The sequence below is a fragment of the Pseudomonas sp. P4_B3 genome (genome assembly GCF_056402295.1).
This window is the reverse complement of sequence record NZ_JBFUHR010000008.1, coordinates 55744-112354: the sequence shown is the minus strand read 5'-3', so window position 1 is coordinate 112354 and position 56611 is coordinate 55744. Positions and strand designations below refer to the sequence as shown.

At 60.3% G+C, this 56611-nt stretch carries 55 protein-coding genes (2 of these 55 running past the window's edge); 21 read left to right on the top strand and 34 right to left on the bottom strand.

From position 1 onward, the window contains the following. The 11 genes from lipB to AC1DWG_RS11730 all read right to left on the bottom strand — a co-directional run. On the bottom strand, nt 1–40 hold the 5' portion of the coding sequence (gene lipB, locus AC1DWG_RS11780; RefSeq protein WP_477753832.1) for a lipoyl(octanoyl) transferase LipB. Its footprint begins 608 nt before the window's first position; only the first 40 of its 648 coding nucleotides appear in the window; its start codon is at nt 38–40; the stop codon falls past the left edge of the window. After that, nucleotides 40–315: a DUF493 domain-containing protein gene (locus AC1DWG_RS11775; protein ID WP_007990615.1), complete on the bottom strand. Its 276-nt coding sequence runs from the start codon at nt 313–315 to the stop codon at nt 40–42. The genes lipB and AC1DWG_RS11775 overlap by 1 nt, the downstream gene beginning before the upstream one ends. An 87-nt stretch (nt 316–402) precedes the next feature. Continuing rightward, nucleotides 403–1560 carry a D-alanyl-D-alanine carboxypeptidase family protein gene (locus AC1DWG_RS11770; RefSeq protein ID WP_477753833.1) on the bottom strand — a complete coding sequence of 386 codons (1158 nt, stop codon included), beginning with the start codon at nt 1558–1560 and terminating at the stop codon, nt 403–405. A gap of 183 nt (nt 1561–1743) precedes the next feature. Further along, nucleotides 1744–2751 (bottom strand): septal ring lytic transglycosylase RlpA family protein, encoded by a 1008-nt coding sequence (locus tag AC1DWG_RS11765; protein ID WP_477764483.1) that lies wholly within the window; start codon nt 2749–2751, stop codon nt 1744–1746. Continuing rightward, nucleotides 2751–3761, bottom strand: coding sequence for a lytic murein transglycosylase B (mltB, locus tag AC1DWG_RS11760; protein WP_477754629.1), 1011 nt, complete (start codon nt 3759–3761; stop codon nt 2751–2753). The genes AC1DWG_RS11765 and mltB overlap by 1 nt, the downstream gene beginning before the upstream one ends. A 17-nt stretch (nt 3762–3778) precedes the next feature. Then, nucleotides 3779–4882 carry a rod shape-determining protein RodA gene (rodA, locus tag AC1DWG_RS11755; RefSeq protein ID WP_477759730.1) on the bottom strand — a complete coding sequence of 368 codons (1104 nt, stop codon included), beginning with the start codon at nt 4880–4882 and terminating at the stop codon, nt 3779–3781. A 31-nt stretch (nt 4883–4913) separates the two neighbouring features. Further along, entirely contained in the window at nt 4914–6809 is a 1896-nt protein-coding gene (gene mrdA / locus AC1DWG_RS11750) for a penicillin-binding protein 2 (protein WP_477764481.1), read from the bottom strand. A 10-nt stretch (nt 6810–6819) separates the two neighbouring features. After that, on the bottom strand, nt 6820–7287 hold the full coding sequence (gene rlmH / locus AC1DWG_RS11745; RefSeq protein WP_003185785.1) for a 23S rRNA (pseudouridine(1915)-N(3))-methyltransferase RlmH: 468 nt from the start codon (nt 7285–7287) through the stop codon (nt 6820–6822). A 9-nt stretch (nt 7288–7296) separates the two neighbouring features. After that, nucleotides 7297–7791, bottom strand: a complete 495-nt coding sequence (rsfS, locus tag AC1DWG_RS11740; RefSeq protein WP_008022922.1) for a ribosome silencing factor — start codon at nt 7789–7791, stop codon at nt 7297–7299. A gap of 73 nt (nt 7792–7864) precedes the next feature. Further along, on the bottom strand, nt 7865–8554 hold the full coding sequence (gene nadD / locus AC1DWG_RS11735) for a nicotinate-nucleotide adenylyltransferase (RefSeq protein ID WP_477754627.1): 690 nt from the start codon (nt 8552–8554) through the stop codon (nt 7865–7867). Nucleotide 8555: 1 nt separating this feature from the next. Then, nucleotides 8556–9827 carry a glutamate-5-semialdehyde dehydrogenase gene (locus AC1DWG_RS11730; RefSeq protein WP_477754626.1) on the bottom strand — a complete coding sequence of 424 codons (1272 nt, stop codon included), beginning with the start codon at nt 9825–9827 and terminating at the stop codon, nt 8556–8558. 189 nt (nt 9828–10016) lie between these two features. On the opposite strand from AC1DWG_RS11730, the gene AC1DWG_RS11725 reads away from it, so the two are divergent. From AC1DWG_RS11725 to AC1DWG_RS11710, 4 genes are all read left to right on the top strand, one after another. Beyond that, complete coding sequence (locus AC1DWG_RS11725; protein WP_477787832.1) at nt 10017–10712, top strand: DNA-3-methyladenine glycosylase; 696 nt, start codon at nt 10017–10019, stop codon at nt 10710–10712. Nucleotides 10713–10831: 119 nt separating this feature from the next. Continuing rightward, entirely contained in the window at nt 10832–12148 is a 1317-nt protein-coding gene (locus AC1DWG_RS11720; protein ID WP_477787831.1) for a bifunctional DedA family/phosphatase PAP2 family protein, read from the top strand. Between the two features lie 738 nt (nt 12149–12886). Continuing rightward, nucleotides 12887–13090, top strand: a complete 204-nt coding sequence (locus tag AC1DWG_RS11715; protein WP_477754623.1) for a cold-shock protein — start codon at nt 12887–12889, stop codon at nt 13088–13090. Nucleotides 13091–13230: 140 nt separating this feature from the next. Further along, a complete protein-coding gene (locus tag AC1DWG_RS11710; RefSeq protein WP_477787830.1) occupies nt 13231–13383 on the top strand; it encodes a hypothetical protein in 153 nt (50 codons plus the stop codon). 293 nt (nt 13384–13676) lie between these two features. Here AC1DWG_RS11710 and AC1DWG_RS11705 read toward each other — a convergent pair whose 3' ends face one another. From AC1DWG_RS11705 to AC1DWG_RS11695, 3 genes are read right to left on the bottom strand one after another with little or no spacing between them, the layout of a single operon-like run. Continuing rightward, nucleotides 13677–14267 carry an LON peptidase substrate-binding domain-containing protein gene (locus tag AC1DWG_RS11705; protein ID WP_223460883.1) on the bottom strand — a complete coding sequence of 197 codons (591 nt, stop codon included), beginning with the start codon at nt 14265–14267 and terminating at the stop codon, nt 13677–13679. A gap of 11 nt (nt 14268–14278) precedes the next feature. Next, nucleotides 14279–14995: an LrgB family protein gene (locus tag AC1DWG_RS11700; RefSeq protein WP_477764478.1), complete on the bottom strand. Its 717-nt coding sequence runs from the start codon at nt 14993–14995 to the stop codon at nt 14279–14281. Next, nucleotides 14992–15354, bottom strand: a complete 363-nt coding sequence (locus AC1DWG_RS11695; protein WP_223453604.1) for a CidA/LrgA family protein — start codon at nt 15352–15354, stop codon at nt 14992–14994. The genes AC1DWG_RS11700 and AC1DWG_RS11695 overlap by 4 nt, the downstream gene beginning before the upstream one ends. Nucleotides 15355–15548: 194 nt before the next feature. Here AC1DWG_RS11695 and AC1DWG_RS11690 point away from each other — a divergent pair, with 194 nt between their 5' ends. From AC1DWG_RS11690 to AC1DWG_RS11680, 3 genes are all read left to right on the top strand, one after another. Beyond that, nucleotides 15549–16004: a MaoC family dehydratase gene (locus AC1DWG_RS11690; protein WP_477754620.1), complete on the top strand. Its 456-nt coding sequence runs from the start codon at nt 15549–15551 to the stop codon at nt 16002–16004. A gap of 114 nt (nt 16005–16118) precedes the next feature. Beyond that, the gene (locus tag AC1DWG_RS11685; RefSeq protein ID WP_477764477.1) at nt 16119–17837 is read left to right on the top strand and encodes a C13 family peptidase; all 1719 of its coding nucleotides are present in this window, start codon (nt 16119–16121) and stop codon (nt 17835–17837) included. A gap of 27 nt (nt 17838–17864) precedes the next feature. Beyond that, complete coding sequence (locus tag AC1DWG_RS11680; protein WP_477754618.1) at nt 17865–18506, top strand: oxidoreductase; 642 nt, start codon at nt 17865–17867, stop codon at nt 18504–18506. 116 nt (nt 18507–18622) lie between these two features. On the opposite strand, the gene AC1DWG_RS11675 is transcribed toward AC1DWG_RS11680, so the two are convergent. The 4 genes from AC1DWG_RS11675 to AC1DWG_RS11660 all read right to left on the bottom strand — a co-directional run bounded on the left by AC1DWG_RS11675 (nt 18623) and on the right by AC1DWG_RS11660 (nt 22960). Further along, nucleotides 18623–18907 (bottom strand): YceK/YidQ family lipoprotein, encoded by a 285-nt coding sequence (locus AC1DWG_RS11675; protein WP_108216327.1) that lies wholly within the window; start codon nt 18905–18907, stop codon nt 18623–18625. Next, complete coding sequence (ubiX, locus tag AC1DWG_RS11670; RefSeq protein ID WP_477754617.1) at nt 18900–19532, bottom strand: flavin prenyltransferase UbiX; 633 nt, start codon at nt 19530–19532, stop codon at nt 18900–18902. Before ubiX ends, AC1DWG_RS11675 begins: the two co-directional genes overlap by 8 nt. Next, entirely contained in the window at nt 19529–20878 is a 1350-nt protein-coding gene (gene mpl / locus AC1DWG_RS11665; protein WP_477764476.1) for a UDP-N-acetylmuramate:L-alanyl-gamma-D-glutamyl-meso-diaminopimelate ligase, read from the bottom strand. The genes ubiX and mpl overlap by 4 nt, the downstream gene beginning before the upstream one ends. Nucleotides 20879–21043: 165 nt before the next feature. Next, nucleotides 21044–22960: a sigma-54-dependent Fis family transcriptional regulator gene (locus AC1DWG_RS11660; RefSeq protein ID WP_477764475.1), complete on the bottom strand. Its 1917-nt coding sequence runs from the start codon at nt 22958–22960 to the stop codon at nt 21044–21046. A 299-nt stretch (nt 22961–23259) separates the two neighbouring features. On the opposite strand from AC1DWG_RS11660, the gene exaC reads away from it, so the two are divergent. The 9 genes from exaC (at nt 23260) to AC1DWG_RS11615 (ending at nt 32667) form a co-directional block, all read left to right on the top strand. Further along, on the top strand, nt 23260–24780 hold the full coding sequence (gene exaC, locus AC1DWG_RS11655) for an acetaldehyde dehydrogenase ExaC (RefSeq protein WP_477756304.1): 1521 nt from the start codon (nt 23260–23262) through the stop codon (nt 24778–24780). Between the two features lie 248 nt (nt 24781–25028). Continuing rightward, a complete protein-coding gene (gene eat, locus AC1DWG_RS11650) occupies nt 25029–26399 on the top strand; it encodes an ethanolamine permease (RefSeq protein ID WP_477756305.1) in 1371 nt (456 codons plus the stop codon). A 148-nt stretch (nt 26400–26547) separates the two neighbouring features. Continuing rightward, entirely contained in the window at nt 26548–27942 is a 1395-nt protein-coding gene (locus AC1DWG_RS11645; RefSeq protein ID WP_477764473.1) for an ethanolamine ammonia-lyase subunit EutB, read from the top strand. A gap of 8 nt (nt 27943–27950) precedes the next feature. Beyond that, complete coding sequence (eutC, locus tag AC1DWG_RS11640) at nt 27951–28775, top strand: ethanolamine ammonia-lyase subunit EutC (protein ID WP_477764472.1); 825 nt, start codon at nt 27951–27953, stop codon at nt 28773–28775. A 114-nt stretch (nt 28776–28889) separates the two neighbouring features. After that, a complete protein-coding gene (locus tag AC1DWG_RS11635) occupies nt 28890–29351 on the top strand; it encodes a GNAT family N-acetyltransferase (protein ID WP_007990572.1) in 462 nt (153 codons plus the stop codon). A 225-nt stretch (nt 29352–29576) separates the two neighbouring features. Continuing rightward, nucleotides 29577–30233 carry a DedA family protein gene (locus AC1DWG_RS11630; protein ID WP_477752885.1) on the top strand — a complete coding sequence of 219 codons (657 nt, stop codon included), beginning with the start codon at nt 29577–29579 and terminating at the stop codon, nt 30231–30233. 4 nt (nt 30234–30237) lie between these two features. After that, the gene (locus AC1DWG_RS11625) at nt 30238–31050 is read left to right on the top strand and encodes a M90 family metallopeptidase (RefSeq protein WP_477787829.1); all 813 of its coding nucleotides are present in this window, start codon (nt 30238–30240) and stop codon (nt 31048–31050) included. A 113-nt stretch (nt 31051–31163) separates the two neighbouring features. Then, a complete protein-coding gene (ppa, locus tag AC1DWG_RS11620) occupies nt 31164–31691 on the top strand; it encodes an inorganic diphosphatase (RefSeq protein ID WP_007894323.1) in 528 nt (175 codons plus the stop codon). Nucleotides 31692–31920: 229 nt separating this feature from the next. Continuing rightward, complete coding sequence (locus AC1DWG_RS11615; RefSeq protein WP_477752883.1) at nt 31921–32667, top strand: LexA family transcriptional regulator; 747 nt, start codon at nt 31921–31923, stop codon at nt 32665–32667. Nucleotides 32668–32965: 298 nt separating this feature from the next. Here AC1DWG_RS11615 and AC1DWG_RS11610 read toward each other — a convergent pair whose 3' ends face one another. Further along, the gene (locus AC1DWG_RS11610; protein WP_477787828.1) at nt 32966–33979 is read right to left on the bottom strand and encodes a PDDEXK nuclease domain-containing protein; all 1014 of its coding nucleotides are present in this window, start codon (nt 33977–33979) and stop codon (nt 32966–32968) included. A 190-nt stretch (nt 33980–34169) separates the two neighbouring features. On the opposite strand from AC1DWG_RS11610, the gene AC1DWG_RS11605 reads away from it, so the two are divergent. Continuing rightward, nucleotides 34170–34376: a hypothetical protein gene (locus tag AC1DWG_RS11605; protein WP_477787827.1), complete on the top strand. Its 207-nt coding sequence runs from the start codon at nt 34170–34172 to the stop codon at nt 34374–34376. On the opposite strand, the gene AC1DWG_RS11600 is transcribed toward AC1DWG_RS11605, so the two are convergent. Genes AC1DWG_RS11600 through AC1DWG_RS11575 form a run of 6 tightly spaced genes read right to left on the bottom strand, consistent with a single transcriptional unit; the run spans nt 34363 to nt 44534 of the window. Continuing rightward, nucleotides 34363–35175, bottom strand: coding sequence for a YfaP family protein (locus tag AC1DWG_RS11600; protein WP_477787826.1), 813 nt, complete (start codon nt 35173–35175; stop codon nt 34363–34365). The genes AC1DWG_RS11605 and AC1DWG_RS11600 overlap by 14 nt on opposite strands. Nucleotides 35176–35178: 3 nt before the next feature. Beyond that, nucleotides 35179–36822, bottom strand: coding sequence for a DUF2300 domain-containing protein (locus AC1DWG_RS11595; protein ID WP_477787825.1), 1644 nt, complete (start codon nt 36820–36822; stop codon nt 35179–35181). Continuing rightward, nucleotides 36800–41359, bottom strand: a complete 4560-nt coding sequence (locus tag AC1DWG_RS11590) for an alpha-2-macroglobulin family protein (protein WP_477787824.1) — start codon at nt 41357–41359, stop codon at nt 36800–36802. Before AC1DWG_RS11590 ends, AC1DWG_RS11595 begins: the two co-directional genes overlap by 23 nt. Then, nucleotides 41356–41994, bottom strand: coding sequence for a DUF1175 domain-containing protein (locus AC1DWG_RS11585; protein ID WP_477764465.1), 639 nt, complete (start codon nt 41992–41994; stop codon nt 41356–41358). The genes AC1DWG_RS11590 and AC1DWG_RS11585 overlap by 4 nt, the downstream gene beginning before the upstream one ends. Further along, nucleotides 41991–43703 (bottom strand): DUF2138 domain-containing protein, encoded by a 1713-nt coding sequence (locus tag AC1DWG_RS11580; protein WP_477764464.1) that lies wholly within the window; start codon nt 43701–43703, stop codon nt 41991–41993. Before AC1DWG_RS11580 ends, AC1DWG_RS11585 begins: the two co-directional genes overlap by 4 nt. A 39-nt stretch (nt 43704–43742) precedes the next feature. Beyond that, complete coding sequence (locus AC1DWG_RS11575; protein ID WP_477764463.1) at nt 43743–44534, bottom strand: YfaP family protein; 792 nt, start codon at nt 44532–44534, stop codon at nt 43743–43745. Nucleotides 44535–44902: 368 nt separating this feature from the next. Here AC1DWG_RS11575 and AC1DWG_RS11570 point away from each other — a divergent pair, with 368 nt between their 5' ends. From AC1DWG_RS11570 to AC1DWG_RS11555, 4 genes are all read left to right on the top strand, one after another. Then, entirely contained in the window at nt 44903–45145 is a 243-nt protein-coding gene (locus AC1DWG_RS11570; RefSeq protein WP_007970180.1) for an exodeoxyribonuclease VII small subunit, read from the top strand. Continuing rightward, on the top strand, nt 45142–46029 hold the full coding sequence (gene ispA, locus AC1DWG_RS11565; RefSeq protein WP_218429751.1) for a (2E,6E)-farnesyl diphosphate synthase: 888 nt from the start codon (nt 45142–45144) through the stop codon (nt 46027–46029). Before AC1DWG_RS11570 ends, ispA begins: the two co-directional genes overlap by 4 nt. Before the next feature lie 91 nt (nt 46030–46120). After that, nucleotides 46121–48019 (top strand): 1-deoxy-D-xylulose-5-phosphate synthase, encoded by a 1899-nt coding sequence (gene dxs / locus AC1DWG_RS11560; protein ID WP_477764462.1) that lies wholly within the window; start codon nt 46121–46123, stop codon nt 48017–48019. 151 nt (nt 48020–48170) lie between these two features. After that, nucleotides 48171–50057, top strand: a complete 1887-nt coding sequence (locus AC1DWG_RS11555; protein ID WP_477787823.1) for a TonB-dependent receptor domain-containing protein — start codon at nt 48171–48173, stop codon at nt 50055–50057. 147 nt (nt 50058–50204) lie between these two features. Here the strand turns inward: AC1DWG_RS11555 and AC1DWG_RS11550 are convergent, their stop codons facing one another. The 9 genes from AC1DWG_RS11550 to ribBA all read right to left on the bottom strand — a co-directional run. Beyond that, a complete protein-coding gene (locus AC1DWG_RS11550) occupies nt 50205–51005 on the bottom strand; it encodes a cobalamin-binding protein (protein WP_477787822.1) in 801 nt (266 codons plus the stop codon). Then, the gene (locus AC1DWG_RS11545) at nt 51005–51424 is read right to left on the bottom strand and encodes an MFS transporter (protein WP_477764459.1); all 420 of its coding nucleotides are present in this window, start codon (nt 51422–51424) and stop codon (nt 51005–51007) included. The genes AC1DWG_RS11550 and AC1DWG_RS11545 overlap by 1 nt, the downstream gene beginning before the upstream one ends. Beyond that, nucleotides 51421–52038, bottom strand: a complete 618-nt coding sequence (ribA, locus tag AC1DWG_RS11540) for a GTP cyclohydrolase II (protein WP_150726901.1) — start codon at nt 52036–52038, stop codon at nt 51421–51423. The genes AC1DWG_RS11545 and ribA overlap by 4 nt, the downstream gene beginning before the upstream one ends. A gap of 235 nt (nt 52039–52273) precedes the next feature. Then, entirely contained in the window at nt 52274–53029 is a 756-nt protein-coding gene (locus AC1DWG_RS11535; RefSeq protein WP_477787821.1) for a substrate-binding periplasmic protein, read from the bottom strand. 53 nt (nt 53030–53082) lie between these two features. Continuing rightward, a complete protein-coding gene (locus AC1DWG_RS11530) occupies nt 53083–53586 on the bottom strand; it encodes a phosphatidylglycerophosphatase A family protein (protein WP_477787820.1) in 504 nt (167 codons plus the stop codon). Further along, nucleotides 53583–54548, bottom strand: coding sequence for a thiamine-phosphate kinase (gene thiL / locus AC1DWG_RS11525; RefSeq protein ID WP_477787819.1), 966 nt, complete (start codon nt 54546–54548; stop codon nt 53583–53585). The genes AC1DWG_RS11530 and thiL overlap by 4 nt, the downstream gene beginning before the upstream one ends. Nucleotides 54549–54565: 17 nt before the next feature. After that, entirely contained in the window at nt 54566–55066 is a 501-nt protein-coding gene (nusB, locus tag AC1DWG_RS11520) for a transcription antitermination factor NusB (protein ID WP_008053839.1), read from the bottom strand. After that, a complete protein-coding gene (gene ribH / locus AC1DWG_RS11515) occupies nt 55063–55539 on the bottom strand; it encodes a 6,7-dimethyl-8-ribityllumazine synthase (RefSeq protein WP_003228649.1) in 477 nt (158 codons plus the stop codon). Before ribH ends, nusB begins: the two co-directional genes overlap by 4 nt. Nucleotides 55540–55630: 91 nt before the next feature. Then, a protein-coding gene (ribBA, locus tag AC1DWG_RS11510; RefSeq protein ID WP_007984459.1) for a bifunctional 3,4-dihydroxy-2-butanone-4-phosphate synthase/GTP cyclohydrolase II crosses the window boundary here: on the bottom strand, nt 55631–56611 show its 3' portion. 111 nt of this gene lie beyond the right edge of the window; 981 of the gene's 1092 nt are visible here — the last part of the coding sequence; its start codon lies off the right edge, out of view; it ends in the stop codon at nt 55631–55633.

Genomic DNA, 56611 nt, shown 5'->3' with positions numbered 1-56611 from the left:
CCATCTGGCCGAGCTCGCGAAAGCCCAGCACACCGGACATCACAGCACCATGTGCACGAAACCGGTGGCCCGCAGTTCGCTGTTGATGTTGTACAGCTGGTCCTGGTCGGTCGCGACGATGTGCAACTGGATGGTGGTGTATTTGCCGTTGCTGCTCTGGCGCTCGTCAACACGCTCATCGTTGATCTTGGCGTGTTTCTCGACGATCTTGATGATCTTGTCCTTGTTGCCCACACCGGTATCGCTGATTACCTTAACGGGATAGTCAGTGACCGGGAATTCGATCTTTGGCGCCTTTACTTCGGTATCGGTCATGGCGTAACGGCCTCGTAAGCGTAAGCCGTGGCGACGGGCATGGCTGCGCGCCAGTTCAGCGCGGAGCCATGCAGGTGCACACTAAATTCAGTTGAACAAGCCGTAGAAGAATAGACGGATGCTATCCCACATGCGGCGGAAGATACCACCTTCCTCGACAGCGTCCAGAGCGATCAGATCAGCGCTGTGCACCACCTTGTCGTCCAGCTTCACTTCGACTTTACCGATCACGTCGCCCTTGGCGATTGGCGCGACCAGCTGCGGGTTCATTGTCATGCTGGCAGCGAGCTTTTTCAGCTGGCCTTTCGGCAGGGTCATGGTCAGGTCTTCAGCCAGGCCGGCCTTGACTTGATTGGTGGAGCCTTTCCAGACAGGTGCCTGGGCCAGTTCGGCGCCCTTCTGATAGAAGGTCTGGGTTTCGAAGAAGCGGAAACCGTAGGTCAGCAGCTTCTGGGTTTCGGCGGCACGGGCCACTTCGCTGTTGGTGCCGAACACCACGGCGATCAGACGCATGCCATCACGTACGGCCGAAGACACCATGCAGTAGCCGGCTTCGTCGGTGTGGCCGGTTTTGAGGCCGTCGACGGTCTTGTCGCGCCACAGCAGCAGGTTACGGTTCGGTTGCTTGATGCCATTCCAGAAGAACTCTTTCTGCGAGTAGATCGCGTAGTGAGCCGGGTCTTCGTGGATGATCGCGCGGGCCAGCACAGCCATGTCGTGAGCCGACGAGTAGTGCTCAGGGTTCGGCAGGCCGGTCGGGTTCATGAAGTGGGTGTTGGTCATGCCCAGGTCGGCAACAGTCTTGTTCATCAGGTCGGCGAAGGCGTCTTCGCTGCCGGCGATGTGCTCGGAGAGCGCGACGCTGGCGTCGTTGCCCGACTGGATGATGATGCCGTGCAGCAGGTCGCTGACGGTGACCTGCGAGCCGACCTTGATGAACATCCTCGAACCACCGGTACGCCAGGCGTTTTCGCTGACGGTCACCGGATCGTTTTCGCCGATCTGGCCACGACGGATTTCCAGGGTCGCGATGTACGCAGTCATCAGCTTGGTCAGGCTGGCCGGCGGCAGACGCTGGTCACCGTTGTTCTCGACCAGCACGTTGCCGCTGCTGGCATCCATCAGAACGTAGGCTTTGGCAGCCAGTTGTGGTGGCGACGGCATCATCTCGGCCGCGAAGGCGGCTGGCGAGAGGAGCAGCGGGACTAGCAGACACAGGCGTTTGGCAAAGGTGGTGATGTTCATCCGTCTCTCGAAATCGCTAATGGAAACTGCCCGAAGGCAAAATTAAATCAGATGACTTTCTAACGAGTCATCGCGTGTTCAGTTGCTCACTCCAGTCACCCTTGCCGGGCTTTTGTTCTTCGACGAGCCAACAACCTGATTCACCCCCCAATCGCTGGTGAATCGTCAATCAAGTCCTACGTATTACTCGGTGACCACACTTGGCGAACCAAGGTTGGCCAGGCGCACGCTGTTCTGTACCTGGGCAATCTCACCCGGCGAACCGATCGGCCCCAGGCGAACCCTGTGCAGGGTCTGCTGATTGCGCACGATCGAGCTGATGAACACCGGAGCGCTCACCATCCCGCTGAGCTTCGATCTCAGGAGTTCTGCAGCGTCCGGGTTGGCGAACGCGCCCACCTGCAGATACTGGCCAGAGGCTGGTACAGAAGCGTTTTTTTTAGCATCGAGCTGCACAGGCACCGCTGCGGCGGCGTGTTGCTGCGGCGGCGGTGTCCATTGCTCGACGGTGCCGGCCGAAGCCGTGATCACCGGGGCGCTATTCTGCGCGACTTGCGGTTCGTTGAGCATCAAAGGCGCCGGACGGCCTTTGGCTGCCCACCACGTTTGCGGGTCGATGCCTTCGACCTTTACCCGCGCGGTGCCGGTTTCGGCATAACCGAGCTTTTTGGCCGCCGCGTAGGACAAGTCGATGATCCGGTCCGAATAGAATGGCCCGCGATCGTTGACCCGCAGAATCACGCTCTTGTTGTTGTCCAGGTTGGTCACCCGAACGTAACTCGGCAGTGGCAATGTCTTGTGCGCAGCACTCATGCCGTACAGGTCATACACTTCGCCGTTGGCGGTGTTCTGACCGTGGAACTTGGTGCCGTACCAGGACGCCGTACCCGACTGCACGTAGGTCTTGGACTCTTGCAGCGGAAAGTAAGTCTTGCCCAGCACAGTGTACGGGTTAGCCTTGTACGGGCCGGTGTGCAGGGTCGGCGTGGCGTCCGGGATGCGCGAAACATCGACATCCCACCATGGCGCGCCATCCTTGTGGGCGCGGTTGATGTCCAGCCCCGGCGTCGAGCGCACGGCGGTGGTGGACTTCTGGGCCGGCACGCGGCTGGTCGAACAACTGGCGACCAACACGGCCAACGCGGCGAATGCCATCAGCTTCAGGGGTTTATCGATAGGCAATGCCCGCATTACTTGACGCCCCGTGCTTGGACCAGCTGTTCAGACAGTTGATGTACGGCCATGGCGTACATCACGCTGCGGTTATAACGCGTGATCGCGTAAAAATTCTTCAGGCCCATCCAGTACTCGGGGCCATTGTCGCCTTCCAGGCGGAAAGCGGTAACCGGCATATCATCGCGCAGCGCATCATGACTTGACCACCCCAGGGCTCGCAACTCCCCGACGGTTTTTGTCGGTTCGATTCCTGTGGTCAAACCCTCGTCGGCCTGATCGCCACGGACATCGGCGCGGCTGACTACCGGTTCGCCGGCGACCCAGCCATGACGCTTGAAGTAACTGGCGACACTGCCAATGGCATCGTCCGGGTTGGTCCAGATGTTGATATGGCCATCACCGTCGAAATCCACCGCATAGGCGCGGAAACTGCTCGGCATGAATTGCGGCAATCCCATTGCGCCGGCGTAGGAGCCTTTGAGCGTCAATGGATCGACCTGCTCTTCGCGGGCCAGCAGCAGGAACTCACGCAATTCCTTGCGGAAAAACTCGGCACGGGGAGGATAGTCGAAACCCAGGGTCGACAAGGCATCGATCACCCGGAAATTTCCGGTATTACGGCCGAAAAAGGTTTCAACGCCGATGATCGAGACTATCACCTGGGCCGGCACGCCGTATTCCTGCTCGGCACGGGCCAACACTGCTTCGTGCTGACGCCAGAAATCCACACCCCGGGCTATGCGCGCATCGGTGATGAACATCGGGCGATATTCGCTCCACTGTTTGACCCGTTCGGCGGGTTTCGAGATGGCGTCCAGAATCGACTGCTTGCGCTCGGCTTCGCGGAACACACCCATCAATTGTTCACCGGCGAAACCATAGTCGCGGGTCATTTCACCGACGAATTCGGCCACCTGGGGTGAGCCTTCGTAGTCGCCGGCCAACGCTTCCTGCACGGTGCCAAGGATGCTTACCAGGCCGACCCATGGCGCATACCGAGTCGCCCAGCCACGCATTACTTGCATTGAAAGTTTCACCTTATTCAAACCTGCGCGATCCACTTGCGATGGGTATGGATCGACATCAAAACCCCAAACGCTGACAGCAGCGTCACCAGCGAAGTTCCTCCGTAGCTAATGAACGGCAACGGCACCCCCACCACCGGCAACAGGCCACTGACCATACCGATGTTGACGAAAACATAAACAAAAAACGTCATGGTCAGGCTGCCCGCGAGCAACTTGCCGAACAATGTCTGCGCCTGGGCGGTAATCACCAGTCCGCGGCCGATCAACAGCAGGTAGATCAGCAACAGCGCGCAGATCCCCACCAGGCCGAATTCTTCACCCATTACTGCAATGATGAAGTCGGTGTGGCTTTCCGGCAGGAAGTCCAGGTGCGACTGGGTCCCCAGCAACCAGCCCTTGCCGAACACACCGCCGGAACCGATGGCGGCCTTGGACTGGATGATGTTCCAGCCCGTACCGAGCGGGTCGCTCTCCGGGTCGAGGAACGTCAGAATTCGCTGCTTCTGATAGTCGTGCATGATGAAGAACCACATGGCAACCGCCACGGGCACGGCGGCGGCCAGTACGCTGAGGATCCAGCGCCAGCGCAAGCCACCCATGAACAACACGAAAGCGCCGCCGGCCAGGATCAGCAGCGAAGTGCCGAGGTCCGGTTGACGCACGATCAGAATGAACGGCACGCCGATCAGCATCAGGCTGACGCCCACATGCTTGAGCTGGGGCGGCAAGGTGCGTTTGGACAAGTACCAGGCGATCGTCGCCGGCATCAGGATTTTCATGAATTCCGAGGGCTGGAAACGGATCACCCCGGGAATGTTGATCCAGCGGGTGGCGCCCATGGCGTTGTGGCCCATGATGTCCACCACCAGCAACAGCATTACCCCGACCACGTAGCCCAGCGGCACCCAGCGCGCCATGAAGCGCGGCTCGAACTGGGCGATGATGACCATCGACACCAGGCCGATGCCGAACGAAGTGGCTTGCTTGCCCAGCAGATCCCAGCTTTTGCCACTGGCCGAATACAGCACGAACAGGCTGCCGGCGGCGAGAGTCAGCAGCAGGATCAACAATGGGCCGTCGATGTGCAGGCGTTGCAGCAGCGTTGCACGGCGACGCATCACATCCTCGCTGGAGAGCATGCGATCGAAGTTATTCATCACGGGCGGTAGCCTCTGCACTGATAGGGCTGGCGTATTCGGGCTTCAACCGACCGTCCTGGTCCAGGAGCCAGGCATCCATGACTTGACGCACCACTGGCGCGGCGACGCCGGAGCCGGACTCGCCGTTCTCGACCATCACCGACACCACGATTTTCGGGTCGTCGGCCGGCGCGAAGCCGACGAACAAGGCGTGGTCACGGTGACGCTCCTGGACCTTGGAGCGGTCGTACTTTTCACCCTGCTTGATCGCGACCACCTGGGCCGTACCCGACTTGCCGGCGATTCGGTATTGCGCGCCGATCGAGGCTTTGCGCGCCGTACCCCGGGCACCATGCATAACCTGCTGCATGCCGTGGTTGACCTTGGTCCAGTCCGATGGGTCGCGCAGGATAATGTCCGGCATCGGGTTAGGGTCCACCGGCTTCTCGCCTTCGATGGTCCTGGCCAGGTGCGGACGATTCCAGATGCCTTTATTGGCCACCAATGCGGTGGCCTGAGCCAGTTGCAACGGAGTCGATTGCATGTAGCCCTGACCGATCCCCAGAATCAGCGTTTCACCCGGGAACCATGCCTGGCGGCGGGTCGCGCGCTTCCATTCGCGGGTCGGCATCAGACCCGGCGACTCTTCGAACATGTCCAGGGAAACCTTCTGACCGATGCCGAACTTGGACAGGTACGACGACAACCGATCGATCCCCAGCTTGTGGGCCAGGTCATAGAAGTAGGTGTCGTTGGAGCGCATGATCGCCGTATCGAGGTCGACAAAACCGTCGCCGGTACGGTTCCAGTTACGGTATTTGTGGTCGTAGTTGGGCAGCATGTAGTAACCGGGGTCGAACACTCGGGTCGAAGCGGTCACCACGCCGGAATCCAGGCCGGCAATCGCCACCGCCGGCTTGATGGTCGAGCCCGGCGGGTACAGGCCACGCAGCACGCGGTTGAACAACGGCCGGTCGATGGAATCGCGCAGCTCGGAATAGGCCCTGGAGCTGATGCCGGTGACGAACAGGTTCGGGTCGAAACTCGGCTGGCTGACCATCGCCAGCACTTCACCGGTTTTCGGGTCCAGCGCTACCACCGCACCACGACGACCACCGAGCGCAGCTTCGGCGGCTTCCTGCAATTTGATGTCCAGGCTCAGGACGATGTCCTTGCCGGGAATCGGATCGGTACGCTTGAGCACGCGCAATACGCGGCCCCGGGCGTTGGTCTCGACTTCCTCGTAACCCACCTGGCCGTGCAATTCAGGCTCGTAGAAACGCTCGATGCCGGTTTTGCCAATTTGATGGGTGCCGCTGTAACTCACCGGATCCAGGGTCTTCAGCTCTTTCTCGTTGATCCGCCCCATGTAGCCCACCGAGTGCGCAAAGTGCGCGCCCTGCGGGTAGTGACGGACCAATTGCGCGACCACTTCCACACCCGGCAGGCGGAACTGGTTCACGGCGATGCGCGCAATCTGCTCTTCGGTCAGTTCAAACAGGATCGGCACCGGCTCGAACGGCCGGCGGCCCTGACGCATGCGCTTCTCGAAGATCAGCCGGTCCTCGGGCGTCAGTTCCAGCACTTCGACGATCACATCGAGCACCTGCTGCCAGTCGCCGGAACGCTCGCGGGTCATGCTCAGGCTGAAACTCGGCCGGTTATCGGCAATCACCACGCCATTGCGGTCGAAAATCAAGCCACGGGGCGGCGGAATCGGCTGCACATGGACGCGGTTGTTTTCCGACAGGGTCGAGTGGTACTCGTACTGGATCACCTGCAGGAAATACAGGCGCGCGATCAGCACGCCAATCAGCGCCACCACTGCAATGGCCCCGAACACGACGCGGCCACGCACCAGACGGGCGTCTTTTTCGTGGTCCTTGATGCGGATCGGCTGGGACATGAGGGCAGAGCTACTTGTGGTAAGGGTGACCGGACAGCACGGTCCAGGCACGGTACAACTGTTCGCCGATCAGGATCCGCACCAGCGGGTGCGGCAAGGTCAGCGGCGACAACGACCAGCGCTGGTCAGCCCGGGCACAGACTTCCGGCGCCAGCCCTTCGGGGCCGCCGACCATGAAGTTGACCGTACGCGAGTCCAGCCGCCAGCGATCAAGCTCGACCGCCAGTTGCTCGGTGCTCCAGGGCTTGCCGTGGACTTCGAGAGTGACAATCCGCTCGTTCGGCCCGACCTTGGCCAGCATGGCTTCGCCTTCCTGACGGATGAAGCGGGCCACGTCGGCGTTCTTGCCACGGGTATTGAGCGGTATTTCCACCAGTTCCAGCGCCAGCTCGGACGGAAGACGCTTGGCATATTCATGCCAGCCTTCTTCCACCCATTTGGGCATGCGTGAACCGACGGCGATCAGTCGCAGTCGCACAGCAGTCCCTTATTCCTGGTCTTTGTTGAGCTTGTTGAAGTGCTCGTGACCAACTTCAGGGCTGTGGTGTTTGCCATCGGCTGCACGGCTCTGCTCGGCCCCCTTCCACAGGCGCTCCAGGTCGTAGAACTGGCGTGCATTGGAAGTCATCATGTGGACGATCACGTCGTCCATGTCCAGCAGAACCCAGTCGCTGTCGCCCTTGCCTTCTTCACCCAGCGGCTTGATGCCCAGGGCTTTGACGGCCTCTCGGACCTTGTCCAGCATCGCGCCGATCTGGCGGTTGGACGTACCGGTGGCGATGATCATGTAGTCAGTGATGCTCTGCTTGTCGCGAACATCGATGACCAGCACGTCCTGGGCCTTGACGTCTTCCAGGGCGGCTACGGCGATCTTGACCAGTTCGTCGCCTTTAGGCGGCTCGGCAGCGAGTACCTTTTCCGGCAGCGGGGCACTCTTGAACGTGCCTTTGCGCTTAACTTTGTTTACGTCGTTGTTCGTCATATAAAACTCGTTTTGCTCGTATGTTCGGGCGCTTCAATACACGTTGTTGCTACGTGCCTTGAGGCACTCCTATTCAGTTCGACGCACGGTAGAGTCCGTGCGCATCGATGTAGGCCAGGACCGCGTCGGGCACCAGGAAACGTACCGACTTACCGCTGGCCAGCAGTTGACGGATCTGGGTGGCGGATACCGCGAGCGGTGTCTGCCAGACGAATGCAATCTGTCCGCTCGGCCCCTTGAGGGCCAGCGGGTCGCTCACCGAGCGCGCGGCCAGCAGGTTGCGCAAGGCATCCGGCGGTTCGCTGTCGGCATCCGGGCGTTGCAACACCAGGATATGGCAATGCTGGAGCAACTCTTCCCAGCGGTGCCAAGTGGGCAGGCCGCAAAAAGCGTCCCAGCCCAAAAGCAGAAAAACCTGGTCTTCTGCGGCCAGTTCGGCGCGCATCAGCTCCAGGGTATCAATGGTGTAGGACGGTTTGTCCCGCTGCAATTCGCGGGCGTCCACCACCAACGGCGCCACACCGGCCACCGCGCACTCGACCATCGCCAGCCGGTCTTTGGCTGACACCTGCGGCGTATTCCGATGGGGTGGCCTGGCACTCGGTGTCAGTCGCAGCTCATCGAGCGCCAGTGTTTCGGCGACTTCCAGCGCACTGCGCAAATGGCCGATGTGCACCGGGTCGAACGTTCCGCCCAGCACGCCAATGCGGCAAGGGACTGGCTCGCTGACGGTGGCCGGGGCTGGCGGGTCTAAGTCGCCCAAGTCAGGCCGGCTCCTGTCCGCGCAACTGCCCGTCGCCGACCACGATGTACTTCTCGCAGGTCAACCCTTCGAGGCCCACCGGGCCGCGGGCGTGCAGCTTATCAGTAGAAATGCCGATCTCGGCACCCAATCCGTATTCGAAGCCATCGGCGAAGCATGTCGGGGTATTGATCATCACCGACGAGGAGTCGACTTCAGCCACGAAACGCCGGGTGTCGCCCTGGTGTTCGCTGACAATCGAATCGGTGTGATGGGAACCGTAATGATTGATGTGCTCGATGGCCTGGCCCAGTCCGTCGACTACGCGGATCGACAGAATCGCCGCCAGGTACTCAGTGCTCCAGTCTTCTTCGGTAGCGACCACGGCATCGATGATTGCCCGGGTACGCTCGCAACCGCGCAGTTCGACGCCTTTTTCGCGGAACTGTGCCGCCATCGCCGGCAGGAAATCCTTGGCAACGGTGTGATCCACCAGCAGCGTTTCCATGGCACCACAGATGCCATAACGGTACGTCTTGGCGTTGAACGCGATGCGCTGGGCCTTGGCCAGATCGGCGTGTTCACTCACGTAAACGTGGCAGATGCCGTCCAGGTGCTTGATCACCGGTACGCGGGCATCACGGCTGACGCGTTCGATCAGACCACGGCCGCCGCGCGGCACGATGACATCGACGTATTCAGGCATGGTGATCAGCGCGCCGACGGCAGCGCGATCCGTGGTTTCGACCACTTGCACCACTGCGGCCGGCAGGCCGGCCTCGGCCAGGCCGCGCTGAATGCAGGCGGCGATGGCTCGATTGGAATGAATGGCCTCGGAACCGCCACGCAGGATGGTCGCGTTACCGGACTTCAGGCACAGGCTGGCGGCATCGATGGTCACGTTTGGCCGCGACTCGTAGATGATTCCGATCACGCCCAGTGGCACGCGCATCTTGCCGACCTGAATACCGGACGGGCGGTAGCTCATGTCACGGATCGCGCCGACCGGGTCCGGCAGCGCCGCAACCTGACGCAGGCCGACGATCATGCCGTCGATGCGCTCCGGGGTCAGCGCCAGACGTTCCAGCAGAGCCGGCTCAAGACCATTGGCGCGGCCGGCGGCCAAATCCAGCTCATTGGCCGCCGTCAGCTCGGCGCGGGCAGCGTCCAGCGCATTGGCGGCAGCCTGCAGGGCGCGGTTTTTCTGCGCGGTGCTGGCGCGGCCGATCACGCGGGAAGCTTCGCGGGCAGCGCAACCCAGGCGGGTCATGTAGTCAAGAACGGACTCAGTCATGGTCTGGCGTGGTCTTTGATAAGGTCTTGGTAAAGAGTAAAGCGGCAGATTATAGCTGTCGCGTCCCGGGACTAACAGCGGTGACGGGCGGATGGTCGAAATGGAGGGCAATTTGCTGACGTTCAGCCGGGATTAAGCTGCAAATTGTTATCATCACGACTCAATCAGCCCTGATAAACGTCGTTCATCATGTCCAACCTGACTGTTCGAGCATCCGCTGCGAGCCTGCCCACGGGCCTGCCGGACGCGTTTTTCGACCGCGACGCGCAAATTCTGGCTCGGGATTTACTGGGTAAAGTCATACGCCATCGGGTCGGCGACCTGTGGCTCAGCGCCCGAATCATCGAGACCGAAGCCTATTACCGCGCGGAAAAAGGCAGCCACGCGTCCCTCGGCTACACAGAAAAGCGTAAGGCTTTGTTTCTGGGTGGCGGCCACATCTATATGTATTACGCCCGGGGCGGCGATTCCCTTAATTTCAGCGCCCAAGGGCCCGGTAACGCCGTGCTGATCAAGTCCGCCTACCCGTGGGTCGATGAATTGAGCGGGCCGGCCAGCCTGGCACAGATGCTATTGAACAATCCCGACGCCCAGGGCCACCCTCGCCCGTCACAAAAACTCTGCGCCGGGCAAACCCTGCTCTGCAAGGCACTGGGCCTGAAAGTGCCGGTGTGGGACGCCAAACGCTTTGACCATGAAGTGCTGCTGGTGGAGCACGTCGGCCAGACGCCCGCCCACATCATCCAGACTACACGCCTGGGCATCCCCCACGGGCGCGATGAGCATCTGATGTACCGCTTTGTCGATGCGGCTTATGCGCCGTACTGCACGCGAAATCCGCTGCGACGGGGGCAAACCGAAGGGCGCGATTACATCCTGCTATGAACACAATCCTGTAGGAGCTGCCGCAGGCGGCGATCTATTGATCTTGATCTTTGAAAGGCAAAAGATCGCAGCCTGCGGCAGCTCCTACAGGGGCAACCAATGAAAACGGAGTTGGATTTATGGGCCAATGGCTCGATAGCGTGACCGGTTGGTTGACGGTCAACCCGCAATGGCTGGCGGCGGCAATATTTCTGGTGGCTTTTGTGGAATGCCTGGCGATTGCCGGGCTGATCGTCCCCGGCACGGTTTTACTGTTCACCGTTGCGGTGTTGGCCGGCAGCGGTGCGTTGCCGTTGAGTGAAACCTTGCTGCTGGGCTTCCTCGCCGGTGTGTTGGGTGACGTGGTTTCGTATTTCCTCGGACGGCATTTTCATCAGAACATCCGGCGCCTGCCCGGCTTGCGCCATCACCCGGAATGGATTGCCGGGGCCGAGACCTATTTTCAGCGCTATGGCATCGCCAGCCTGCTGGTCGGGCGTTTTATCGGGCCGTTGCGGCCGATGCTGCCCATGGTCGCCGGCATGTGCGACATGCCCTTCCCACGCTTTATCGCCGTCAGCCTGCTGGCCGGTGCGGGGTGGTCGGTGGCTTATTTGCTGCCTGGCTGGGCCACCGGTGCGGCGATTCGCTTGCCGTTGCCTGAAGGTTTCTGGCCTCAGACAGGAATCGTTGCCGGCAGCATTGCAGTGATGGTCGGGCTGAGCGCCACCAGTAGCTTGCGCCAGCATCGCAGGGCTACAGGGTTAATCGCCGGCATGAGTTTTCTCATTCTGGCAGGGCTGTTCATCGGCTATCCGTACCTGAACGCCCTCGATCAAGGGCTGATGACCCTGGTGCAGGAACATCGCAGCCCGATGCTCGATGAGGTCGCGGTGGTCTTCACGCTGATTGGCGAATTCCGCAACATGCTGCTGTTCAGTGCTTTGCTGGCAGGACTGCTGCTAATTACCCGACAGTGGCGGCAGGCGATCTTCGCCATCAGCACATTATTGTTCACGGCACTGGCCAACACCGCGACCAAACTTTTTTTCGCCCGCCTACGGCCGGAAGTGCTGAGCGACCCTCTGTCCAGCTACAGCATGCCCAGCGGCCATGCATCGGGCTCGTTCGCACTGTTCCTGACCCTCGCGGTTCTGGCTGGCCGCGGACAGCCACCACGCATGCGCCTGACCTGGTTACTGGTGGCCTGTTTGCCGGCGATGGCGATTGCCCTTTCCCGAGTGTACCTCGGCGCGCACTGGCCAACGGACGTAATGGCCGGCACGATGTTGGCAGCGTGCATCTGCGCGGCCAGCCTGTACCTGGTCCAGCGAAGGGAGCCGCTCAAGGCACTGTCACCCAAGGTCTGGTGGCTGATACTGCCGGCGATGATGGCGTTGTTCGCGCTCTTCGTATTGCGCCACTTGCCACATACAATGTTGCGTTATGCCTATTAGTTGGCTGGGAACCCAGTAGCAAAAAACCGCTTCACCATTAAGAGTGAAGCGGTTTTTTATCAGACTCCATTAAAGCTAGGCAATGGCAAGTCCGAACGCTCACGCACGCGATACTGAAAGACAGCAGTATCGGCACTCTTTATTACCCAACCCACAACGAACGCCCTGCGCCATTAAAACTTCCAACCAACAACTCCTTATATCGCTTTCATGCCTACTCCTGCAGGCACGCAAAATATAGCCATTTAACTTAAAGCAAACATATTAGAGATCTTTCAATTTATTTAAAAACGATACCAGCATTACAAATATAAACTAACACACAAGCCAGCCAGTTTATCACAACTACCACCAGCCTTATTCTGACTCTTGCAAGAGGCGCTATTGTTGTGATTGATGGCGGCCGGCGGTATCGGCTCGAACATCCGGCCGGGTCGTTATAAGTGGTGCAAATAACGTAGGTTCCCTGATCAGGTAAACATTTTGTGTCTTTGAAAAAAGCTAAAACATTCAGTCGCATTCAGTCGCAGTTTTGCAGTAGTGCATTCATTGCGGCGCTGGGCTGTTTGTATTAGTTTTTTGAACATCGCATCACGTACCGTGATGCGAGATCTGAAAATCATCCTGAGCTCCTCAAACGTTGCTCCCACCAAGGGTGTTTCTCTGTCGTCAGTCAACAAGGTCCATATGCGAAATGGTGTGACTTTGTTTCATGTTAATTAGTAAGCGGAAAATAAAATGAAAGCAGGAACAGTCAAGTGGTTCAATGATGAGAAGGGTTTTGGGTTTATCACACCTGATGATGGTAGCGCGGACCTCTTTGTTCACTTCAAAGCAATAAAGGCCGAGGGCTTTAAAAGCCTTAAAGAGGGACAAAAAGTGACCTTCAAGCCCGTTCCCGGACCAAAAGGAATGCAGGCAGAAGACGTAAGTCTTATATAGACACAACCTGTTAATAATAACTGATTTTCGGGCAAGCCCTGCGCCGTTTTTTTGTGGGAGCTGGCTTGCCTTTGGAGGAGACATGAAAGAATGGAGTCAAAATAATTCTGCTGACATTAATACCCCCTCGGAGGAGCTCAATGAGCAGAATGTCTTTTTTTTCCCTCGACCCAGCTGAACTCGAAGCTCTAAAAATCAAGGCTGGCCAAATGGTGAGCTACGATTTATGCCGGGGGGATAATGGTCGGTACTACGCAATCAATCTTGAAGTCGTTGATGAAGAAGAAAGTTAGCAGAGGTGCGCATGCTGTGGCCTTGTTACTGTAGTTCCTGGATGCAGGATGGTCGCACCATTTTTGATAACCCCAAGGGAAGACAGGGAAGGCAGAGTATCGGAATTTTGCCATTGACCCCAAACTGGTTTAATGGCAAAAAACCTTGATTTCGCATCCCACAGATGCCGTAAAATGAAAAAGCCAAACAACACCACCAGAAACCAGGTCGGGCGCATACGTGGTGGTTGTCCGCTGCCGCTAGCCCCATAGTAATTATGGTAATTTACCGCATTGAGTTCTGAAGAATGCTTTCAGGCAAACAACTCGCCCTGCAATTCATCCAGCAACGCCTGAATCGCATCCAGTCGTTGCTGCGGATCATCGAGTTGCAGCAGGTCGATTTTGTCCAGTTCAGCGAAGGGCAACAGGTACGCCAACTGATTGGCCAGTGACTGTTGCCCGGTCGCTTCAGTGCCCATGTTCAAGGCTTCAACCATCGGGTGTTCCGCCAGGGCCTTGAGCAATGCCACCAGGTCGGCGTCCTCGTCCTGCAGTGGCTGCTCCGGTTCGTCTTCCAGCCACTCGACCTCGGCGACGGTCAACTGATCGCGCTGGATCTCCGATCGTAATACATGGAAACGCCGTCCGCCTCGAACCCGAATCCCCAACAGGCCGTTGTCCTGTTGATTGAAATCGGTGATCAGCGCTTCGCAACCCACCAGCGCGTAGCCGGCCGGGGCGATCCCGACCTCTTCACCCTCGAGGATGCACACCACGCCGAAACCACCGCCCTGTTTCATGCAGCGGCCGATCATGTCCAGGTAACGCGCCTCGAAAATCTGCAAGTCGAGGATGCAACCGGGAAACAGCACTGTGTTCAGTGGGAAAAGCGGCAGACTCATAGACATTTCCTTTACACCACCATCGACACCGCCAACGGCAGCAACACCGCCGTGGCCACACCCATCAGACTCATCGCCAGCGCCGCGAAGGCGCCACACTCTTCACTTTCCTGCATCGCCACCGCCGTGCCGACAGCGTGGGCCGTCATGCCCAGCGCCATCCCCCTGGCTTCCGGGCTGTGCACGCCGAGCCGGGTCAACAGGGTCGGGCCGAAAATCGCCCCGATCACACCAGTAATCAAGACGAACACCGCTGCCAGCGCCGCGACACCACCGATCTGCTCAGCCACCAACATGGCAATCGGCGAAGTTACCGACTTCGGCGCCATGGTCATCAGGATCATGTGCTCGGCACCGAACCACCAGCCCAGCAGCACGCCCATGCCCGTGGCCACGACACCACCTATCACCAGCGTAGTAAATATCGGCCAGAACAACTGCCGAATCCGTCGCAGGTTGAGGTAAAGCGGCACCGCCAGCGCGACAGTGGCCGGGCCGAGCAGGATACTCAGGATCTCGGTGCTCTTGCGGTACTCGGCGTAGGTCAGACCGCAGCCCACCAGCACGCCGATCACCAGTAACATGGAGACCAGCACCGGTTGCAAAAAGATCCAGCGGGTTTTCTCGAATGCCGCCAGGACGAGCTGATAGGCGCCAAGGGTAATGCCTATGCCGAACAATGGATGGTGAATCACCGACGTCCAGGCGCCGTGCCAGTCGAAGATCATTGGCTGTCCTCGGAGTGAGCGTGACGCTTGACCATGCGCTGCATCAGCACCCCGGCGAAGGCCATCGAAAGCAGCAGCGACAACACCAGCGCACCGACAATGGCCCAGAAATCCGCCGCAATGTCAGCGGCATAGACCATCACGCCCACGGCTGGCGGCACCAGCAACAGCGGCAGGTAGCGCAACAGGCTGCTGGCCGCCAGGTTCAGTGGCTCGCCGACCTGTCCGCGACAGATGAGGTACACCAACAACAGTAGCAACCCCACAATCGGCCCCGGCAGCACGGGCAAAAACAAATGATTGATCGCCGTGCCGAGCAATTGGAACAGCACCAGCCACGTCAGACCTCGTAGCAACATTGTTGATCCCCCGCAAAATCCGTCACCCGCATTGGCCGGGCATTATAAGCATGCCCGCGCTATAGACCGGCATTCGCCAAAAGCATGTTCGGTTGACCGGAGCGTTTGGCCATGTTGATCTAAAGTGGTAAGCCGGGAGGTTAAATCCCCCGCAAGCCAAATCTATAAAACCGATGAACCCAAGGAGAGTCTCAATGCCCTATGTTCCAGTTGCAGAGCTCAAAGATTATGTCGGCAAGGAACTTGGACGTTCCGAATGGCTCACTATCGATCAGGAGCGCATCAACCTGTTCGCCGAAGCCACAGGGGATTTTCAGTTCATCCACGTCGACCCGGTCAAAGCCGCGCAAACGCCATTTGGCAGCACCATCGCTCACGGCTTTCTGTCGTTGTCGCTAATCCCGAAACTGATGGAAGACATCCTCGTCATGCCCGAAGGCTTGAAGATGGTGGTCAACTACGGCCTCGACAGCGTGCGCTTCATTCAGCCGGTCAAGGTCAATTCGAAAGTGCGACTCAAGGTCGACCTGACCGAAGTCACCGAGAAAAAACCCGGCCAATGGCTGCTCAAGGCCACCACCACCCTGGAAATCGAAGGTTCGGACAAGCCGGCATACATCGCCGAACCCCTGTCCCTGTGCTTCGTATAAACCTTCCCGGATGCGAAGCAGCTCATGCTGTTTCGCGCCTTCTCGCGGTACCTCACCCTATATAAGGACACATAGCTGCGGCATACTCCCTCGCCTAATTGCCCGGAATCCGCTATGCGCCCACTTGCACTCCTTGCCTTGACCCTGATGCTCACCGCTTGCGGCGACGGCGAATCGCTTTTGGCCCCCGACGCCCGCCTGCCGGATGGCGGACGCTATCGCGGTGACCTGGTCAATGGCTTGCTGCAAGGCAAGGGGCGCATCGACTACCCGAACGGCAGCTGGTACGCCGGCGAATTCGACAAAGGCCAGTGGCATGGCCAGGGCGAATGGCACGGCAGCAACGGCGAGGTCTATCGCGGGCAGTTCAATCAGGGACTGTTCGATGGTCAGGGGGCACTGACCACCAACGCCAGCAGCTACAGCGGCGGCTTCAAGGCCGGCCGGCGCAACGGCGAAGGCACCCTCAAAGAAAACGGCATGAGCTATCGCGGCGAGTTCAAGGCCGATCAATACGCCGGCCTGGGTCGCCTCGAACTCGAAGACGGCAGCGCCTATCAGGGCCAGTTCGCCCACGGCAAACCCAATGGCGAAGGCCAGCGCGGCGACGGCAACGGCAATCAGTTCACCGGGCACTTCGTCGACGGCCAGCTGGAAGGCAACGGCACGTTCAACAGCGCCGACGGCGACATCTATGTCGGCAGCTTCAAGAACAATCAACTGCACGGCAAGGGCCGCTACGAAAACGCCGACGGCGATGTCTGGCTGGGCCAGTTCAAGGAAGGCTCGCTGAACGGCAAGGGCGAGTTGATCGGCACTGACGGCAGCCACTACATCGGCCAGTTCAATGACTGGCGCTTTTCCGGCCAGGGCCGACTGAACCTGTCTGACGGCAGTTTTTACACCGGCCAGTTCGACAACGACAGTTACCAGGGGCGCGGCACATTGGTGTTGACCGATGGCACCGTGCTCAGCGGCACCTGGATCAACGGCCAGCGCGTACGCGACGCCGAGGGCAAATTGTTGCCCGACACCCTGGAGCTCGGCCTGCTGGCCCAGGGGCGCCTGCTCGACGCAGCGCTGGCCAACATTCCGCCCTCGACCCCGGCGGTGGAACTGTATTCGTTGACCCTGGGCGGTGATGGCAAGCAAAGCGTGTTTCTGCGCGAATCCGACTACGTCGCCAATATGCTCACCAGCCGTTTTGGCGCTTTCGGCCAGATCCGCCTGGTGAACCATCGCGATCACCTCGCCGACCGCCCGATGGCGACTCGGGAAAACCTGCGCCGTGCCGCCCTGACGCTGGCCGAACGCAGCGGGCCGGAAGACCTGATTTTCATCTACCTGACCAGCCATGGCACCAGCGAACACGAACTGGTGCTTGACCAGCCACGCATGGAGTTGGCCGACCTGCCAGCCGACGAAATGGCGGCTGTCCTCGCCCCGTTGAAAAACCGCGACAAGATCATCGTGATCTCGTCCTGCTACTCCGGCGGTTTCATCCCCGCCCTCAAAGATGAACGGACCCTGATCATGACGGCCTCGCGGGCCGACCGAGTATCCTTCGGTTGCTCGGAGGAAGCCAACTTCACCTACTTCGGCGATGCCCTGTTCGCCCAGGCCCTGAACCAGACCGATGATCTGGAACAAGCCTTCAAACTGGCCAAGGCCACTGTCGCCGAACGTGAACTGGCGGACGGTTTCGAAGCCTCCGAACCACAGATCTGGGCACCGAAAACCGTCCTCTCGCATTGGCAACTACTGCGCAAACAGCAGGCACGAAAAGCCCTGCAAAGTGCGTCTATGGAAAGCAAGGATGCAAACAGCAACTAAGCTGAACAGTATCAAGGGAGAAACACTATGTACTTGACGCCTCAGCACGTGTTGCTTGCCGGAGCCACCGGTTTGACGGGTGAACACCTGCTTGATCGCCTGCTTAACGAGCCAACGATTACCCGGGTATTGGCCCCCTCACGCCGGCCCTTGGCCAAGCACCCCCACCTTGAAAACCCGGTCGGCGACCCGGCGGAGTTTCTGCAAGAGTTGAACGGTCGTGTCGACATCGCCTACTGCTGCCTGGGCACCACCATCAAACAGGCAGGCTCGGAACAGGCGTTCCGCGCGGTGGACCTGGACATGGTCGTGGCCTTTGCCAAACGCGCACGGGAGTTGGGCGCAAGGCATTTGATCGTGATCAGTGCTCTCGGAGCCGATCGCAGATCCTCGATTTTCTACAACCGGGTCAAAGGCGAGATGGAGTACGCACTGCGCGCGCAGGACTGGCCGCAGCTGACTATTTGCCGCCCTTCGCTGTTGCTGGGCGAACGCACCGAACCGCGACTGGGCGAGAAAGTCGCCGGCCCGTTGTCACGGCTGATCCCTGGCAAATACCATGGTATCGAGGCCTGCCAACTGGCCCGGGCAATGTGGCGCCTGGCGCTGGAAGAGCAGGACGGGGTCAGGATTGTCGAGTCGGATGAGCTGAGGAAGTTGGGCAAGTAGCCTGTGGTGCCTGAGTGGGTCTCATCGCGAGCAGGCTCACTCCTACAATTGATCTGCGTCGTTCACAAATCCAATGTGGGAGCGAGCCTGCTCGCGATAGAGCGCGAAGCGCTCTCTTACAACCCACCTGTCGCCTGAAAGCTGACCCCGATCACCGTCAGCAATGACAGCGGCAGCAGCAGCGTGTCGAGCAACGCACTGGCCGGCAGGTCGACGCCTGGATAGCTCGGTGCTTCCGCGCCAAAACGGTCCTTGGCGCAGCACCCACCGTTCATCGCGTACAAATCCAGACGAGTCCCCGAGTACACCACCGGCGCGCCCGGCTTCGCCGCATCGAGGGTGCGCGCCGTGGCGCACCCGACCAATTGCAGCGCCAGTACCATCACCAGCAGCTTATTCATCACTGGTCATATGATGCTCGCCCCAGCGCGGCAACATGTCCTGAGGAATATTCAGCAGGTTGAGAATCCGTGCCACGACGAAATCGATCAGGTCGTCGATAGTTTGCGGCTGATGATAAAAGCCCGGTGATGCCGGCAGGATTGTCACGCCCATGTTCGACAACTTGAGCATGTGCTCAAGGTGAATGCTCGAATACGGCGCCTCGCGAGGCACCAGAATCAACTGGCGACGCTCTTTCAGCGTCACGTCGGCGGCACGCTCGATCAGGTTGTTGCAGGCACCCGTGGCGATCGCCGACAAAGTACCCGTCGAACACGGCACCACCACCATCGCCGCTGGTGCGCCAGAGCCCGAAGCCACTGGCGACATCCAGTCTTCCTTGCCGTACACCCGAATCTGCCCGGCGGCAGCGCCCGTGTATTCGGTGAGGAACGCCTGCATCATCTGCGGTTTGTTCGGCAGCGTGACGTCAGTTTCGGTGGCCATCACCAACTGCGCGGCTTTGGAAATCAGGAAGTGCACTTCACGATCTTCCCGCACCAGGCAGTCGAGCAGGCGCAAACCGTACTGGGCGCCGGAAGCGCCGGTCATCGCCAGGGTGATGCGGTCCGGGCCGTTGCTCATTTGAGCGCCTCGGCCAGCTTGCCGTGCAGGCCGCCAAAGCCGCCATTGCTCATGATCACCACGTGGGTGCCCGGTTGCGCCTGGCTCTTCACGCGCTCGATGATGCCTTCCAGCGAATCGCTGACAATCGACGGCACCGTACACCGCACCGCAGTGCCGGCCAGGTCCCAGCCGAGGTTGGCCGGTGCATACCAGATCACCTGATCGGCATCGACCACGCTTTCCGGTAATCCGTCACGGTGCGCGCCAAGCTTCATGGAGTTGGAGCGCGGCTCGATGATCGCGATCAACGGTGCATCGCCGATGCGTTTGCGCAGCCCGTCGAGGGTGGTAGCGATGGCGGTCGGGTGGTGAGCGAAGTCGTCATAGATGGTGATGCCACGGACTTCCGCAACTTTCTCCATCCGCCGCTTCACGCTTTTGAAGGCGCTCAACGCGGCGATGCCCATGGACGGCACCACACCGACGTGGCGTGCGGCAGCCAGGGTCGCCAGGGCGTTGGCGACGTTGTGCTGGCCAGTCATGTCCCACTCGACCACACCCTGGGCGACGCCATCGAACATCACTTCGAACTTCGAGCCATCTTCACTGAGCAGCTTGACCTGCCACTGACCGCCGGCACCGGTGGTTTGCACCGGCGTCCAGCAGCCCATCTCGATAACGCGCAACAAGGCCGGCTCAGTGGTCGGATGAATCACCAGGCCTTCGCTCGGGATGGTCCGCACCAAATGATGGAACTGTCGCTCGATGGCCGGCAGATCCGGGAAGATGTCCGCGTGATCGAATTCGAGATTGTTCAGGATTGCCGTGCGCGGACGGTAGTGCACGAACTTCGAGCGCTTGTCGAAGAACGCACTGTCGTACTCATCGGCTTCGATGACGAAGAACGGCGTATCGCCCAGGCGCGCCGACACCGAGAAATTTTGCGGCACGCCGCCGATCAGGAAGCCCGGGGCCATGCCCGCGTGCTCCAGTACCCAGGCCAGCATGCTGCTGGTGGTGGTCTTGCCATGCGTACCGGCAACGGCCAGTACCCAACGACCTTGCAGCACGTGATCCGCCAGCCATTGCGGGCCGGAGACGTAAGGCAGACCTTTGTTCAGCACATACTCCACAGCCGGGTTGCCCCGGGACATGGCGTTGCCGATCACTACCAGATCAGGGGCCGGATCAAGTTGCGCCGGGTCGTAGCCTTGGGTCAATTCGATGCCCTGGGCTTCCAGCTGAGTGCTCATCGGCGGATAGACGTTGGCATCGGAGCCCGTCACGTGATGGCCCAGCTCTTTGGCCAGAACCGCCATTGACCCCATGAAAGTGCCGCAGATACCAAGAATATGAATGTGCATAGTCGACCTCGTAAAACATGGCCGCAGGTTAGCTTAGGGAGGGGAAAATCGCACCTGATGTTTCAATGGCGCTCAGCGCAAAACCTGTAGGAGCCGGCTTGCCGGCGAAGACAGTCTCCAGACCGCCTTCGCCGGCAAGCCGGCTCCTACAGGTCGACGCAGCAATTACCGAGCGATGCCGTGTTTACGCAGCTTCCGATAGAGGGTATTTCGACTGACCCCCAACTGCTCAGCCGTATGCGTCATGTGCCACCGCGTCTGCTCCAGCGCATTGAGTAACGCCAGCCGCTCGGCATCATCCAGCGGATGCTCTGATGGCTCCTCGATAGCCTGCGCCGCCACCGGCCGCGCCTGGCGAATCATCGCCGGCAAATCTTCCAGACCGATCCGCCCGTCCTCACACAGTGCCGCCAACGTACGCAGCACATTACGCAACTGCCGCACGTTGCCCGGCCAGGCGAATCCCAATAAGGCCTCCCGCGCCGGCCCGTCGATCAACACAGTTTCTGCGCCTGCCTCCTCGGCCAGCAAAAAGTCGAGCAACCGGGATTTGTCGCTACGATCACGCAAGGCCGGCAACGCGACTTCCAGCCCGTTGAGCCGGTAATACAAATCCTCACGGAAGCTGCCGTCCTCCACGCGACCCAGCAAGTTGCGGTGAGTGGCACTGATGATCCGCACATTCACCGCTTCCGGCTCGCCGCCGATCGGCACCACTTGCCGGTCTTCCAGCACCCTCAGCAATCGCGTCTGCAGGGCCAGTGGCATGTCACCGATTTCATCGAGGAACAACGTGCCGCCATCGGCCTGTTGCAACTTGCCGCGCATGCCTTCCTTGCGCGCGCCGGTGAAACTGCCACCGCGATAACCGAACAGCTCGCTTTCGATCAGGCTTTCAGGAATGGCCGCGCAATTGAGGGCGACGAAGGCTTTTTCCGCCCGCTGGCTGGCGTGGTGCACCGCTTTGGCAAAGGCCTCCTTGCCGGACCCGGTTTCGCCGTTGATCAGCAGCGGCACGTCGCGTTCGTAGACGCGCAAAGCCTTACGGAAGTCCGCCTGCAACGTCGCGTCATCCAGGCAAATGCCCGACAGCCGCGGTACTTGTGCAACCTTGGCAGTTGGCACCATCGGAATCGGCAGCGGCCGCCGTGCCTCACCGCGCAATACCGCGAACAGCTTGCGACCATCGCGGGTGCGCAACGGCCAACTGGCGGCGGCATTGGTGCTCGCGCGACCGAGCAACTCATCGAGCGAGCAATCGAAAAACGCCTCCACCGGCTTACCCAGCAAGCCGCCGCGAATATGTCCCAGCAGGTTCAGCGCACTCTGGTTGACCGCGCAAATTCGCCCTTCTCCGTCGAACGCCAGCAACCCTTCGCTGAACAAACCGACAGACTCGGCCTGCAAGTGAAAACGCAACAACCATTGGTTGTCGAAGCAGCGCAGGAAGTAGCAGCTCTCGATCATCTTCGCCGACAGATTGACCAGCGCCATGGTGTGGAACTGGCTTTGCCGCGACACATCGCGCCGCGCCGACGACACGTCGAGCACCGCCAGCAGTTCGCCATGGGGATCGAAGACCGGGCTCGCCGAACAGGTCAGGCCGGTGTGGCGGCCGCGAAAGTGTTCGTCCTGATGGATGGTCAGCGACTGACGCTCCACCAGGCAGGTGCCGATGCCGTTGGTGCCTTCGCAGGCCTCGCTCCAGTCGGCGCCGAGCCAGAGCCCGGCACGCTCGAAAATCTGCCGCTCTGCGGGCGCGGTGACGCAATTGAGGATCACGCCGCGGGCGTCGGTCAGCAATACCGCATGGCCGGCACCGGAGAGCTGCTGGTGCAGGCTGGTCATTTCATTGCCGGCGATGTGCAGCACTTGCTGCAAGCGTTCGCGGCTTTCGAGGACGCGACCATGTTCCAGCACCGTCGGCGCGATGCTCAGGGCCGGATCGAGGTGATAGTCCTCAAGGCAACGCAGCCAGGAACGGGCGATGGACGGATCGCTGCCAGGGCCGTGCAGGTGGGCCTTGCCCTGGGTCACGGTCAATACTTGCTGGGCATGGCGACTCAAATGGTTGTCGTGCATTTCTTATTATTCTCCCCGGGGCTCGGCGTCCCGTGCATGAGGTGATGCCGAGCATCCTCCAGCCTGGCCTGCATTGCAATGCTTGCAAGTCTACCCAGTCACAGGTTGTGCCAGAAGCGGTACAAAGTGTCACGCCGGCTGTACCGAAAGCGTCACAGGCATGTTCCATCCGTCCGACAAAAAATGCGCAAGGCCTTGATTTGCCTGAGCTGCAGCGCACTGGCCCGTCCCTTGCTCTACGCTTAAAGCAAGCGCACATGCGCGACTCCCTATAAGCACAAAAGCAAGGAGAGACCACCATGCGTTACGCTCACCCCGGTACTGAAGGCGCTATCGTTTCGTTCAAAGCCAAATACGGTAACTACATCGGCGGCGAGTTCGTCGCGCCTGTCAAAGGTCAGTACTTCACCAATACCTCGCCAGTAAATGGCCAACCGATTGCCGAATTCCCCCGTTCCACGGCCGAAGATATCGACAAGGCCCTGGACGCTGCCCACGCCGCTGCCGACGCATGGGGTGCCACGTCCGCCCAGGCGCGCTCGCTGGTGCTGCTGAAAATCGCCGACCGCATCGAGCAGAATCTGGAAACCCTGGCAATCACCGAATCCTGGGACAACGGCAAAGCCGTGCGCGAAACCCTCAACGCCGACATCCCGCTGGCCGCAGACCACTTCCGCTACTTCGCCGGTTGCCTGCGCGCCCAGGAAGGCAGCGCTGCCGAAATCGACGGCAACACCGTGGCCTATCACATCCATGAACCGCTGGGTGTGGTCGGGCAGATCATCCCTTGGAACTTCCCGATCCTGATGGCCGCCTGGAAACTCGCCCCGGCCCTCGCCGCCGGTAACTGCGTGGTGCTCAAGCCTGCCGAGCAAACCCCGCTGGGTATCACCGTGCTGGTCGAACTGATCGGCGACCTGCTGCCACCGGGCGTGCTGAACATTGTGCAAGGTTTCGGCAAAGAAGCTGGCGAAGCGCTGGCCACCAGCAAGCGCATTGCCAAGATTGCCTTCACCGGCTCGACCCCGGTTGGCTCGCACATCATGAAATGCGCGGCCGAAAACATTATTCCGTCCACCGTGGAACTGGGCGGCAAATCGCCGAACATCTTTTTCGAAGACATCATGCAGGCCGAACCGTCCTTCATCGAGAAGGCCGCCGAAGGCCTGGTGCTGGCGTTCTTCAACCAGGGCGAAGTCTGCACCTGCCCTTCCCGCGCCCTGGTGCAAGAGTCGATCTACGACGAGTTCATGAAAGTGGTCATGAACAAAGTCCTGCAAATCAAACGTGGCGACCCGCTGGACACCGACACCATGGTCGGCGCCCAGGCGTCAGAGCAGCAATTCGACAAAATCCTTTCGTACCTGGAAATCGCCAAGGGCGAAGGCGCCGAGTTGCTGACCGGCGGCAAGGTGGAAAAACTCGAGGGCAACCTGGCGAGCGGGTACTACATCCAGCCGACGCTGCTCAAGGGCACCAACAAAATGCGTGTGTTCCAGGAAGAAATCTTCGGCCCGGTGGTGAGCATCACCACCTTCAAGGACGAAGCCGAAGCCCTGGCCATCGCCAACGACACCGAGTTCGGCCTGGGTGCCGGCCTCTGGACCCGCGACATCAACCGCGCCTACCGCATGGGCCGCGCCATCAAGGCCGGTCGTGTGTGGACCAACTGCTACCACCTGTACCCGGCACACGCCGCGTTCGGTGGTTACAAGAAGTCCGGCGTCGGCCGTGAAACCCACAAGATGATGCTCGACCACTACCAACAGACCAAAAACCTGCTGGTGAGCTACGACATCAATCCGCTGGGCTTCTTCTAAGCCGACGAATCTGAATCGGGCGTAGGAGCTGCCGCAGGCTGCGATCTTTTGATCTTCGCTTGTCGGTGGCTCCAGTCGTCTGATTGAAAAGATCGCAGGCTTCGCCAGCTCCTACAGGTAAAGCGCTCCAACTCACATACCAAACATAGCCCTGCTGCTCTGGCACGGGCTTTGCGTGCCCGCATCACAGATAAATGCCATACCCGAAAGTCCAACAGATCAAACAATAAAAAAGACAGAGAGGACTTATGACTTCTTCCACACAGCTCAAACCCACACTCGGCACCCTGCATCTATGGGGCATTGCCGTCGGCCTGGTGATTTCCGGCGAGTACTTCGGCTGGAGTTACGGCTGGGGCACCGCAGGCACACTGGGTTTTCTCGTCACCGCACTGATGGTGGCGACGATGTACACCTGCTTCATCTTCAGCTTCACCGAACTGACGACTGCGATTCCCCACGCTGGCGGGCCATTTGCCTATAGCCGCCGGGCCTTTGGCGAAAAAGGCGGGTTGATTGCCGGCATCGCCACCCTGATCGAATTCGTCTTTGCACCACCGGCCATCGCCATGGCCATCGGCGCCTACCTCAACGTGCAATACCCGGAACTGGACCCGAAGATCGCCGCCGTTGGCGCCTATTTCGTGTTCATGGGTCTGAACATCCTCGGCGTCAGCATCGCAGCCACCTTCGAGTTGGTGGTCACTGTGCTGGCGGTCGCCGAATTGCTGGTGTTCATGGGCGTGGTCGCCCCGGGCTTCAGCTTCAGCAACTTTGTGCTCAATGGCTGGTCGGGCGCCAATGAATTCACGATGGGCTCGATTCCCGGTATTTTCGCCGCCATTCCCTTCGCGATCTGGTTCTTTCTCGCGATCGAAGGTGCAGCCATGGCCGCCGAAGAAGCCAAGGACCCGAAACGCACCATCCCCAAGGCCTACGTCAGCGGCATTCTGACCCTGGTGTTCCTGGCCATCGGCGTGATGGTGATGGCCGGCGGCGTCGGCGACTGGCGTCAACTGTCGAACATCAACGATCCACTGCCCCAGGCGATGAAAGCCGTGGTCGGCAACAATTCGACCTGGATGCACATGCTGGTATGGATCGGCCTGTTCGGCCTGGTGGCAAGTTTCCACGGAATCATTCTTGGCTATTCACGGCAGTTCTTCGCCCTGGCTCGCGCCGGTTACCTGCCTAAAGGGCTGGCCAAACTCTCGCGCTTCCAGACGCCGCATCGGGCGATTCTGGCCGGCGGCGTGATCGGCATTGCGGCGATCTACAGCGATGGCCTGGTCAACCTGCAAGGCATGACCCTGACGGCGGCGATGATCACCATGTCGGTATTCGGCGCCATCGTGATGTACATCATCAGTATGCTGAGCCTGTTCAAGCTGCGTAAAACCGAACCGAACCTGGAACGCACCTTCCGCGCCCCGGGCTATCCGATCGTGCCGGGGATCGCACTGTTTCTGGCGGTGGTATGCCTCGTGGCGATGGCGTGGTTCAACACCTTGATCGGCCTGATTTTCCTCGGTTTCATGGCTGCCGGTTACCTGTACTTCCAGCTGACCGCCAAGCAACGTTCCGAGGCACCGGCAGACGCTATGCTCGAAGGTATATGAGATGCACCGGCGCCGGGCCCACTGCCTGGCGCCTGCATTAATGAAGTGCACACCGATTCCCTGTGGGAGCAAGCCCCCTCGCCACAGCTCGCTCCCACAAGGGTCGGTCGTGAACTGAAGACTTGTACATAACAGGAGGCCCCGCCCCATGGCCGTATATGCCCATACCGTCGGCGCCCAGACTTACCGCTTCGACAGCCTCAAGGAAGTGATGGCCAAGGCCAGCCCCGCGCGCTCCGGAGATTTTCTGGCCGGCGTCGCAGCCCTTAATGACGGCGAGCGTGTCGCGGCACAGATGGCTTTGGCCGACACGCCGCTAAGCCACTTCCTGCAGGAAGCGCTGATCCCCTACGAATCCGATGAAGTCACCCGTCTGATCATCGACACCCACGACAAACAAGCCTTTGCGGTCGTCAGCCACCTCACCGTCGGCGGCTTTCGCGACTGGCTGCTCAGTGATGCCGCCGACGAACAGGTCCTGCGCGCCCTGGCCCCCGGCCTGACTCCGGAAATGGTTGCCGCGGTATCGAAGATCATGCGTGTGCAGGATCTGGTGCTGGTGGCGCAAAAAATCCGTGTGGTCACACAGTTTCGCGGCACCCTGGGCCTGCGCGGTCGACTGTCCACACGCCTGCAACCGAACCACCCCACCGACGAACCGGCCGGTATCGCCGCAAGCATTCTCGACGGTCTGCTGCACGGTAATGGCGACGCAATGATCGGCATCAACCCCGCCACCGACAGCATCGCTTCGATTTGCGCCATGCTGGAGATGCTCGACGCGATCATCCAGCGCTACGAAATCCCCACCCAGGCTTGTGTGCTGACCCATGTCACCACATCGATCGAAGCGGTCAATCGCGGTGTCCCGTTAGACCTGGTGTTCCAGTCGATCGCCGGCACCGAGGCGGCCAACGCCAGTTTCGGCATCAACCTCAACTTATTGCAGGAAGGTTACGACGCAGGACTGAGCCTCAATCGCGGCACACTGGGTAAGAACCTGATGTACTTCGAAACCGGCCAGGGCAGTGCCCTGTCGGCCAACGCCCATCACGGCGTCGATCAACAAACCTGCGAAACCCGCGCCTACGCCGTCGCGCGGCATTTCAAACCGTTCCTGGTGAATACCGTCGTCGGCTTCATCGGCCCGGAATACCTGTACAACGGCAAACAGATCATCCGCGCCGGCCTGGAAGACCACTTCTGCGGCAAATTGCTCGGTGTGCCCATGGGTTGCGACATCTGCTACACCAACCACGCCGAAGCCGACCAGGATGACATGGACACCCTGCTGACCCTGCTGGGCGTCGCCGGGATCAACTTCATCATGGGCATCCCCGGCTCCGACGACATCATGCTCAACTACCAGACCACCTCGTTCCACGATGCGCTCTACGCCCGGCAGACCCTGGGGTTGAAGCCCGCACCGGAGTTCGAGCAGTGGCTGGCAAAAATGGGCATCTTCACTCAAGCCGATGGCAGGGTTCTCTTCGGCGACAGCCTGCCGCCAGCCTTCCGGCAGGCCTTGGCGCAACTGGGATGAGCATTGACATGGATAAACTACCCTTCGATCCACACAACCCCTGGCTGGAGCTGCGGCGCCTGACACCGGCGCGAATCGCTCTGGGCCGCACCGGCACCAGCATTCCCACTCGCGCACAACTGGACTTCCAATACGCCCACGCTCAGGCGCGGGATGCGGTGCACTTGCCGTTTGACCATGCCTCCCTCGGCGCGCAATTGGCCGAACGTGATCGCCAGTGTCTTTTGCTGCACAGTGCGGCGACGGATCGCAACACGTACCTGCAACGCCCCGATCTGGGGCGAAAACTCAGTGATGCCTCGGCGCAGACCCTGCGTGATTACGCGACGGCCCATCCGGGAGGCGTGGATCTGGTGATCGTGGTCGCCGACGGCCTGTCGGCACTGGCCGTTCATCGCCATACCCTGCCGTTTCTGACGCGTTTCGAAGAGCAAATGGCAGACGACAGCTGGACTGTTGCGCCAGTCATACTCGTGGAACAGGGCCGGGTGGCCGTCGCCGATGAGATCGGTGAGTTGCTTGGCGCAAAAATGACCGTGATTCTCATCGGCGAACGCCCTGGCCTCAGCTCCCCGGACAGCCTGGGTTTATATTTCACCTACAATCCCAAGGTCGGCCTTACCGATGCCTACCGTAATTGCATCTCCAATGTCCGGCTTGAAGGGCTGAGTTACGGCATGGCGGCACACCGTTTGCTGTATTTGATGCGTGAAGCCTGCCGGCGGCAGTTGTCAGGGGTCAATCTGAAGGACGAAGCGCAGGTTCAGACACTGGCGTCGGACGCGGAGGCCGACATGAAAGCTAATTTCCTGCTCGGCCCGCCGAATGCCTGAACCGCTTCTGCATTGCACATTCGTACCAGTTTCAGGCAGGATCGTTGCGCGGCCGCCAAGGGTTTCCCATCGCCGTCAGAGACGTAAGACAGCCACTTGAAGACGAGACCTACCATGCGGATTATTCAAGCGACCCTCGAACACCTGGACCTGCTGACCCCGTTGTTCGTCAAATATCGCGAGTTTTATGGCTCCCTGCCGTATCCGGACTCGTCCCGGGCGTTCCTCGAAAAACGCCTGCGTCGCAAAGAGTCGGTGATCTACCTGGCGTTGTCCGATGACGACAGCAACAAACTGATGGGTTTCTGTCAGCTTTACCCGAGTTTCTCCTCGCTTTCGCTCAAACGCGTGTGGATCCTCAACGATATTTATGTCGCCGAGGACGCCCGCCGCCAGTTGGTGGCCGACAACCTGATCCGCACCGCAAAAAAAATGGCCAAGGAAACCAATGCCGTGCGCATGCGTGTTTCCACCAGCAGCAACAACGAAGTCGCGCAGAAAACCTATGAGTCCATCGGATTCAAGGAAGACACCGAATTCAAGAACTATGTGCTGCCGATCAGCGACGAACTCTGAATCACCTGCACCTGTGGGAGCGAGCAGGCTCGCTCCCACAGGTTCGGTATCAAGCCATCGGTCTTGTCATGACATTCCCCGCTACAATCTCGACGCGATTTTCACCTCTCGCCTCGTATAATCCCGAACTCCCCGGCTTGTAAGAAAAACTACCCTTATCCGTAGTCTTACGCGAAGTCATCCGCACAGGCCTGCTGAGTCGGGCCGTTACCACAGGTGCTTTCCATGGATTTCAACCCGATCGACATCGTCCTGCATCTCGACGTCTACCTCGACATGCTTGTAACCAACTACGGGGCATGGATCTACGCCATCCTGTTTATGGTGATCTTTTGTGAAACCGGCCTGGTGGTCATGCCCTTCCTGCCGGGCGACTCCCTGCTGTTCATCGCCGGTGCCGTGGCGGCCGGTGGCGGCATGGACCCGGTACTGCTCGGCGGCCTGCTGATGCTGGCGGCGATTCTGGGCGACAGCACCAACTACATCATCGGACGAACGGCGGGTGAAAAACTGTTCAGCAATCCGAATTCGAAGATCTTCCGTCGTGACTACCTGCAACAAACCCACGACTTCTACGACAAGCATGGCGGCAAAACCGTGACTCTGGCGCGCTTCATGCCGATCATCCGCACCTTTGCACCATTCGTCGCCGGTGTTGGGAAAATGCCTTATCCGCGGTTCTTCGCCTTCAGCGTCTTTGGCACTGTCCTGTGGGTCGGCGGGCTGGTGACGCTCGGTTACTTCTTCGGCAACGTACCGTTCATCAAGAAGAACCTGTCGCTGCTGGTAGTCGGCATCATCCTGTTGTCGTTGGTGCCAATGATCATTGGCATGGTACGTAACCGCCTTGCAGGTTCGAACTCCAAAGCCGAATCGCGCTGACACGATGTGGTCCCTGAGCGCCTGGCGTCGCCGGCGCACCTTGGCAAAGCACCCGATTGCCGATGACATGTGGCAACGGGTGCGCCATCACCTGAGTTTTCTCGATGGCCTCAGCGCCGCCGAAGACCAATGGCTGCGCGAAGCCTGCGTGCTGTTCCTCGAAGACAAGCACCTGAGCGCCCTGCCCGGTGTCGAACTGCATCAGGAACAACGCTTGCTGCTCGCAGCCCAGGCGCAACTGCCGCTGCTGCACCTCGGCGACCTGAACTGGTATCAGGGCTTCCACGAAATCATTCTCTACCCCGACGACTTCCTCAGCCCCCAGCGCCATCGCGATGCCAGCGGCGTCGAGCACGAATGGGACGGAGAACACAGCGGTGAAGCCTGGCAACAAGGCCCGATCATCCTCGCCTGGCCCGGCGTAATGGCCAGCGGAGGCTGGGAAGGCTACAACCTGGTGATCCACGAACTGGCGCACAAACTCGACATGCTCAATGGCGTCGCCAACGGCCTGCCGCCGTTGCATGCCGACATGCGCGTCAGCGACTGGGCCAACGTCATGCAAGAGGCCTACGACGACCTCGACCGGCAACTGGAACGCAATCCCGATGCCGAAACTCCTATCGACCCGTATGCCGCGGAAAACCCTGCCGAGTTCTTCGCCGTCACCAGCGAATACTTCTTCAGCGCCCCGGATTTGCTGCACGAGGCTTATCCACAGGTGTACCAGCAGCTGAAGTTGTTCTATCGCCAGGACCCTCTGGCGAGGTTGAAGCAACTAAAGGCGCATGACCCTGTCTATCAGGCACACCAGTGAGCGCCATACGACTTCTGGTGCGTGGCGTCGATCCAGGAATATGCCTATAATCGCCGCCACTTTTTGGTCAATCCGGCCAAGTGTTTTTGGTCAACTAACGGGGGCAACGCCCAATGAGCTACAGCAAGATTCCGGCTGGCAAAGACCTGCCGAACGACATCTACGTCGCGATCGAGATTCCGGCCAACCACGCGCCGATCAAATACGAAATCGACAAAGACAGCGATTGCCTGTTCGTTGACCGTTTCATGGCCACCCCAATGTTCTACCCGGCCAACTACGGTTACATCCCGAACACCCTGGCTGACGACGGTGATCCCCTCGACGTGCTGGTTGTAACCCCTTACCCGGTTGCTCCAGGTTCGGTGATCCGCGCTCGTCCGGTCGGCATCCTGAACATGACCGACGATGGCGGCGGCGATGCCAAGGTCATCGCAGTCCCACACGACAAGCTGTCCCAGCTGTACGTCGACGTGAAGGAATACACCGACCTGCCAGCGCTGCTGATCCAGCAGATCGAGCACTTCTTCGCGAACTACAAAGATCTCGAAAAAGGCAAATGGGTGAAGATCGAAGGCTGGGCCGGCGCAGACGCCGCCCGCGACGCGATCACCAAGTCGGTTGCTGCCTATAAAGGTTAAGAGCGGCCGCGAGCTTCAAGCGACAAGCTTCAAGAAAAACCCTGGTTGAACCAGGGTTTTTTGTGGGCGCTTGATAAGTGCGCTAAACATAACGTTTAACCCTGCTCGATCTTGGTTTTTACTTGTTTAAAATTCCCCAAGAGCGTCTTACATCCCGTCGTAAATTTCCCGCGAAATTTGAACGAGGCGTTTATTCAAACCCTTGTTAGCCGCCAGTAGACTCGCGTTCATGAAAAAGAACACTAGCGGCCCACGCTTCAAGGCTCTCCTCGAAGCAGCGAACATCACGACCACCGGATTTGCCGAATTCCTGGATACGGCTCCGCAAAATGTACATAACTGGTACACCCGCGGTGTGCCCGCCCATTGCATGGAAGAAGTCGCCAGAAAACTCTCCGTCAGCAGCGACTGGCTGAAAACCGGCGAAGGCTCGAAAGATGCCCAGCACCTGCGCCTGCTCGAAGACTCCGGCAACATCTTCGATGCCCAGACCATCCGCGGTGTCTATACAGTCATCGAGCCTGTCGACGTCGAACTGCCATTCCTCAAAGAAGCTGTCACCGCCCCGGGTTCCAACATAACCCACGTTATAGAAGACCCCGAGAAATCCATCCGCCTGCCCCGCAGCCACCTCGATTCCCTGGAAATCAACCACGCCGACGCCATCTGCGCCCTTATGAGCGGCAATAGCATGGGCGAGAAAATTGAAGACGGTTCGACCCTGGCGATTGACCGTGGCCTGACCCAGATTGTCGATGGCGAGATCTACGCCATCGAACATGACGGCATGCTGCGCATCAAGTACCTGCACCGACTACCGGGCAACTCCCTGCGACTGCGCAGCCACAACCGCGCCGAATACCCGGATGAAATCTTCAGACCCGCCCAAATCGAAGAGCAGAACATCAGGGTGCTGGGCTGGGTGTTCTGGTGGTCGACCCTGAACAAACGGCGGCCGGCGCTGCCGTTTCTTTAAGCGCTCCAGAACGCCCATCGGCCGCCCACCCGGGCGGCCAAACGGCTCTGCCCGGCACTTCCCGCTGGGAATTTGCGTCAAACCTGCGTATGCTGCGCCCCACATTTGCGCATCGACCCGCCTTGCGGCTCAGATGCACTGACCTGACAGATGACTTTCTCACCAGGTCCCACAGCCGGACGCAAGATCCGGGTGTACGTTTTGAAGGCTGGCGCGGTTTACCAAAAATGATCCAAGCCAGTCCCCGAGAAGCCGGCCACAAGCCGGCTTTTTAATGTCTAAAAAAGTGATTCGCGAATCACTCAATTTCTTCAGTATTCAGCGCATAAAACTCCTGCAACTTGGCTTGCAACAGTTTCTTGTCTGGCAATTGGGTGTGGTACTCCGCGATCAAGGCAGGCGACAGTGAGCGGTTCAGGGCGTACTCGACGATTTCGTCCTCTTTGCTCGCGCACAGCAATACGCCGAGCGCCGGGTTTTCATGTGGTTTGCGGACATTGCGGTCCAACGCTTCAAGATAAAAATCCATCTTCCCCAGGTATTCCGGCTCAAAGCGCCCGACCTTGAGTTCGATCGCCACCAGGCAGTTCAGCCCACGGTGGAAAAACAACAGATCCAGCGCAAAGTCACGCCCACCTACCTGCAACGGATATTGCGAACCCACAAAGCAGAAGTCCCTGCCCAGTTCGATCAGAAAGTCCCTGAGCTTGTGCAGCAGGCCTCCATGCAAGTCTGTCTCTGCATGTCCACGCTCCAGAGCCAGAAACTCGACCACATAGGTATCCTTGAACACATCCAGGGCCTGGAGATGAATTTGTCGCAGCGGTGCTGACACTTTTGCCGGGCTGACCACTGAACGCTCAAACAGAGCCGCCTTGAACTGACGCTCCAGTTCGCGGCTCGACCACTTTTCCTGGATTGCCATGCGCAGGTAAAACTCACGCTCCTCCGGTTGTTTGCTCTGGTTGAGGATGATCATGTTGTGTGTCCAGGGCAATTGTCTCAGCAGTGCTGAGACTTTTACGTCATGCCTGTACGCTTCGAAAAATTGACGCATACGAAACAAATTAGGCCGGGTAAAGCCCCGCAGTCCGGGCTGAGTACGAACGAGATGAGTGGCCAATCGAGCCACCACCCCGTCACCCCACTCCGCCGCTTCAATCTTGCGACTAATGTAGGCCCCAACCTGCCAGTGCAGCTCAATCAGCTCTGTGTTGACCGCCTGCATGGCGCGTTGTCGCGCGGTCACAATCAGTTGGGTAATTTCGCTGAAAGCTGAATCGAGGGAGGTATTGCCAGGAAGGTCATTCACGTCAGGGCATTTCCATGTCGGTTGGAGGGCCCTCTCAACTACTCCTGATACTGACGCAGGAACATACACAATGTATTTCTGCATGAAACAACACTAATAAGCCTCCATCCCGCCCAGAGAACACGTGCAAAGCAAAAATGGTCGATGCTAAATCCACCCCGTCCTTCCTCTGTCTTATCTGGGTGCAATGATGCTGCTGGCGGTGCTGGGTGTGGTGCTGGTCAGTTGGCGGGGTCGAGGGGTCGATATTGTCCCGCTCGTTTTCACCCGCGAGTCAGGCTACGACCTTTCGAGCCTGCTTTCACAGGCAGATGAAACCCTACATGGCGCCAAGGATCACGGGCGCAATCGTGTGCAAACCCTGCGCAAGTTGTACCTCAACCTCACGGATAGCTGAATGACTTCACCAACGTCAGCTCCCCCACCGCACGCATCGGCACCAGGAACGTCTCCATCTTCTCGCTCGGCGTGCCTTCCTCGGTAATCACCGTCACCTGCGCCGTGGTCAGCGCTTGCACCGCGTCTTCCTGCCCCTCTTCATCACTGCTGTAGCCACCGCCAAAGTAGTTCACATAGACCAGATATTGCCCCTTGATTGGCGCGGGCATGGCGAAGATCTCCGGGCCGTAGCCGGTGGTGACGTCGACGTCGAGCGCTGCGCCGTTGGGGGCGACGCGGTCGCCGTACCAGATGTGGGCGCCGTCAGGGGTGATCAGGTGCAGGTCGAGGTCGGTGTTATCGCTGTCCCACGACAGCAAAACGCGCAACTTGGCCGGGGTCGCACCGCCGCTGCGGTTGAGAAATTGCGTGCGGTGACGTTGTTGGCCATCAGGGCTGCGTACTTCGACGCTGTTGCTGCCGTTGGGGAATGAGAACGGGCGATCGAAGCGGCCGGCCGGGTCGATTTTCAGCGGCATGCTCACCCCGTTGACGATCAGCCGGCCGGGCTCTGTCGACTTCGGTGTGGCTTTGATCTGCCCGCTGATGCGAGCGGTGTTGCCCTGCCCTGCCGGGGTATTCACCGACGAGGCCGGGTAGTTGACGGTCTGCCGGAAGCTTTCCCCTTCGCCCTCAGGCGCGCCGGTGCGCCAACCGCCTGCGGGGGTATCGAGTTTGACGCTGTCAGCCGCCATCACCGATGGCAACGCCACCAGCGAACAGAGAAACAGCAAGACCTGTGGATAACGGAGTTTCATGGCCTATTCCAGCAAGAGGTGGCGGGCGAGCCCTTCGATGTAGGTTTCATCCTGGCCGTTGGGGTGTGCTTCGAAGGCCAGGTGCAGGTATTCGTGGGTCAGGTCGAGGCGTTCTTGCAGCGTCTGCGCGCCGCGTACGTAGATGCGCTGACGTTCGCGGTCGACATAGGGGCGGCCGAAGGCCAGGCGGCATACGGCGAAGGTGCTGACTTCGTTGTAGCCGGTTTCGCTTTCAAGCTTTGGGCGCCAGCCGCGCCGTTGTTTCTGCAGCCATTCTTGTGCGACGGGCAACGCTTCGCAGGACGCGACCGGGTTGTCCCAGCGGCTCAGACTGGCGCGTGGGTAGGCGTGCAGCAAGATGGCGTCGTAACGCTGGCCGGCCCGTGCCTGTTCGACGGCTTGCTGCCAGGACAGTTTGTCCGGGCCGGGTTGATCGGAATGGTAGGTGACGGTGCTGCCGGCCAGGACCAGGTCGCTGGTCCACGCGGCGATGTCGCGAGACCCGGACGACGCCGGACGCGGTGCGACCCGCTGACGGCTGCTGCTGTCGTCGATGCTCAGGCAGTCACCGCTGCGCGTGGCGTTTTGCAGCAGGTAGGTGCGGATGGCCACGGCCAGGGCTTTGGCGGCTTCGACCGGTTCGGCACTGGCTTCGCGCTGGAGAACACGGGCGACGTATTCTTCGCGATCCAGCCGGGCGACGAGCTTGTCGTTGAGCAGGAATAGTTCGCCGTCGCTGTGAATATCCAGCGCATTACCGTTGGCGAATTCAACACGGTAGTCTCCCTGCAACGCTCCGGAAGTCACCACACTGCCCCCCGACAGCACGCGCCGAAGTGGATAGCGCGAGAACAGGTCGACCTCTACGCATTTCCCTGCATCCGCAGGCCATGAAGCGGGAATCACCGTAGACAGTGCCTGCGCGAAATCACGCAGTACCCGCTGACTGGTGCCCCGTCCTCCGGACCAGACCGATGCGCCATCCGCCGTCCAACCGGCAAACCCGCCCTGACGCAACGCAGCATCCTGATCCGCCAACCAGCTCCAGGTCTTCACCCGCAGACGGCTTCCGAGTTCGCCGACGACATGGCCATCGCCGGCATTGAGCACCACATCGAGCAATACACGTCGGGCTTGATCCTGTGCCGGCAGTACCGACAGCACCTTCAACAGTTCCGCCACCGAAACCCGGGTAGCCGGTTGCAACGAAGGCAAATCCAGCACCCATTGCGGCGCCTGCCGCGCCTGCCAATAGGCTCGCCAGTCGGCATCGCCAATGCCCAACCGCGCGGGTTCGAAATACAGACCGCACGACTTCACCAACGCCTGATCACGCTCGATCCTGCCGCCCGCCGTGCAGCAATAAACCTCTTCCTTCGACTGGCCGCGACATTCATAAGCCGGCTCACGCGCGCCGGTGTCCACCAGCCAGGCGTAGACGAACAACTTCCACACACTGCCCAGCGGCGTCTGCAAGGTCTGCGGTAACGGTTCGCGGGTGATCACCTGCGTTCGGCTCAACGAAAACAAGTCGCCCTTGAAGGCCAGGCGCAAAGGTTCGTCCTGCGCCGTTGCCAGCACAGGGATCAAACACAGCAACCCACCTATCAGCAGCCTGTGCACGTCAGTGAACCGTAACCTGGCCAAGGGCTGCCTTTTGTTCAAGCGCCTGATGCTGCGGCGCATAAACCTGAGTGAAACGCACCGGCGGCAAGTTGAACTGCCCCTTCTGCGAGAAACGCACCAAGTGCCGCAGGCGCAACTCGCCACTCAAGGCATCCACCGGAACGGCATAAGCCATTTGCCCCGGTTCGAAACGCGCCTTCTCCAGCGCTGTTGGCTCGGTGTCGGCCTTGCCCATGAGCTTGATGCCCCAGGTGGTGCGCTCGACATCGGCGCCCGGCGGCAGCGGCACTTCCAGCATGCCGTAACGCAACGGTCTGGCGGCTTTGCTGGTGACGATCACTTCGTCGAGATAAAGGTTATCGCTCGACAGTGGCGCATTGCCGACCGCTTCGAGTTTGAAGGTGAAGGCTTCATCCCCCGGCACCAGTCGCGACAGGCGACGGGTGATGGTCACGGCCATCGGATCGACCGCCGGCTGTTGGCTGCGGTAGCTCAGTGCAGCACGTAACGGACGCTCTTGCGCGCCGCTTAGCGTCAATACCGTCGGCACGGGCGCAGCCCCCTGCCACGTCCAATACATCTCACCAGAAACCCCGTACTGCTTCTTCCAGCCTTCACCCGGCGCCAATGCAATGGTGGGCGATGCCTGCTCGATGCTGCGTTGCAGCCAGGTCAACGCCAACGCACGCTCCAGGGTCGATTGCTGCGGCAACAAACGTTGCAACAACGCTTGAGCGTGAGCCTGATCGAAGGGCTGCAGCGACAGGTTCAGCGCTTCGGCAAACGGCTGGGAACTGACCGCCAGACGTTGCTGCGCGTCGGCCAGTTGCCGGTTGAACACATCCGGCAAAGCGACCTTCGCTTGCCTGGCCAGCGATGCCGTCAGCACCCGTGCGGCCGCCAGCCCCAAGGCTGAATCCGGATCGCTCATGACGAGGCTGTCTTCGCCGTCTTCCATCAGATTCGCGGCAGTGCCCTCGCCCGCTTTCGCCAGGTCGTCCATCAAGCCACTGAGCAAGGTGTTGACCGGTAACTGCATCTGTCGGGCAAACGACAGGATCAGCGCCCGCTGCAACAGCGGCGTGCTCTTCGCCTGCTTGGCGTAGACCTCCAGCACCCGCTGCCAATGCTCCGGCGGCAGGCTCAGTTCAAGCACCTGGCTGGCATGCCAGTCGGCGTAATAGGCGTAAGCGGTGAGGAACGCATCCGGCTCGCCGTCCATGCCCCACCAGGTGAAACACGCCGAAGGGCCAGCCATTTGCACCAGGCGCAAGCGACTGTTTTGCATGATCAGGCGCAGGCGATCGCGGATCTGCGGATTCGCCGCCAGCGTCGGGTAGGCGATGCTCAACGGCAACAGGCGACTGGCGGTCTGCTCGACGCCACCGTAGGGGTAGCTCAGCAGGTCGTCGAGGGCAGAACGGAACAACGCTGGCGGACTGTCATCCAGACGCAGGCGGATATCACTGGCGTCTGTCGGCAACGTCAGCGGCGTATCGCCCTCACCCACATCAAGGCTCTGGGTTTGAATCACCTGCCAGCCTTCACCGGTCGCGCTCAGGTGCACCGTCAGGGCGTCAGCGGTTTTGCCGTCCTGCACCAGCTCGGCGCTCCACTCGCCGTTGGCCAGTTCAATCGCCGGCAACGGGATGTAATTGATGCCGCTGTTCAAGGTCAATGGCACGCGCTGTTCGTTGCCGACGTAGCGAGTCACCAGTTCGGCCTTGACCGGTTTCTCGGCCTGACTGAAGGCGAACACGCCGAGGTCCGGTTTGTCGCCGGCGCGGAATCGAGTCGGGCCGCTCCACTTCAGGTACAGCGGTTTTTCCGAGCGTACGAATTGCTTCTTCTGCCCGACCTGACCACCATCGGCGATGGCCCTGGCGGTGATGCGCCAGCGGGTCAGGGAGTCGGGCATTTTGAAGGTGAAGCGGGTTTTGCCTTGGGCATCGGTCAGCAACTCAGGTTGCCACGCCGCCGTGTCGACATCCTCGCGACGCGGTCGCTCCAGCACTTTCACGCCGCGCTCACTGCGATTGGCTTTGCCCGGTGCACCGGGGCTGCCCGGCAGGGCGACGTCATAACTGATGAACGACAAACTGGCGCTGGTGCGCACGTTGTTACGCCGTGGGTGATAGAAGAACTGGTCGATGCTCGGCGCGACTTCCGGTTGCAGCGCGTAGACCATTTCATCGACCACGCTGACCGTCAGGTGCGCGGGAATCGCTTTGCCGGCGAATTGGGTGGTCAGGTCCACCGAGACGGTTTCGCCCGGCTGGTAGGTCTCTTTATCGGTGGCGATGGCCACGTCGATCTGCGGCGTAATCACTTTGATGCCGGCGTTCTGGAAACTGTACTGGCCGCCCTTGGTGTACAGCACCGAGAAGGTCAGGTTCGGCGCGAAACCGTCCTTCACCGGGATGCGCGCGCGGTATTGGGTATCGCTGAGTTTTTCCATCTTCAGCCAGTCGTCGCCTTTGGAAAGTAACGCAGTGGCTTCGACCTTATCGCGCTCCAGAGACAGCAGCGCATCGCTCACTGGCTCGGGGAAAGTGATCAGCGCCAGCGCCTCATCACCTGCTATGTACTCGGGCTTGTCGAGGACGATTTCCACGGTGCCGGGTACGGCTTTGACACCTTCGCCGGTAACCGAATGACCGGTGGCACCGACCACCCGGCCATGATCATCCCTGAGCGTCAGGTTGTAGGTGCCCGGCCGGTCAAAGGCCAGGGTGAACCCCTTGTCGATTGCCGCGAGTTTGCCTTCGCCGATGCTCTGGTCTTCCAGGCGTACCCAGCCGTAGCTGCCCGGCGTAACGGCATCGACCTGCTCACCTTCGCGGGTGTAGCTGAAGGCAACCCTGTCACCCACCGCGCTGAAACGCCGAGGCGCGCTCAAGCGGAAATTCGCCGCGCCACGGTCGATGAGGATTTCCTTGGTGGTCTTGACCCGATACGCCGCACCGTCGCTGGCAAACACCGTGAGCATGTAGCGACTCGGTTTGTCGGCAGCCGGCAAGTCGAGGGACGCGTTGCCCTTGGCATCGGTGGTCAATTCGGTGCTGGTCAGCTCCACCGGAAATTGCCCGAGGTATTGCAGTTCGTTGTCGACCATCGACAGTTGCTGGGCGCGCAGGCTCAGACTCAATTTCGCATTGGCCACCGGTTTTCCGTCCGGGTACAGCAGCACCAGGTTGCCCTTGACCGGCTCGCCAGTACGGTAATCCTGCTTGGCCAGATTGAGCGAAATCTCGAAGTGCGGCTTGATGTATTCAGCGACACGAAAGGCGCTGCTGTAGGCCTGATCCTTGTAGTTGAAACGCAGTTCATAACCACCGGCCACGGCGTTATCGGGCAACTGGAATCGGCCTTGAGTGCCAGCCTTGGAATCGAGTTTCAGATCGAGGGATTGCAGCGCCGTGCCGGTCGCATCGAGCACGGTCACGTTGACGTCGGCCGGGGTGGGCTGCACCGAATCCCGGGCATTCTTGAACTCCCGCCCGACGATTTTCAGCGACACCCAGTCCCCCGGCCGATACAGCGGCCGGTCGGTGAAGGCATAGAGTTTGGTGTCATAGATTTCGCTGTCGTAGTAGAAGTTCTCGGAGACGAACACCCCACCCTCTTCGTCTTCGCCGATCACGAACGAGCGCTCGGGGCTGACGTGTTTCAGGCGTAGCAAACCATCGGCATCCGTGGCGCCGCTGCTCATCACGCCGAGGCCGTCAGTCCACAGCACATTGACCTTCGGCACCGAGCTGCCTTCGTGTTTGCGCGCAGTCCACACCAGCAATTCGTCACCGGCAATCTTGCTCACCGCCACGGTGTTGGAGACAAACACCATGGTGGTCGCGCGGTACTTGCCGATCAGCGCCTCCACCAGATAAAGACCCGGTTTGAGATGGCCCAACGGGATGTACACGTTGCCCGGCGCGACGCTGACGAACTCACTGGAAGAACCGGCCAGGTTCACCCCTGCAGGTGGCTGGATCGGCTTGGCCTGCCACAACGGATAACGGAACTGGCTGACCACCGGCAAACCCGGTATCAGCGCGAATTGCGGCTGCGCATCGTAGGGTGTTGGCGCGGCCATCGCGTCGCCCATTTTCAGCTCCGGCACTTCCTCGGTGACTTGTTTACGCGACTCGTAGGAAAACGCCCGCTGCATCACCCGACGGGATTTGCGATACCAGTTGTCCCACAGGTAAGCGAGAGTGTTGGACAGCCCTTCACCTTTGAACTGGCCATCGCTGACCACCCGATGCAGGTTCTTCTGGCGCTTGAGAAAATCCATTGGCTTGTCGATGCGATACACCCGAATGTCGGCACCACCGTAGGGCTCCATGCGAAACCGGCGATAGTCGCGACCCGGCGCTTCGAGGCGCACCATCGCCTGTTCATCGCTGGCAAAGCTGCTGTCGGCCAGCAGGAAAAAACTCTCGCCGGCCACTGGTGCATAGCCGCTGGACGGGACCGAGTCGTCCGCATCAACCGCCGAGAAAGGCAGCACCAATACCAACATCAGAGACAGAAAACGCAGCATGCGGGCACCGGTCATTGGGAAAGAAAATTCAGTCGATAGACGCCGATGAAGTTGGGGTTGGCTGCGTCGGGTATCCATCGGGTGTCCTTCCATGTCATGAGTTGCTGCAGGCTTGCCGAACGCATGCCGTTGTCGGTGGGTGTGGTGGTGCCGGTGTGATAGGCAATGTAGCGGCCCATCCAGATCATCAGGTGCTGGTCGTCGCCCTGATCGAAAAACATCAGGTCGCCGGGGCGTGCTTGAGCCACATCGCGGCTGACCAGATGGCTGTTGAACTGGATCAATTTGATCGCATTGACGTATGGCCCGACTTTGCCGCCGCCCTGCTGCCATTGCTGGGCAAGACCGCGCTGGGCATCGCTCAATTGCAACTCCGGCGGCAGATAACGATTGGACAGGCCATTGCTGCGCAGCCATTTGTCGTCATGGACTTTCAGCGCTTCGTTAGCGGCGAAGCGCACCAGTCCGGCGCAGTCTTGCTGATACCAACGGGGGCTCGGGCCCTGGCTCAGTTGCTCCTGGGCGATGCGCACGAACCAGGCACGAAACACCTGGGATTGCTGTGGGTCAAGCGGCGGTGTCTCGACAGCGCGGGCACCCGCGCTCAGCAACAGCGCCAACAGGCCGAGACTTCGGATCAATGCCGTCACAGGGCTTTCCACTCCAGCGGCAGCCACTGCCAATGGCCGTCGGGCTCGCTGCCTTCGGGCAAGGTCAGAGCGTATTTGCCGTAGCCGCCGAGCTTGCGCAGTTTCGGAATCAGGTAGGTTTGCGCGGCGTTGTAGAACACCGGTTCCATGTCCTGGGGCAGGCTGTCGAGGGTTTCCTGCTGCATCAGTTGCGCCATGGACTCCGGACCGAAATAGACCGGCATCAGCAGGTCTTTGGGCACCACGTCGGCCATTGGCGGGAAACGTTTGTCGAGGGTGCCAAGAGCCTTGTCCACCAGCTTGTCATCGAGGGAAAACAGCAGCATCGAACCGTGACGCGCCAGGCTCACGCGCATGAACGCCTTGCCGCTGATGGCATCGGGATCTTGAGCTTCCTTGGCCGTATAGGGACCGAAACTGGAGCTGACCTGACGTTGCCACTGATGGCTCTGGCCTTGCTGTTTTTCCACCACCGGGAAGGCGCCTTCTTCGACATTGCTCTCGTAGGCACCGACCATCGAGCCGAACAGACTGCCCAAATCTCCATCGAGTTTGCCGCCGCCATCATCGTTGAGGCTGGCCACCAGTAAGGGTGTGTACAACCGCGAATCGGCATACCAGCACAGGCCCGCCGCGCCGGCCATGTGTTCGGTCAGCGCCTGAGCCACCTTCTCCTCGGCACCGAGTTTCACCAGCAGCGGTTTCTGTTGTTCGGCAGCCAGCGGCAACGCCACGCAAGCGCTGGCGCCCATCGGCATGGCTTGCCAGATCGGCTTGAAATCGAAGTCCGGCTGATTCTCCAGTTCATCCATGGCCAGGAAGCTGTGCCAGCCCTTGTCGTCCATGTCGAAACGCAGGCCAGCGAAATTCGGAATGAAGCGCTGATACCCCATGGCCAGCACACTGGCATTGACCGACAGGCGTTGTTTCACCTCCGGAGCACGCGGCGGCAGGCCGAAAGCTTCGGGAAACAGTTTGTCGCCATTGAGCAACGCGGCAATGGCCGTGGTCGATACGCTGCCCGATTCTTCCGTTGCACCGCTTTGTGGATCGTAGAGCTTCGCCGGGTTGGACAGCACCACCAGTTTGTCGCCATGGGACGCAAACAGCAGCGCCTTGCTGGCGTTGTAATTGAGTTGATAGAGCGCCACGTCGTCGGTGCCGACCTTCACGTCAGCGACTTTGCTCAACTGCGAGTCGTCCAGCGCCACTTTGGCCAGCGGCTCCAGCACCTTGGCCAGCCCGCCGCGATCCATCACCAGCAGGAAATCCTTGAGCCGCCCATCCGCCCCGCGCCACAACGCTACGTCGGCAGGCTGATCGAACAGCCGCTCGATCAAGGTGTCCTGCAGTTTCAGGTCATGTTCGTAGATGATCCGCCGCAAGCTGCCGATCAACCCCAGGCGGTCGGCATGGCTTTCGTAATAGAAGACGAAGTCTTCGGTCAGGGTTTCCTTGAGAAACGGCACTGCCAGCAAGTCCTTGGGCAACTGGCTCAGGGAATGGGTTTCCAGCAAGCCATCCGGGCGGCTCATGCCCAGTTTGTCACTGGCCAACGCAGGCGCCGGGGCCTTGGGCTTGTGCATGAACCACCCCAACCCACCGGCCACAACGACGACCAGGCATATCCCGATCAGCAGTGTCGGCCAATGCAGGGAATGTTTGGCCGCTGGTGCGCCAGCGGCCGGAGTAACAGCGCTATCACTCATGTTCACAAAACCCGATGTTCATCCGTGGAGCGGGGATGCTTAGTAGTTGAAAGTCTTGACCAGCAGCAGGTCGCCGATTGCGCGCAGGGGCACGAGGAACGTCTCGCGTTTTTCATCGACGGTGTTTTCGTTGAGCACCAGGTTGATCTGCGAGGTAATCACCTCGTTCTGGTTGCTTGTCTCATCGAAGTTATAGCCGCCGCTGCCGAAGTTGCCCCAATAGTTCACGTAAACCAGATAGGTGCCATGCAGCGGTGCGGTCATGGTGAACATTTCCGGACCCGGGCCATCGACGCCGTCAGGGTCGAGGCCGCCGCCGTTGGTCAAGGCCGGGTGCGCCCAGAAGGCATGCTGGCCATCGGGCGTGACGATGTGCAGGTCGAGTTCGGCCTTCGGATCGTCCCAACCCAGCACCACGCGAATCTTCGCCGGAGTGCGCAGGTTGTTGGCTTCATAGAATTGAACACGCTTGAGCGACTGGCCTTCGGCACTGCGGATTTCGACGCTGTTGGAACCGGCACCAAACGCGTACGGCCGGGCGAAACGCCCTTGCTCGTCGGTATAGAGATTCAGCGGATTGCCATTGACCGCCAAGGTGTGCGGCCCGCGCTGAGTGCCGAGGGCCTTGAGGCGGCCTTCGATCATCGTGCGGTTGCGCTGCACGCCTCTATCAATCGGTGGCGTGGGATAGGCGACTTGCGGGTTTTCGCTACGGTCCAGCAGACCGTTGTAACGCCAGCCACCCACCGGCTCCGACAACTCGGCATTCGGCGCGGCCAGAATCACGGGCGCGATAGCCAACCCGATCAGCAGCAAAAGAAATGAGCGCATGCGACGCCTCCTGCCATGCATGACGAAACCTTGCGCCTGATCCTGGGCGCGTTACAGATGTGAATACTGCGTTTCGTCTGAAAGACCCGTGACTATTGGGTCGTAGATGGCGCAAAGGTTAGCCAGTTGGTTGTTTTTTAACAATCGAATGGCTCCGAAATTGCGGTGGGAATCACGGTAACGGGTGGACGGTGAGCCGAATAGCTATGTTATTCGGCTCATAAAGTGAGCCGAATAATCCGTATCGTCTGGTTGCCACGAACTTTGTGGCAACCACAATCAAGGCTTTCGAATCCCCCCTTCATTTGCCCATGAACCCCCTATCTGCTAGTGTCGCGCCGGTTTAACGTCAACCGGAAATCGCCGCCATGGCCCGCAAAAAAGCTGCACTGGATTTCGAACAGTCCCTCGCCGACCTGCAAACGCTGGTGGAGCGTCTGGAGAATGGCGAATTGTCGCTGGAGGACTCGCTGGCCGCTTTCGAGCAAGGCATCGGTCTGACCCGCGATTGCCAGGCGGCGCTGGCCCAGGCCGAGCAAAAGGTTCAAGTGCTGCTCGAGCGTGATGGCGAGTTGGCCGAGGAACCCTTCGACGCGGATCAGCCAGAATGATTGCAGCGTACTCGGCCACCAGCCAGGCCCGCGTCAATGCGGCTCTGGAAACCCTGTTCATCGCGCCGAGCCCTGAACTGGCGCGGTTATATGAGGCCATGCGCTACAGCGTGATGAATGGCGGCAAACGCGTGCGTCCACTGCTGGCCTACGCTGCGTGCGAAGCGTTGGGCGGCAAGGCCGAGCAAGCCAACGGCGCAGCCTGTGCCGTGGAGCTGATCCACGCCTATTCGCTGGTGCATGACGATTTGCCGGCGATGGACGATGACGATCTGCGCCGCGGCCAGCCCACTACCCACAAGAAATTCGATGAAGCCTGCGCGATCCTCGCCGGCGACGGTTTGCAGAGCCTGGCCTTCAGCGCCCTGCTCGATCCACGCCTGAGCGCGTCGGATGCCGAAATCCGCTTGCAAATGGTCAGCGCCCTGGCGCTGGCGGCAGGCCCGGCGGGCATGGTCGGCGGTCAGGCCATCGACCTCGGCTCGGTCGGCCTGAAACTTGACCAGAAAGCCCTGGAGTACATGCACCGGCACAAGACCGGCGCGCTGATCGAGGTCAGCGTCAAGCTCGGTGCCCTGGCCAGCGGCCGTGCCGAGAAAGACGAACTCAAATCCCTGCAGACTTATGCACAGGCCATCGGCCTGGCCTTCCAGGTCCAGGACGACATTCTCGACGTCGAAAGCGATACCGAAACCCTCGGCAAACGCCAGGGCGCCGACATTGCCCGGGACAAACCGACCTACCCGGCCCTGCTCGGCCTCGACGCCGCCAAGGCCTACGCCCTGGAGCTGCGCGACCAGGCCCTGCACGCACTGCGACCGTTTGACGCGGCGGCCGAGCCATTGCGCGATCTGGCCCGGTATATCGTCGATCGCCGCAGCTGACGGCGAATCCGCCAAAAAAAACCAACGCGTGGGCAGGGACCGATGCATCAGGTAAACTGCCGCATCTTTTATACCTATAACGATTCGCCTGATGCCCACGACGTTTCATGAGATTCCCCGCAAGCGCCCGACCACGCCCCTGCTCGACCGCGCGAAAACGCCGGACGGCCTGCGCCGGTTAGGCGAAGCCGAGCTGGAAACCCTGGCCGATGAGTTGCGCCTGGAATTGCTCTACACGGTCGGCCAGACCGGTGGGCATTTCGGTGCCGGCCTGGGCGTGATCGAGCTGACCATCGCGCTGCATTACGTCTTCGACACCCCGGACGACCGGCTGGTGTGGGACGTGGGTCATCAGGCTTATCCGCACAAGATCCTCACCGGTCGTCGCGAGCGCATGGGCACCCTGCGCCAGAAGGACGGCGTTGCCGCGTTCCCGCGCCGCTCCGAGAGCGAATACGACACCTTTGGCGTCGGCCACTCCAGCACCTCGATCAGTGCCGCGCTGGGCATGGCGATTGCCGCCCGCCTGCAAAACAGCGAGCGCAAGGCGATCGCGGTGATCGGCGACGGCGCGTTGACTGCGGGCATGGCGTTCGAGGCGCTGAACCATGCGCCGGAAGTGGATGCCAACATGCTGGTGATCCTCAACGACAACGACATGTCGATCTCGCGCAACGTCGGTGGCTTGTCGAACTATCTGGCGAAGATCCTTTCCAGCCGCACCTACGCCAGCATGCGCGAGGGCAGCAAAAAAGTGCTGTCGCGCCTGCCCGGTGCCTGGGAAATCGCCCGGCGCACCGAAGAATATGCCAAAGGCATGCTGGTTCCCGGCACGCTGTTCGAAGAACTGGGCTGGAACTACATCGGCCCGATCGATGGCCACGACCTGCCGACCCTGATCGCTACCCTGCGCAACATGCGCGATCTGAAAGGTCCGCAGTTCCTGCACGTCGTCACCAAGAAAGGCAAAGGCTTCGCCCCGGCGGAAGTCGACCCGATCGGTTACCACGCCATTACCAAACTCGAACCGCTGGACGCCCCGGCCGTTGCGCCGAAAAAGGCCAGTGGACCGAAATATTCCGGTGTGTTCGGTGAATGGCTGTGCGACATGGCGGCTGCCGATCCGCGCCTGGTCGGGATTACCCCGGCGATGAAGGAAGGCTCGGATCTGGTCGCATTCAGCGAACGATTCCCGCTGCGCTACTTCGACGTGGCCATTGCCGAGCAGCACGCCGTCACCTTCGCGGCCGGCATGGCCTGCGAAGGCGCCAAACCCGTGGTGGCCATCTATTCGACCTTCCTGCAGCGCGGCTACGACCAGTTGGTGCATGACGTCGCCGTGCAGAACCTCGACGTACTGTTCGCCATCGACCGCGCAGGCCTGGTGGGCGAAGACGGTCCGACCCACGCTGGCAGTTTCGACCTTTCGTACCTGCGCTGCATCCCCGGCATGCTGGTGATGACCCCGAGCGATGAAAACGAGCTGCGCAAAATGCTCACCACCGGTCACCTGTATGAAGGCCCGGCGGCCGTGCGTTATCCACGCGGTAATGGCCCGAACGCGACCATCGAGAAGGACCTGGAGCCGATCGAGATCGGCAAGGGTGTGATTCGCCGCCACGGCAGCAAAGTCGCCCTGCTGGTGTTCGGCGTGCAACTGGCCGAAGCCCTGAAAGTCGCCGAGACGCTGGACGCGACCGTGGTCGACATGCGCTTCGTCAAACCGCTGGATGAAGCGCTGGTTCGCGAAATCGCCGGCAGCCACGAACTGCTGGTGACCGTCGAAGAAAACGCGATCATGGGCGGTGCCGGTGGCGCGGTCAGCGAATTCCTCGCCCGCGAAAACATCCTCAAGTCGATGCTGCACCTGGGCTTGCCCGACATCTACGTCGAACACGCCAAGCCTGCGCAAATGCTGGCCGAGTGTGGTTTGGATGAAGCGGGAATCGAAGCGTCCATTCGCGAGCGCCTGCAACTGCTGAACCTCTAAACGCAAAACCCTGTGTAGGAGCTGCCGAAGGCTGCGATCTTTTGATCCTGGCCTTCGACAACTCCATATCTGAAAAAATCAAAATCAAAAGATCGCAGCCTTCGGCAGCTCCTACGGGGAGTTGCGTCGCATCTGAAATCTCGGATCCTCCATGAAGCTCTCTCCCTTCGCCCTGACGCTGCCCCTGCTGTCGGCCGGTCAACTGCTGGCCGACACCTTCGAACGCGATCAGGCCCTGAAGCTGCCCGATGTGTTGATCAGCGCCAACCGCCAGGTCGAAGCGCGCAATGACAGCAGTGCCGCCAACACCGTATTCACCCGCGCAGACATCGATCGCCTGCAACCCGATAGCGTCACTGATCTATTGCGCCGGGTACCTGGCGTTCAAGTCTCGCAGACCGGCGGGCGCGGCAGTCTTCCGGGTGTCTACATCCGCGGCACCCAGTCGGCCCAGAGCCTGGTGCTGGTGGACGGCCAGCGCATCGGCAGTTCAACCTCCGGGGACAGTAACCTGCAGCACATCAACATCGAACAGGTCGAGCGCGTGGAAGTGCTGCGCGGCTCCCGCTCAGTGATTTATGGCAGCGATGCGATTGGCGGGGTGATCCAGATCTTCACCCGTCGTGGCGGCGAACAGGGCCTGCAACCTCGACTGCACATGGGTGTTGGCAGCAACCAGACCTGGGAACGCAGCCTCGGTTTGTCCGGTGGTGATGAAAAAACCCGCTTCAACCTCGGCGCCAGCCTCGACGAAACCGCCGGGATCAATCGCACCCACGAGTCGTATCCCAGCGACGGCGACCATGACGAATACCGCAACAAATCCGTCAGTCTGAGCCTCAGCCATGCGCTGACCGATGACATCGAAGTCGGTGCCAACCTGCTGGATAACCGCGGCAAAAGCGAGTTTGACAACCCGTTCGGGCGCTTCGACATGAATACGTTCAAGTCGGTCCAACAGCAGCCCTACAACGAATTCGATGTGAGCAGTGTCAGCAGCTACATAGACGCGCGCTTCAATGATCTGTGGAAAACCCGCGTCGAGTTCGGCCACAGCGAAAACCGCGAGAAGACCCTGGACAAGCTCAGCGATGAGCGCAGCGTGTTCAACACCTACCGCGATTCGGTGAACTGGCAGAACGACCTGACGCTCAACGAGCGCAACAGTTTGCTGCTCGGAGGTGACTGGTATGAAGACCGCATCAACAGCAGCACCGCGTTCGATGAGGACAGTCGCTGGAACCGAGCGGCGTACATCCAGTACCGCTATCAGGCCGACAGCTTTTCCACGGAGTTGGGCCTGCGTCACGACGACAACCAGCAGTTCGGCAGCCAGAATACCTGGAGCGGCACCTTCACTCTGCCGCTGAACCCGGACAACGACGTGCTGCTGACCTACAGCGAAGGCTTCCGCGCGCCGACGCTCAACGATCTGTACTACCCCGGCTTCAGCAATCCGGACCTCAAGCCTGAAACCTCGAAAAGCTATGAACTGCAATGGCGCAGCCAATTGACCGAGAGCAGTCGCCTGGAGACGTCGCTGTATCGCACCGACCTTGAAGACGCGATCATTTTCGGCAGCAACTTGCGCCCCGAGAACGTTGCTTCCGCGCGAATCAACGGCTTCGAAGCCGCACTGAAGCAGGAGCTGTTTGGCTGGCAGAGCAACCTTGGCGTGGCGATCATCGACCCACGTGACCGTGACACGGGCCATACACTGGCCCGTCGCGCGCGGCGCACCTTGAGCTGGGATCTGGACCGACAGTTCGATCGCTTGGGCCTCGGCGCCAGTTGGCAAGCGGTCAGCAGCAGCTATGACGACTTGAACAATCAACAGCCGCTGGGTGGATATGCCTTGTTGGGGCTGCGCAGCAGTTGGGAGCTCAATCGTGAAATCAGGCTGGAGCTGAAGGTCGATAACCTGCTGGACAAGGGTTACAGCCGGGCGCTGTACAGTTATCAAGGTAGCCAGTATGGGTATCGCGAGGAAGGTCGGGCGTGGATGTTCGGGGTGACCTGGACGCCTGAGATCCACTGAGATCCACTGAGATCAGTTGTAGGAGCTGCCGAAGGCTGCGATCTTTTGATCTTGCTCTTCAGTGGCTCAACATCTATCCAAATGTAAAATCAAAAGATCGCAGCCTTCGGCAGCTCCTACAGAGGTAGTGTGTCGGTACGCCGTAATTCAGCGCTCAGGGTCGATAAGTTGACACAGCTTTGCAGTCGCCTCAATCATCTGCCCACTCGGCCGCTCCAGGCCCTTGTCCGTCACCAAGCGCAACTGTCCCTGTGCCACGGCCGCCACCTGTGGCCAGGCTTTCCACGCATCGAGCTGCGCCTGTTCGCTGGCCAGAATCACCTCGGGGTTACGCTGCAGCACGGCTTCCACACTGACTTGCGGTGCCGGCAGCTTCAGGTCGGCAAACACGTTTTGGGCACCGCAGACCTCCAGTGCATCGCTGATGATCTGCTCGCCGCCAACCGTATACAGCGGCCGATCCCAGACCTGATAAAACACCCGTAACGGCTTATCCCGTCGATAGCGTTGGCGCAATTCATCCAGCCGCTGGCGTAAATCGCTGGCCAATGAAGTTCCGCGTTCAGGCCGACCAAGCTGAGCGGCTATGGTCTCGATCTGTGCGGCGAGCTGGTGCAGGCTGTGGGGTTCGGCGACGTAGGTGGGAATATTCAGTCGCTTAAGCTGGTCACGCTGGGCCGGGCCGACGCTACCGGGCCATAACAGCAACAGATCGGGTTTCAGGCTGAGCAGGCGCTCCATGTCCAACTGGCCATAGCGGCCAACGGAGGGCAGGTCCTTGAGTTGCGCAGGCCGTTCACCGGCGTCCAGCACACCGACCATGAGGTCGGCGGAGCCCAGTTCAACGACGATTTCAGAGAGCGACGGTGCGAGGCTGACAACCCGCTCGACCGCGATGGCCGAGCCACTGGCGGCCAGCAGCAACACCGCCAGCCAGAGCGCGCGCATCAACCGAGTTGACGCGGAATACGGTAGAGGTAGAACAGCACGGCGGTCGACAGTGCCAGCAGCATCAGCGGCACCGCTTCAAGACCGACGAACACCGCCAGGGCACCGATCCAGGCCGGCAGCCCGGCGACGAGGAATGCCGTACGCCGCTTGGCCGCCAGACTGATCCAGGCGGCAGGTTCTTCAGGGGTATCGAGGGCTTTCTGGGTGGCGATCAGCGCGTGTTTGTAGGCACCGAAGAACCTCAGGCTGACAAACATCGAGGCGACTCCGGCGATGAACAACGGCATCGCCAGCACCGGCAGAATGGCTTCGCCCTGGCCGAACACCGCGTTGATCACAAACAGCGGCAACAAGGCCAGTGCCAGGTACTGCCACCAGTTGACGGACAGTCGCCGCCGCACCTGACCGCGGGTCACGCCCGGTCTACCTCGCCCTGATGCTCATTGCCCATCATGTGGTCGAGCTTGCTGGCCTTGGTCGCCAGGTAGAGTCGGTTATGCGGATTGTGGCCGGTGTGCAGCGGCACGCGCTCGGCGACCACGATACCCATGTCGGTCAAGGCTTTGACCTTGCGCGGGTTGTTGGTCATCAGGCGCAGGGATTTCACGCCCAGGTGCTCCAGCATCGGCAGGCACATGGCATAGTCACGCTGATCGGCGGCAAAGCCCAGACGCTCGTTGGCTTCGACGGTGTCGGCACCACCGTCCTGCAGCTCATACGCGCGGATCTTGTTCAGCAGGCCAATGCCCCGGCCTTCCTGACGCAGGTAGAGCAAAACGCCGCGACCTTCGCGGGCGATGGCCTGCAAGGCGGCCTCCAGTTGCGAGCCGCAGTCGCAACGCTGGCTGAACAAGGCGTCGCCCGTCAGGCATTCGGAGTGCAACCGGCCGAGTACCGGGGCACCGTCGGCGAATTCACCCAGACTCAGCACAACGTGCTCGCGGCCGGTGGCTTCATCGAGAAAGCCGTGCATGGTGAATTGCGCAAAAGGCGTTGGCAGCTTGGAAGCGGCGACAAAAACGACAGGCACCGGTGTGCTCCTGATCTAAAGAGTCTGAAGATTCGCAGAGCCGGCATTGTAACAGCAGGTTCCGGGCGACGCTTAGGCTGAATTATCGGCGATAACTATCAAAAAGTTTGATATCTGCCGCACCACATTCCCTGTAGGAGCGAGCCTGCTCGCGAAAACGGACTTCCTGCCAACGCATCTGTGTCTGAACCACCGCCTTCGCGAGCAGGCTCGCTCCTACAAGGGAAGGTGGCAATCATGGGGTCGGCGCAGTGTTCGAATCAAACGGATACGGCTGTTTCCAGCGCTCGAAGATAGGTTTCAGCTCGCCGTTTTTCACCAGTTGCTCCATGCGCTGGTCGAACAGGGCCAACAGGCTGCGCGCCTTCGGGGTCTTGGCGAAGCACAGGTACAGCGGCAACTCGGCGATATGGGTGCGCCGTAGCTGGGACGGATCCTTGGCGCGGTTGATAACGTCATCGACTTCGGTCAGAGCGTCGATATAGAAGTCAGCACGATTGTGGGTCAGCATCGACACGATGCCGGTACGCCGCATCACTTCATCGAAGTGGCGCACATTGGGCAGGTAATGCTGGTAATCGTAGCCGCGGACCCAGGCCAGTCGATAATTGCCCAGGGTTTGCGGGGTGGGTACCGGACTGCTGGCCAGGCCCAAGGCATAGATGTGATCGGTGTCGAAGTTCCAATGGGGATAGAGCACGCCCTCGGATTCGTCACGATAGGAGCCGACGCAGGCATCGACCTCGCCACGCTCGGCCAGACCCAGGGAGCGCACGTACGGCTCGGTGCGGACGTCGACCTTGACGCCCGCCGGCTCGAACACTTGCCGTAGCACGTCCCAACCCAGTCCATGACCGTCAGCAGCGGTGTAGTCTTCCCAGTCTTCGCTGGCCAGATGAATCACCGACGGCGGCATAGCCCCCCCTGCTTGCGCCTGGAAAAAAGCGCACAACATCGTGAACGCCAGCACCATCAATCCGCGTACAGCCATCCCCCGCGTCCCCCGATAAACAGCACTCATGATCAACGCCTGGAAATCCCCGGTCAGGCGAAAAACCACACCAGTCCTTGCATCGCCAGCCAGGCGAACACCCCGGCCAGGACATCATCGAGCATGATGCCGACGCCGCCATGTACGTGCCGGTCAATCCAGCGAATCGGCCACGGTTTGAGGATGTCGAAGAAGCGGAACATCAAGAATCCCACGAGCAACCATTGCCAACCTTCCGGCACCAGCCACAGGGTGATCCACATTCCGACCATTTCGTCCCAGACGATGCCTTCATGGTCGTGTACCCGTAAATCGTCGGCCACTTTGCCGCACAGCCAGAAGCCGAACGACATGGTGATGCCCAGCATCAGCCAGTAACCCCAGTCGGGAAGCATTTGCCACAACGGGATAAAAGGCAGCGCAACTAACGACCCCCAAGTGCCAGGCGCCTTTGGCAAGGTGCCCGAGCCGAAGCCGAACGCCAGGAAATGCCATGGATTGCGCCAGACCGACGGCGGTACGTTTTCCGCCGGGACCTGTTTGGGATGATCTGTCACAGTGACTCCCGAAAATGTTGATAACCCCGGGTTTGCGGGGTGATGTCTTGTCCGTTGGCATCCAGCAGTGTCACACCTTGCCCATTAACGACGCGCCCAATCACATGGATCGGCCAGCCGTCGGCCAGCAATAGCGGCAACTCGACGGACGGTAGGGTGAAGACCAATACGTAATCGTCGCCACCGCTCAGTGCCGCAGCCTGTGCGTCCGATTGACCGAGAAAGTCGACCAGGCTCTGCGACAGCGGCAAACGATCCCGCTCGACTTCGATACCGACCTTCGAGGCCAGCGCGATATGCCCGCAATCAGCCAGCAGGCCGTCGGAGATATCCATCGCCGAAGTGGCCTTGCCCCGTAGCGCCTGCCCCAAACCCAGCTGCGGTTGCGGCGACCAGTAATGCGCCAGCAACGGCTCGGCAATGCGCGCTTCGGCCGTGCGCTGGCCGAGCACCAGTGGCAAGGCACCGGCGGCATTGCCCAGGTTGCCGCCGACACACAGCAGGTCGCCCGTTTGCGCACCACTGCGGGTCAGCGCCTGACCGGCCGGCACGCGCCCGAACACGGTCATGGTCAGGCTCAGCGGCCCGCGGGTCGTGTCACCGCCCACCAGCGCCACGCCGCAGCTTTGCGCCATCTGGTTCAAACCACGGGCATAGGCTTGCAGCCAATCGGCGGTCACCGTCGGCAAGGTCAGGGCAAGGGTAAAGGCAATCGGGGTGGCGCCCATGGCGGCCAGGTCGCTGACGGCCACGGCCAGCGAGCGCTGACCGAGCAGAAACGGATCGCAGGGATCGGCAAAATGCACGCCGGCCACCAACGTATCGGTAGAAATCGCCAACTGTTCCCCGGGGGGAACAGCCAGCAAGGCGCAGTCATCGCCAATCCCGAGGGCAACGCCTTCACCGCCCTGCGCACAAGGCGCGGCGGCGAAGAAATTGCGGATCAGCTCAAACTCGCCCATCGCAGATCCAAGCGCTGTTAGCGCTTGAACGCCTTGACTTCAGCTTCACGCAGACGCGGGGCCAGCTTGTCGAGCACACCGTTGACGAACTTGTGGCCGTCGGTGGAACCGAAGACCTTGGCCAGTTCGATACCTTCGTTGATCACAACGCGGTACGGCACGTCGACGCGCTTGAGCAGTTCCCAGGTGGACAGGCGCAGAACCGCCAGTTCAACCGGGTCCAGCTCTTCGATGGTCAAGTCCAGGCAAGGCGTGAGCGCGGTGTCGATTTCGGTCTTGAACTGCGGCACCCCGTGCAGGATTTCGCGGAAGTAGGCGCCATCGACATCGGTGAAATCGTTATCGACCCGGAACTGCGCTTCGATTTCGTTCAGCGATTGCTTGGCCATGTGCCATTGGTACAACGCCTGGGTCGCGAGCTGACGGGCTTCGCGACGCTTGACGCTTTTCGATGGTTTGCCGGCATCCGCAGGCTTTGGATCGCGCGGGTTGAAACGATCGCTTTCGTCGCTAATCACTTGGCCTCCAACTGCGCCAGCAGGCTGACCATTTCCAGAGCGGACAGGGCAGCTTCAGCACCTTTGTTACCGGCCTTGGTGCCGGAACGTTCGATGGCTTGCTCGATGGAATCAACGGTCAGGACGCCGAAAGCGACCGGAACGCCGAACTCCATGGAAACCTGGGCCAAGCCCTTGGTGCACTCGCCAGCCACGTATTCGAAGTGCGGAGTGCCGCCACGAATGACCGCGCCCAGGGCGATGATTGCCGCGAATTCGCCTTTCTGGGCGACTTTCTGCGCAACCAGCGGAATTTCGAAGGCGCCAGGTGCGCGGATGATGGTGATGTCGCTTTCGCTCACGCCGTGGCGAACCAGGGCATCAACTGCACCGCTGACCAGGCTTTCAACGACGAAGCTGTTGAAACGGCCCACTACCAGAGCGTAGCGGCCTTTAGGGGCGATGAAGGTACCTTCGATGGTCTTCAGGGTCATTCGATAAATCTCTTAAAGAGCCGGGACGCGTCTCGTACGCGTCCCTCGGTGATATTTGAACCGCGAATTCAAGGCCGGAAACAACCGGTCATTATTCGGAGGGCACGTATTCTACAACTTCCAGATCGAAACCGGATATCGCATTAAATTTCATGGGTGCCGACATCAGGCGCATTTTGCGTACGCCAAGGTCGCGCAGGATCTGCGAACCGGCACCGACAGTGCTGTAGGTGGTCGGTTTTTTCACCGCGGCGTGATCGGCGGTTTCGCGGATGTGCGCCAGCAACACGTCGCCATCGAGCGGGTGACCGAGCAACAGCACCACGCCGCTGCCGGCCTCGGCAACCGTGGCCATGGCGGCGCGCAGGCTCCAGCGGCCCGGTTGCTTGACCATCAGCAGGTCGCGCAGCGGGTCCATGTTGTGCACGCGAACCAGGGTCGGTTCTTCGGCACACACGTTGCCCAGGGTCAGTGCCATGTGCACGTCGCCTTCCACCGAATCACGATAGGTCACCAGGTTGAATTGGCCCAGTTCGCTGTCCAGTGGCTGCTCGGCAATCCGCTGAACGGTACGTTCGTGGATCATCCGGTAGTGAATCAGGTCGGCGATGGTGCCGATCTTGATGTCGTGTTCGGCGGCAAAAGCTTCCAGTTCGGCGCGACGGGACATGGTGCCGTCGTCGTTCATCACTTCGCAGATCACGCCGCTCGGCTCGAAACCGGCCATGCGCGCCAGGTCGCACGCCGCTTCGGTGTGGCCGGCGCGGGCCAGGGTACCGCCGGCCTGGGCCATCAGCGGGAAGATGTGACCCGGGCTGACGATGTCTTCAGCCTTGGCATCACGGGCGGCAGCAGCCTGCACGGTGCGCGCACGGTCGGCGGCGGAGATGCCGGTGGTCACACCGGTGGCCGCTTCGATCGATACGGTGAACTTGGTGCCGAAACCGGAACCGTTGCGCGGCGCCATCAACGGCAGCTTGAGCAGTTCGCAGCGCTCGCGGCTCATCGGCATGCAGATCAGGCCACGGGCGTGCTTGGCCATGAAGTTGATGTGCTCGGGCTTGCAGCACTC

What these genes read in the sequence shown, in the direction of transcription:
- AC1DWG_RS11775 (WP_007990615.1), bottom strand. Translation starts at nt 315, where the DNA reads ATGACCGATACCGAAGTAAAGGCGCCAAAGATCGAATTCCCGGTCACT.
- AC1DWG_RS11770 (WP_477753833.1), bottom strand. Translation starts at nt 1,560, where the DNA reads ATGAACATCACCACCTTTGCCAAACGCCTGTGTCTGCTAGTCCCGCTG.
- AC1DWG_RS11765 (WP_477764483.1), bottom strand. Translation starts at nt 2,751, where the DNA reads ATGCGGGCATTGCCTATCGATAAACCCCTGAAGCTGATGGCATTCGCC.
- mltB (WP_477754629.1), bottom strand. Translation starts at nt 3,761, where the DNA reads ATGCAAGTAATGCGTGGCTGGGCGACTCGGTATGCGCCATGGGTCGGC.
- rodA (WP_477759730.1), bottom strand. Translation starts at nt 4,882, where the DNA reads ATGCGTCGCCGTGCAACGCTGCTGCAACGCCTGCACATCGACGGCCCA.
- mrdA (WP_477764481.1), bottom strand. Translation starts at nt 6,809, where the DNA reads ATGTCCCAGCCGATCCGCATCAAGGACCACGAAAAAGACGCCCGTCTG.
- rsfS (WP_008022922.1), bottom strand. Translation starts at nt 7,791, where the DNA reads ATGACGAACAACGACGTAAACAAAGTTAAGCGCAAAGGCACGTTCAAG.
- AC1DWG_RS11730 (WP_477754626.1), bottom strand. Translation starts at nt 9,827, where the DNA reads ATGACTGAGTCCGTTCTTGACTACATGACCCGCCTGGGTTGCGCTGCC.
- AC1DWG_RS11725 (WP_477787832.1), top strand. Translation starts at nt 10,017, where the DNA reads ATGTCCAACCTGACTGTTCGAGCATCCGCTGCGAGCCTGCCCACGGGC.
- AC1DWG_RS11720 (WP_477787831.1), top strand. Translation starts at nt 10,832, where the DNA reads ATGGGCCAATGGCTCGATAGCGTGACCGGTTGGTTGACGGTCAACCCG.
- AC1DWG_RS11715 (WP_477754623.1), top strand. Translation starts at nt 12,887, where the DNA reads ATGAAAGCAGGAACAGTCAAGTGGTTCAATGATGAGAAGGGTTTTGGG.
- AC1DWG_RS11710 (WP_477787830.1), top strand. Translation starts at nt 13,231, where the DNA reads ATGAGCAGAATGTCTTTTTTTTCCCTCGACCCAGCTGAACTCGAAGCT.
- AC1DWG_RS11705 (WP_223460883.1), bottom strand. Translation starts at nt 14,267, where the DNA reads ATGAGTCTGCCGCTTTTCCCACTGAACACAGTGCTGTTTCCCGGTTGC.
- AC1DWG_RS11700 (WP_477764478.1), bottom strand. Translation starts at nt 14,995, where the DNA reads ATGATCTTCGACTGGCACGGCGCCTGGACGTCGGTGATTCACCATCCA.
- AC1DWG_RS11695 (WP_223453604.1), bottom strand. Translation starts at nt 15,354, where the DNA reads ATGTTGCTACGAGGTCTGACGTGGCTGGTGCTGTTCCAATTGCTCGGC.
- AC1DWG_RS11690 (WP_477754620.1), top strand. Translation starts at nt 15,549, where the DNA reads ATGCCCTATGTTCCAGTTGCAGAGCTCAAAGATTATGTCGGCAAGGAA.
- AC1DWG_RS11685 (WP_477764477.1), top strand. Translation starts at nt 16,119, where the DNA reads ATGCGCCCACTTGCACTCCTTGCCTTGACCCTGATGCTCACCGCTTGC.
- AC1DWG_RS11680 (WP_477754618.1), top strand. Translation starts at nt 17,865, where the DNA reads ATGTACTTGACGCCTCAGCACGTGTTGCTTGCCGGAGCCACCGGTTTG.
- AC1DWG_RS11675 (WP_108216327.1), bottom strand. Translation starts at nt 18,907, where the DNA reads ATGAATAAGCTGCTGGTGATGGTACTGGCGCTGCAATTGGTCGGGTGC.
- ubiX (WP_477754617.1), bottom strand. Translation starts at nt 19,532, where the DNA reads ATGAGCAACGGCCCGGACCGCATCACCCTGGCGATGACCGGCGCTTCC.
- mpl (WP_477764476.1), bottom strand. Translation starts at nt 20,878, where the DNA reads ATGCACATTCATATTCTTGGTATCTGCGGCACTTTCATGGGGTCAATG.
- AC1DWG_RS11660 (WP_477764475.1), bottom strand. Translation starts at nt 22,960, where the DNA reads ATGCACGACAACCATTTGAGTCGCCATGCCCAGCAAGTATTGACCGTG.
- exaC (WP_477756304.1), top strand. Translation starts at nt 23,260, where the DNA reads ATGCGTTACGCTCACCCCGGTACTGAAGGCGCTATCGTTTCGTTCAAA.
- eat (WP_477756305.1), top strand. Translation starts at nt 25,029, where the DNA reads ATGACTTCTTCCACACAGCTCAAACCCACACTCGGCACCCTGCATCTA.
- AC1DWG_RS11645 (WP_477764473.1), top strand. Translation starts at nt 26,548, where the DNA reads ATGGCCGTATATGCCCATACCGTCGGCGCCCAGACTTACCGCTTCGAC.
- eutC (WP_477764472.1), top strand. Translation starts at nt 27,951, where the DNA reads ATGGATAAACTACCCTTCGATCCACACAACCCCTGGCTGGAGCTGCGG.
- AC1DWG_RS11635 (WP_007990572.1), top strand. Translation starts at nt 28,890, where the DNA reads ATGCGGATTATTCAAGCGACCCTCGAACACCTGGACCTGCTGACCCCG.
- AC1DWG_RS11630 (WP_477752885.1), top strand. Translation starts at nt 29,577, where the DNA reads ATGGATTTCAACCCGATCGACATCGTCCTGCATCTCGACGTCTACCTC.
- AC1DWG_RS11625 (WP_477787829.1), top strand. Translation starts at nt 30,238, where the DNA reads ATGTGGTCCCTGAGCGCCTGGCGTCGCCGGCGCACCTTGGCAAAGCAC.
- ppa (WP_007894323.1), top strand. Translation starts at nt 31,164, where the DNA reads ATGAGCTACAGCAAGATTCCGGCTGGCAAAGACCTGCCGAACGACATC.
- AC1DWG_RS11615 (WP_477752883.1), top strand. Translation starts at nt 31,921, where the DNA reads ATGAAAAAGAACACTAGCGGCCCACGCTTCAAGGCTCTCCTCGAAGCA.
- AC1DWG_RS11605 (WP_477787827.1), top strand. Translation starts at nt 34,170, where the DNA reads ATGCTGCTGGCGGTGCTGGGTGTGGTGCTGGTCAGTTGGCGGGGTCGA.
- AC1DWG_RS11600 (WP_477787826.1), bottom strand. Translation starts at nt 35,175, where the DNA reads ATGAAACTCCGTTATCCACAGGTCTTGCTGTTTCTCTGTTCGCTGGTG.
- AC1DWG_RS11590 (WP_477787824.1), bottom strand. Translation starts at nt 41,359, where the DNA reads ATGACCGGTGCCCGCATGCTGCGTTTTCTGTCTCTGATGTTGGTATTG.
- AC1DWG_RS11580 (WP_477764464.1), bottom strand. Translation starts at nt 43,703, where the DNA reads ATGAGTGATAGCGCTGTTACTCCGGCCGCTGGCGCACCAGCGGCCAAA.
- AC1DWG_RS11575 (WP_477764463.1), bottom strand. Translation starts at nt 44,534, where the DNA reads ATGCGCTCATTTCTTTTGCTGCTGATCGGGTTGGCTATCGCGCCCGTG.
- AC1DWG_RS11570 (WP_007970180.1), top strand. Translation starts at nt 44,903, where the DNA reads ATGGCCCGCAAAAAAGCTGCACTGGATTTCGAACAGTCCCTCGCCGAC.
- ispA (WP_218429751.1), top strand. Translation starts at nt 45,142, where the DNA reads ATGATTGCAGCGTACTCGGCCACCAGCCAGGCCCGCGTCAATGCGGCT.
- dxs (WP_477764462.1), top strand. Translation starts at nt 46,121, where the DNA reads ATGCCCACGACGTTTCATGAGATTCCCCGCAAGCGCCCGACCACGCCC.
- AC1DWG_RS11555 (WP_477787823.1), top strand. Translation starts at nt 48,171, where the DNA reads ATGAAGCTCTCTCCCTTCGCCCTGACGCTGCCCCTGCTGTCGGCCGGT.
- AC1DWG_RS11550 (WP_477787822.1), bottom strand. Translation starts at nt 51,005, where the DNA reads ATGCGCGCGCTCTGGCTGGCGGTGTTGCTGCTGGCCGCCAGTGGCTCG.
- AC1DWG_RS11535 (WP_477787821.1), bottom strand. Translation starts at nt 53,029, where the DNA reads ATGGCTGTACGCGGATTGATGGTGCTGGCGTTCACGATGTTGTGCGCT.
- thiL (WP_477787819.1), bottom strand. Translation starts at nt 54,548, where the DNA reads ATGGGCGAGTTTGAGCTGATCCGCAATTTCTTCGCCGCCGCGCCTTGT.
- ribH (WP_003228649.1), bottom strand. Translation starts at nt 55,539, where the DNA reads ATGACCCTGAAGACCATCGAAGGTACCTTCATCGCCCCTAAAGGCCGC.